The following is a 55,917-nucleotide window of genomic DNA, read 5'->3' on the forward strand; positions in this document are numbered from 1 at the left end:
ACGGCGGTCGTCAGCACGAAGACTCCCGTCGCGAGGCCGAAGCCGAGGGTCCGTCCGCGCTGGTGTCTGCGATGGGCCGACAGGGTGACCGCCACCGACGCGGAGGTGATGAGCGCCAGGACGCCCGTGGCGTAGGCGCCGCCCTGCGCCTCGACGTCGGCGCGGAAGAAGAACGTGACGACGATCGCGATGAGCGTGATCACCAGCACGAGCGGGCGGACGGCCTTGGCCCAGGCCGGTGCCATGCCGTAGCGCGGCAGGTAGCGCGGCACGAGGTTCAGCAGGCCCGTCATGGCGGAGGCGCCGGCGAACCAGAGGATGCTGATCGTCGAGATGTCGTAGACCGTGCCGAAGCCGTCGCCGAGGTAGAGGTGCGCGAGGTAGGCCAGGGCGCGACCGTTGGCCGGACCGCCCTCCTCGAAGGCCGCAGCCGGGATGAGCAGGGTCGTCACGAAGCTCGAGGCGATGAGGAATCCGCTCATGATGAGCGCCGCCGAGGTGAGGAGCTTGTGTGCGCCGGCGATGCGGCCGGCCGGGTCCTCCTCCGTGTCGCCGGGCCTGCCGTCGATCTGCGGCATGACGACGACGCCGGTCTCGAAGCCCGAGAGGCCGAGGGCCAGGCGCGGGAAGATGAGGACGGCGAGGCCGACCATGATCAGCGGGTTGCCGTGCTGCGTGGTGAGCGCCGTCCACCAGTCGGTCACGATGCCGTCCTGCGCCATGATCTGCCCGACGGCGACGACGACGACCACCAGGTTGAGGACGAGGAAGACCGCCACGATGGCGACGGCGATCCCGATGGCCTCGCGGAAGCCGCGGAGGAACACCACGGAGAGGAGCGCGAGGAAGATGACGGTGATGAGGATCTCCTGGCCGTGCAGCCACGTGGGGGCGAACGGGTTCTCGACCAGGTGGGCGCTGGCATCGGCCGCGGAGAGCGTCATGGTGATCAGGAAGCTGGTCGCCGCGAAGCCCAGCAGCACGAGCACGAAGATCTTGCCCCGCCACTTGGGCAGCAGCTTCTCGAGCATCGCGATGGAGCCCTCGCCGCGGGGACTCTCCGAGGCGACGCGCTTGTACACGGGCAGTGCGCCGAACAGGGTCACGGCCACGAGGATGAGGGTGGCGAGGGGGGAGAGGACGCCTGCCGCAGCCGCGGCGATGGCGGGCTGGTAGCCCAGGGTCGAGAAGTAGTCGACGCCGGTCAGGCACATGACCTTCCACCAGGGCTGGGTCCGTTCCGTCTCCGGCTGGTGCGCGGTGGGCCGGCTCGACTCGTCGAGGAGCCAGCGCTCGAGGCGCTTCCTGCTCTCGGGAAGGATCGGTGCCGACCGTCGGATGCTCACAGTACTCACTGCTTCACCGTAGGACCGCAGGAGCAGGCATTCCCCGGTCTTAACGCTTCCTTAACGGGCCGTCGGGACATCCGGGTCACCGCCGCTCCTGCCCTGGCGCACGGGGGTCGGAGCGGTCCGGAGGGGGAGGTGTGCACCGGGTCCGGTGATGTCCTTGACCGGCGGAAAGAGCGCGAATAGCCTTATGCAAAACCTTTGATGCATATTGGGCAACTCCGCACGGGTGGGGGCCCGGATCGGACGGAAGCTGTGGAAGAACTGCGCATCACCGGAGGCGGGCACCTCGGCCCCATCGACTCCTCCCGCATCCCCCGCTATGCAGGGGCGGCGACCTTCGCGCGCCTGCCCCGCCTCGACCAGGTGGACCGCGCCGACATCGCCGTCGTCGGAATCCCCTTCGACTCCGGGGTGTCCTACCGTCCCGGCGCCCGTTTCGGCGGGAACCATGTCCGCGAGGCGTCGCGCCTCCTGCGGCCGTACAACCCGGCGCTCGACGTCTCACCGTTCGAGCGCGTGCAGGTGGCCGACGCGGGGGACATGGCCGTCAACCCGTTCAACATCCACGAAGCCATCGAGACCGTGCAGCAGGAGGCCCTCGACCTGACGGCCGGCGGGACCCGGCTGGTCACGCTCGGTGGCGACCACACCATCGCGCTGCCCCTGCTGCGCGCGGCCGCGGAGCGTGCCGGATCGCCGGTGGCCATGCTGCACTTCGACGCCCACCTGGACACCTGGGACACCTACTTCGGGGCCGAGTACACGCACGGCACCCCGTTCCGCAGGGCGGTGGAGGAGGGGATCCTCGACACCGAGGCCATCTCCCACGTGGGGACCCGGGGACCGCTGTACGGGGTACGGGACCTCGAGGACGACCGCCGCTTCGGCTTCGGGATCGTCACGTCCTCCGACGTCTACCGCCAGGGCGTCGACGAGGTGGTCGACAAGCTGAGGGCGCGCATCGGCAACCGCCCGCTGTACGTCTCGGTGGACATCGACGTGCTCGACCCCGCGCACGCGCCCGGGACCGGGACGCCCGAGGCGGGCGGCATCACGAGCCGTGAACTGCTCGAGATCCTCCGCGGGCTCCGTGGCCTGAACCTCGTCGGTGCAGACGTCGTCGAGGTCGCCCCCGCCTACGACCACGCCGAGCTCACCGGGGTCGCGGCATCGCACGTCGCCTACGACCTCGTGACGCTGATGGCCGACACCCTCACGCCGTCCGACGCGCCGATCCGCGGGGACAAGTAGATGGACATCACCGCCGGCGCCGCCTCGGCGCCCCCCACCCCCGTCAGCGGCCAGCGCAACGGCGGCGACCTCGTCGTCGAGACGCTGTCCGCCCTCGGTGCGACGACGGTGTTCGGCATCCCCGGCCAGCACGCACTCGGGCTCTTCGACGCCCTGTCCCGCTCCGACCTCCGGTTCGTCTCCTCCCGGGTCGAGAACAACTCCGCCTTCGCCGCCGACGGCTTCTCCCGCGCGACCGGCGACGTCGGCGTCCTCTTCCTCTCCACCGGACCCGGAGCGCTGACCTCGCTCGCCGGCCTGCAGGAGGCCTATGCCACGGGCGTGCCCATGGTCGTCGTCGCCAGCCAGATCCCCCTCGAGGGACTCGGCGCCCGCCGCAAGGGCATGCTCCACCAGCTCGACGACCAGAAGGCGTCGGCTGCGAACGTCACGAAGAGCCAGCGCCTGATCCAGCACGCCTCCGGCATCCCCTCCGCCATCCAGGACGCCTGGACCGAGGCGGTCTCCTCGCCCCAGGGGCCCGTGTGGGTCGAGGTGCCGCAGAACGTGCTGCTGGACCCCGTGATGGTGCCCGAGGTCGAGGACGCGCTCGCGGAGCCCTTCGACAATCCGCCGCGGATCGAGCTGGTGCGCGAGGCCGTGGCATGGCTCAGGGACTCGAAGCGGCCGGCGATCGTCGCGGGCGGCGGCGCACGGCGCGGCCGGGCCGAGGCGTGGCTCCTGTCGATCGCCGAGAAGCTCGGCGCCCCCGTGGTCTGCTCGCCCGGCGGGAACGGCGCCTTCCCGTGGACGCACGAGCTGTCCCTGCAGTCGTGGGTGGAGGACCGGCACGTCACCGAGGTGCTCGAGGACGCCGATGTCCTCCTCGTCGTCGGGTCCTCGCTCGGCGAGGTCACCTCCAACTACTTCACGATGGAGCCCCGGGGCCGGATCATCCAGATCGACGCCGAGCCGCGCGTCCTGGAGTCCAACCGGCCGGCGCTCGGGATCCGGGCCGACGCGGGACAGGCCCTCGCGGCCCTCGACGAGGCGCTCCAGCCGCTCGACCGGGATCGCCAGCCCGGCTACGACGCCGCAGCCCTCGTGGCCGAGACGCTCGCCCGGGTGGGCGCGCGTCTCGACGCGCAGGATCTCGGCAAGGAGCGGGCATTTCTGCAGGACATCCGGGAGGCCGTCCCCGCCGGCATGCAGACCTTCTGGGACATGACCATCTCGGCCTACTGGGCCTGGAGCTGCTGGGATGCCCGCGAAGGCCAGTTCCACTCGGCGCAGGGCGCCGGAGGCCTCGGGTTCGGTTTCCCCGGCGCCATCGGAGGCGCCGTGGGCCTCGAGTCGCGCGGGCTGCCGGCCCGGGTCCTCGCGGTGTCGGGGGACGGTTCGGCGATGTACTCCATTGCGGAGCTGGCGACCGCGCGGCAGCACGACATCCCCGTCACCTGGCTGATCGTCGACGACGGCGGCTACGGCATCCTCCGCGAGTACATGGAGGGCGCTTTCGGGAAGGCGACGGCGACCGAACTGTCCCGCCCCGACTTCGTGGCCCTCGCCGAGTCCTTCGGGGTGCCGGCCCGCCGCGTGGCACCCGAGGACATCGGTCCCGCGCTCGGCGCGAGCCTCGCAGCCGAGGGTCCCAACGTCATCGTCGTGGAGACACTCCTGCGCCTCTTCGCCCCCACCCACCTCGATCAGTAGGCTTTCCTTTTCCCTCCCCGGGTGAGAGTGTCGGAAGCACTATCGCCTCGAGGAAGGAACACCATGGCATTCAGCAAGGGGGACGAGGTCACCTGGAACACCTCCCAGGGAACGACCGAGGGCAAGATCGTGGACAAGCACGAGAAGGAGTTCACCTTCGACGACCAGAAGTTCAACGCGTCCAAGGACGAGCCGTACTACACCGTGGAGAGCTCGAAGTCCGGCAAGAAGGCAGCGCACAAGGAAAGCGCGCTGTCCAAGAAGTAGCCGGCGCACGGGGAAGGGCGCCCCGCACCGTCGGGGCGCCCTTCCTTGCTCTCCGGGTGAACCGGGCGGATTCCTATTTCAGGGGATCGTGGCCCCAGTTCATGAGCGAGTAGCGCCACTTCGAGGACTCGATGTCCTCCTTGGTGGGGCGCTGGGCCAGATGGCGGTGGACGTAGCCCACCACCTTGTGCATGTGCTCGACGTCGTCGTCCCCGAGGTCGTCCCGCTTCGTGGTCAGGATCTCGATGATGCGCCGGCCGGATCGATGGCCCACGGACTCGCCGCCGTCCTGCTCCTTCTGGCCGACCGACTGTGATTCCTCCGTGTCAAGCCATTTCTCGAGCTGGGACGCGCTCATGTTGACCGCGTCCTTCCACTGGGGCCAGACCTCGTCGAGATCGTTCGTTTCGTCCGCCATGTGCCTCGGGCCTTTCGTAGCAGTTCCGCGCGAAGGACTCCCCGCGTTTCCAAACTCGAGCTGGCGATAGCTTAATCCTAAGTAGGCTGATAAATGTAGAGGGTAGGTCGAACCAACGTCTAAGGAGCTCTACATCATGGCAGGAAACCTTTTGGCACGATCAGCCCACGACCTCGGCGCCGCAGCATGGTTCGGCGGCACCCTGATGGGCGCTGTCGGACTCAACGGTGCAACCGGCAAGGCGAAGGACCCCAAGGAGCGCACCCGGCTGTCCGCGCTCGGCTGGGCGAAGTGGACGCCGGTCCAGGTCGCCGCATTCGCCGTCCACGCGGTCGGCGGCATCGGCCTGATCCTCGGCAACAAGGGCCGCCTCGCGTCCCAGGACTCCGTGGGTTCGAACACCGTCTGGAAGTCCGTCGTCACGCTGGCGGGCATGGCGCTCTCGCTGTACTCGGGGATCCTCGGCAAGAAGGTCGGCGAGCTCGCGGAGCAGGGTGGAGAGGGCGCAACCGAACCGCGTCCCGGTGCCACCGACGAACTGGCCAAGGCGCAGTCGCAGCTGAAGACCACCCAGTGGCTCCTCCCGCTGATCAGCGGCATCGTCGTGGTGATGGGTGCGAAGCAGGGCGAGATGCAGCGTCCCACCAACGTCAAGAAGGGCCTTCTGAAGAAGTAGTCCTCCCGGCCCCCGGGTCAGCAGACCCCCGTACTGCCCTGTCGCAGGCGCCGATCCGGTGCCTGCGGCCGGGGAGTCACGGGGGTCCGGCTGTTAAGGGGCCGGTCTACTGCATGGTGAAGGCCCGGGCGACGCCGGCGTGGACGGTGTGATTGCGGATCAGCGCCCCGAGGATCCCGTTGCGGAGGCGCATCAGGGGCGTCGGCAGTGGCCGGCCCAGTGCCATGTTGATGTGCGCCTTCCGCCGCGCCAGGGCCGCCTGCGCCCTGCGCTCCTTCTCGTACGCCGCAAGCCTCGCGCCCACGTCCTGGCCGTCCCTCAGCGACGCCGTGATGATCGGCACCAGCCGGACGGCGTCGAGCCAGCCGAGGTTCATACCCTGTCCGCCGATCGGTGACACCTCGTGCGCGGCGTCGCCCACCAGCACCGTGCGTCCGGCGACGAAGCGCTCGGCGAGCCGGGACTGGACCTCGAAGGCGCTCAGCATCGAATTGGTGCCCGGGTCGACGTCGACGCCCGTCCGTTTCCGGATCAGCTGGGTGAGTGCGTCCGCCGTCGGGCGTTCCACGGGGCAGCCGACGCGGACCACCCACCGCCGGATCCCGGCGGGGAGGGGGAAGGACTCGACGATCCCGCCGTCCTCGAGGTACAGCACGGCATCGTCGCCGTCGCCCGTGGTGTCCTCGAAATCGCCCATGACGTAGCAGTCGGGGTATTTCCGTGCCGGTGCGCGGATGCCGGCGTCGCCCCGAAGCGAACTGCGCGCGCCGTCCGCCGCGATGACCAACCGCGTCTCCAGGACGGCGTCCTCGCCCCGGACGCGCGTGACGGTCCGGACGCGATCCCCGGAGTCGTGGGCGGCGACGACGGCGACCCCGCGTCGCAGGGTGCCGGGGAAGTCCTCCTCCAGTCGCCGCTCCAGGATCTCCTCGGTGACGGCCTGCGGTACGGCGAGGACGTACTGCTCCGCACCGGGCAGGGCGGCGAAGGACACCGTGCCCACGTGCCGTCCGCCGCTGCGGGCGATGCCGTCGCGGATCCGTACGCCGCGGCTCCGCAGCTCGTCGGCGATACCGCCGGCCTCGAGCGCCCGCAGCGCCGGCGGGTGGATGCCGATCGCGCGCGAATGGCTGCTGCGTTCCGTGCGGCGTTCGAGCACGACGGCGTCGAGGCCCGCCTGACGCAGGAGCAGGGCCGTGTAGAGCCCGACGGGACCAGCGCCGACGACGACGACGTCACGCATCGCCGACAGCCCCGCCCGACATCCGATCGAGCACGAGCAGATTGATGAAGGGGACGGCGGTGCGGACCCGCCACTGGTCCCTCCCGGCCACGGCCTCGCGCAGTTCGGTGGTCGTATAGCTGCGGCGGATGGAGGTGAGCCCGTCCTGTCGGATGTACGACCCGGGCAGCGGCAGCGTGCCCGCCGAGAACAGGGCGTACGCGAGGGGGTGGCGGGCGATGTCGCTGTGCACTGCGACCCGACGGGCCAGCTGCTCCGTGTCGTCGAGGAGACCGGCGAACTCGCCGGTGTCGAGGTGATGGAGCACATGGTTGGAGATGACGGCGTCGAATCCGGCGCCCTCCCTGACGAGTTCGGTGCTGAGGGCCCGGCGGAAGGACAGCCCGGGCACGGCAGGCCGTGACGTCGCATAGGCATGGGCGCGCTCGTCGGGGTCGATGGCGGTCACCTCGAGCCGGAAGCCGTCACGCCGCGCCCAGCGGGCGATGGCCCGCGGCACGTCCCCGCCGCCCGAACCGATGTCGAGGAGGGTGTTGGTGCGGTCCTGCGAGAAGGCCGGCCGGAGCAGCGAGGCGTACGTGCGGTGCCAGCCCGACACGACGGCATTGACCACGCCGAACTGCGCGTACGTGCGGTCGAGCTTCCGAGGGTCGCAGTCGGGCCGATCCATCTCCTCGACGGCGTCCGGGTCCCGCTGCGCGAGGAACCCTGCTCCGCTCATGCGCCGGCTTGGCTGAGGATGGGCTCGAGGTCCTCGGGCACGGCGGCGTCGGCGTCGTCGGACACGCCGGCGGTCCGGGCCTCGGGAACCGCGGCGGACGCTCCGATCCTGGTGAGGAGCGCGGTCTCGACCGTGAGTCCCGGACCGAAGGCCATGGAACAGATGCGGTTGTTCCCCTCGCTCGCGGGCTGGTCCAGGATGGCCTTCAGGACGAAGAGGACCGTGGCGCTGCTCATGTTCCCGTAGTTGCGCAGGGTCTCGCGCGCCGGCACCAGCTGCTCGGGGCTCAGTCCGAGTTTGGCCTCCACCTTGTCGAGGATGCTGCGCCCGCCCGGGTGGATGGCCCAGTGCTCGATCTCCGAGTAGTCCAGGCCCTTCAGCGACGCGTCGCGGGCGAGCAGGGGTTCGAGGGCCCCGACGATGTGCTCGTCGATGATGTGCGGGACGTACGTGCCGAGGACCATCTCGAAGCCCTCGTCCCCGATGTTCCAGGCCATCGCCTCCTCACCCACGGGCGTGAGCACCGTCTCGAAGTGGTCGAGGCTCAGCGCCGGACCGTCCAGCGGGAGGTCCCGCGCGGAGACGATCGCTGCCGCAGCGCCGTCGGCGAACAGGGAGGACCCGACGATGGTGTCGGGGTTGTTCGAGGAGCGGACATGCAGCGAGCACAGCTCGGCGGCGATCACGAGCACGACGGCGTCCGGGTCCGCATCGCAGAAGGCCTTCGCCGACCGCAGTGCGGGGAAGGCCGCGTAGCACCCCATGAAGCCGAGGTGGTAGCGCTGGACCGACGGATCGAGGTCCAGGGCTCGCACCACCTTGTAGTCCGGCCCGGGGGCGAAGAATCCGGTGCAGGACGCCGTGACGACGTGCGTGATGTCCGCGGCCTCGATGCCCGGAGCCGCGTCCAGTGCCTTGCGGGCGGCCTCGATGAAGAGTTTGGTTCCCTCCTCGGCGTAGACCGCGTTGCGGGTCTTGGTGCTCGGCGTCAGGATCCGCAGTTCCTTCTGGTCGAAGAACACCGGATCGTCGGACGTCGCCTCGAGCGTGAGCTCCTTGACGGCGGTGTACCGGGTCTCGATCCCCGAGGAGTCGAAGGCCGCCCCGACGAGGCGCTGTGCCAGCCGCGTGAGGCCCGGCTGCGCAGCGAAGACGTCGCGCACCTGGGGCTGCACCATGATCGTGTCGGGTACAGCTGTTTCGAGGGATCTCAGGATCACTGTCATACGTCCATTACTAGAGGACTAACGCGACAAACACAATGACAGTAGGCTTAGTGTTCACCCCCGCAACCATCCCAGGAGCGCAATGGCCAACGAACCGTCAGGCACCCTCGACCAGGAGGACCCGCGCGGTCCCGCCGTCGACGCGTCCCCTGAACTGCAGGAGTATCCCGGCTTCACCGAGCGCATGGACCCGCGCCCCGACCACGGCGAGGACAGCTACACCGGACACGGTCGGCTGGCGGGGCGGCGGGCCTTCATCACGGGAGGAGACTCCGGCATCGGCCGGGCCGTGGCCCTCGCCTTCGCACGGGAGGGCGCGGACGTCGCCATCGGCTACCTCCCGGAGGAGGAGGAAGACGGCGCGAGCTGCCTCGAGCTGATCCGCGCCGAGGGCCGGACCGCACTGGCCGTGCCGGGCGATCTCCGGGACGAGTCGTATGCCGCCGCAGCCGTCCGGCAGGTCGTGGAGGGGCTCGGGGGCCTCGACATCCTCGTGAACAACGCGGGCTTCCACATCGCCCAGCCGAACGGCCTCCCCGACATCGATGCCGACCAGCTACGCCGTACCTTCGAGACGAACGTGTTCGGCACGATCTGGCTGACGCAGGCGGCCCTGCCCCACCTGGAGGAGGGGTCCTCGATCATCAACACCACCTCCGTGCAGGGTTACCACCCGTCGACGAGCCTCATGGACTACGCCGCGACCAAGGCGGCCCTGAACAACCTGACCTTCAGCCTCGCGGGACTGCTGGGCGAGCGTGGCATCCGGGTGAACGCCGTCGCCCCCGGACCCATCTGGACGCCGCTGCAGCCCGCCACGACGACATCCGAGAAGCTGGAGTCGTTCGGCGAGGGAACGCCCCTCGGACGGATGGGCCAGCCGGCCGAGCTCGCCGGAGCCTACGTCTTCCTCGCCTCGAACGATGCGCGCTACGTGTCCGGGGAGATCCTCGGGGTCACCGGCGGCAAACCCCTGGCCTGACGAGGTCCGGGTGCCGGCACGGTGGGGTGCGGAGCACCGGACCAAGCCGAACCGCGCTGTGGAACGAAGTGCAGGTATCAGCGCCGGCCTTCTCCTGTCCGGCCGACCGGAGGGCTGCTCGTGAAACTCCTGACCGCACTGCCGTCCCGGCGCCGCTCCGCGCTGGCTGCCGTAGTACTGACCGCCTCGCTGGCGCTCGCCGCCTGCGGCAGCGCCGAGGAGAACCCGCTCGGAGTCAATGCGGCCGGACGGGCCGGGACGGCCGAGGACGCCGCCACCGCGAACGGCGGGCGGGCTGTGCCCGTCGGCGCCGATCTCGGCGAGGACCCGCTGAACGTGGGGGTCGACGGCGCGGAGCTCTGCGGTGTCCAGCCCGACGACAGCCGGCTGCGCTACACGGTGATGCTGCACAATCCGACGCTGGAGACCTTCACCCTGGGGAGGATGAGCCTGGGAGATCCGCAGGGCCTGGAGATCATCTCGTCGATGGTCCAGACGGCGAACCGCGAGGGGCACCACCATCCGGGAGCGGAGACCGACGCCCATGCGCAGCACTCGGCAGCACCGACGCCGTCGGCGTCACCGGAGCCCATCGGCCCTCCGGTCCCGGCCGAGGGCTACGAGTTCGAGCCCGACGCCCACGTGAACATCATCGTGACCGTCGAGCTCGCGCAGGGTGCCACGCACGGCAGCGCGGACAACATCCTCGTGGCATTCTCCTCGCCGGAGCGCGACTACGCGGTGGCGCACAACCTCAAGATCGACGTGGACGCGACGTCCTGCAGCTAGCGGCCGCGACACCGGAACGAACGAAACCCCCGCCTCGAGAGGCGGGGGTTTCGTTCGTTCCGGACACAGCAACCCGCGAACGCGGCAACCGCCCGGATGAGGCCTGTGGACTAGGCCGGGAGCTGCAGGACGGCACCCGTGAAGATGAGGTCCGCGTGGATCACGGTGTCGGCATTGGCGGCGAAGAGTGCCTGCCAGCCACCGTTGACGCCGAGCTTGCCGGCGATCGAGCTGAGGGTGTCACCCGACTGGATGGTGTAGGTCTCGCCGCTCAGTGCGACGGGAGCAACGGGGGCCTGGGCGACGGGAGCCTGGGCGACGACGGGCGCCTGGACCTGGACCGGTGCCTGGACGGGGGCCTGGACCTGGACGGGGGCCTGGACCTGGACGGGTGCCTGGGCGACGGGAGCGACCGGTGCCGGAGCCTGCTGGAACTGCACGTCACCCGGGGCAGCGGTGCTGCTCAGCCCGAGCTGTGCCGAGCAGGAGGGCCATGCGCCCCAGCCCTGGCCGGCGAGGACGTTCTCGGCGACGGCGATCTGCTGCTCGCGGCTGGCGTTCTGGGGAGCGCCCTGGCCACCGAAGGCGGCCCAGGTGGAGGGGGTGAACTGCAGGCCACCGGAGAAGCCGTTCCCGGTGTTGATGCCCCAGTTTCCGCCGCTCTCGCACTGTGCCAGTGCATCCCAGTCGCTGGCGGGGGCGGCGTTGGCCGCTCCGGCCGCTGCGCCGAGGCCGAGGCCGGTGAGTGCTACTGCTGCGAGTCCGCGACGGGCGCTGGTGCTGAAGGAGTGTGTATTCATGGGGTTACGATGCTCCGAAAGGCCACCCGCACTAGGTCCGTCCCCGGACTTCTTCGCGCCGCTGCTCACCTTGACTTGAATAGAGGTCATGGTTCGGCAGCCGCCTGTTGAGCAACGAGCGGTGGAGGGCGGTGCCGGGCATTCATCGCTGCTCGTATGACGGCAGCTTTTTCGCTTCCCCGGACGGGGAACTACCTCCACCGTAAAGTAATTTCGTTTCGTTGCCAAACCGGTACGGCGCGGCGCTTGACATCGGGTCGAATCGAGGGAAGAAAATGTGGCCAAACTGAGGATCCTCTGCGACACTTGCGCACTGCGGGCCCGGCAGGGAGCGCGGAAGCCCCATCGGCGCCGGAAAGGGCCCGGGCATAGCAGCCCGGACCCCTTCCCGTCCGTCCGGACGCGCCGGTCAGGCCGCTACGTACCCGTGCGGATCGAGCACGTACTTGGTCGCGGCTCCGGCGTCGAACTCCTCGTAGCCACGCGGTGCCTCCTCGAGTCCGATCGACTTGGCGTTGACGGCCTTCGCGATGGAGACGCGGTCGTGCAGGATGGCCATCATGAGGCTCCGGTTGTATTTCATGACCGGACACTGGCCCGTGGTGAAGGACAGTGACTTCGCCCACCCCGTGCCGAGGCTGAGGGACAGGGAGCCCACCTTCGCGGCGTCGTCGCCCGCTCCCGGGTCGCTGGTGACATACAGCCCCGGGATGCCCAGGGCGCCGCCGGCGGCCGTGATGTCCATGAGCGAGTTCAGGACCGTCGCCGGCGCCTCGGTCGCGGAACCGGAGCCGTGGCCCCGCGCCTCGAATCCGACGGCGTCTACGCCGCAGTCCACCTCGGGAACGCCGAGCAACTGCTCGACCTGGTCGCGGGGATCGCCCTTGGACACGTCCACCGTCTCGCAGCCGAAGCTCCGTGCCTGCGCCAGCCGCCCCTCGTTGAGGTCGCCCACGATGACGACGGCGGCGCCCAGGAGCTGCGCCGAGACGGCGGCGGCGAGGCCGACCGGACCGGCACCTGCGATGTAGACCGTGGAGCCGACCCCCACCCCGGCCGACACGGCGCCGTGGTAGCCCGTGGGGAAGATGTCCGAGAGCATCGTCAGATCCAGGATCTTCTCCAGGGCCTGGTCGCGGTCCGGGAACTTCAGCAGGTTCCAGTCGGCGTAGGGGACCAGGACGTACTCGGCCTGCCCGCCCACCCAGCCGCCCATGTCCACGTAGCCGTAGGCGCTGCCGGGCCGGTCCGGGTTGACGTTGAGGCAGATGCCGGTCTTGCGCTCCTTGCAGTTGCGGCACCGGCCGCACGCGATGTTGAAGGGGACGGAACAGATGTCCCCCTTCTTGATGAATTCGACGTCGCGTCCCACTTCCACGACCTCGCCGGTGATCTCGTGGCCGAGGACGAGGTCCGCCGGAGCCGAGGTGCGGCCCCGGACCATGTGCTGGTCCGATCCGCAGATATTGGTGGTGACGGTCTTGAGGATCACACCGTGGTGGACGGCCCGGCCCACATTGGCCGGGTTCACCCCCGGTCCGTCCTTGAGTTCGAAGGTGGGGTAGTCGATGTCGATGACCTCAACCTTCCCTGGTCCCTTGTACGCAACAGCTCTGTTACCGCTCATGGAACTTCCTCTCCTGCCTGCACTGGTGCGTCCGGTGTGCCCGGGCGCCGTCGCCGGCGCGCCCCGACGAAGGCGACGCGCTGGTAGCGCCGAACCTACAGTGCGGGGGGTCGCATCGACGTTGCATCTCCGCCTCCCCGCATCTTGCGGCCCGGGGCGCGGCGGGGGAGGGTGGCTGTATGACTGGGACCGTGCTCGTGACCGGCGCCACCTCCGGTATCGGAGCTGAATTCGCGCGACAGTTCGCGGCGCGCGGCTGCGACCTGGTGCTGGTCGCCCGGGCCGCCGGTCCGCTCGAGGAGACGGCGGCCGCGCTGCGGACCCGCTGGGGCGTGCAGGTCGAGACCCTCGCAGCAGACCTCCTCGACGAGGACGGCCTGGCCCGGGTGCTCGCCCGCCTCGACGGCGGGCACGACGCGGGCGGTACCGGGTCCCCGGCAGCGGATCGGTCGCAGCCCGGCGTCCGGCCCGTGACCGTGCTGGTCAACAACGCCGGGTACGGGCTGGTCCGGCCGTTCGCGGACAATACGCTCGACGACGAGGTCCGGCACCTGCGCATCCACGTGGAGGTGCCGCTCACCCTCGCCCACGCCGCCCTGCAGTCCATGCGCCCCCGCCGCGAGGGGACGATCATCAACGTGGCGAGCGTCGCCGGCTTCACCCCGAGAGCGACCTACGGAGCGGCGAAGGCGGCGATGATCAGCTTCAGCCGCTGGGCGAACCTCACCTACGGGCCCGAGGGCATCCGGGTGACGGCGGTCTGCCCCGGCTTCGTGCACACCGAGTTCCACCAGCGCATGGGGGTCGACACATCGAGCGTGCCGGAGGTCCTGTGGCTCGACGCCGGCCTCGTCGTCCGTGAGGGGCTGAGGGACACGGCCGCGGGCCGGGCCGTGTCCATCCCGAGCCTGCGCTACAAGGCGCTCACGGCGCTGGCGCGTGTGGCGCCGTCGTCGATCGTGGCACGCTTCGCGACGCGCGGCCGCTGACCGGCGGCACTTCCGGCCCCTCCCACCGAGCGGCGGCGGACACGGGGCGCCCGAGGGACGCCTGCGCCGGCGTGCCCGTCGGCGGACCTCGTCAGGACGTCGCTCCTCCGCTGTCCCAGCTGTCCGGCTCGGCCGCCGCGTCCTCGGGGTGGCGATCCTCGTGCGGGTCCGCGGGTGTGCCCTCGCCGTTGAACGCCGCCGGCACGGCGCCTGCGGCATGGGTGTCCTGCTGGTCGCGGATCGTGTCGGCGGGCTGCCCGGCCGATCCCGCGGAAGGGTCCAGGACGTCGTTCCGGCGATCCCCGTCGGGATGGCCGTCGCCGTGCTGACCGCCGGTCGCGTCCGACGCCGGGTCGGCCGTCGCGGGGGCGTCCTCGTTCCCGGAGCCCTGCTCGCTGCGCCGCGCCTCCTTCCCGGCAGGCGGGACCGGCACCGCGGGGCCGAGGGGATGATCGGCGGGAAGGGCTGCGCCGCCGGGGTTCCCTGCGCTGCTGCTTGACTCGGTCATCGTGCTCCTTCTGGTCGGTGCGTCGGGGCGGGCGTCGGCCGGCCCGGGCGGGGAGTGGCATCGCGAACACTACGTGAGGACCGTGGCCTCCTGCCGCCTGCCCGGCCGCTTGTCCAGACCCTGTCCTCTCCCGATGCCGGGACGGCGGGGAGAAGGTCGGTAAGTATGCTTATGATAAGGGACCGCAGCTGACGAAGGATGCCCCTTACAAGGAGGTAGGACGATGGCAGGTTACTTCAAACTGGTGGACGCTCACGATGACGGTTTCCGCGTGAAACTGACCGCTCCGGACGGAACGCTCGTGGCAGTATCCACCTTCTACGCTTCGAAGGAAGAGGCGATCGCCGGGATCGAACTCATCCGGGAGATCGCCGGGACCGGGCCCGTGGTGGACCACAGCCGGGCCGAATCGGTGGACCAGGACGAGCTCCTCCTGGGACTGCAGGAGACGCCCGAACGACATGCGAGGGTGCGGCACGACGCCTAGGGGTCCGCCCTCCTCGACGTACTGCAGGAGGGCCACCCGCGCGGTGTACGACTGTATACAATGACGCCGGACGTGGAATAGGATGGGGCTATTCCACAATCTCTCTGAAGGGAGCCAACGTCATGTCGACCGCGGACTCATTCGGCGCGAAGGGCGTACTCGACGTCGCCGGCGCCCACTACGAAATTTTCAGGCTGAGCGCCGTCGAGGGCGCCGAGAACCTCCCGTTCAGCCTCAAGGTGCTGCTGGAGAATCTGCTCCGCACCGAGGACGGCGCGAACATCACGGCCGACCACGTCCGCGCGCTCGCGCAGTGGGACGCGGCGGCCGAGCCCGACACGGAGATCCAGTTCACGCCCGCGCGCGTCATCATGCAGGACTTCACCGGCGTCCCGTGCGTCGTCGACCTCGCAACGATGCGTGAGGCCGTCGCCGACCTCGGTGGCGACCCCAAGCGTGTGAACCCGCTCGCCCCGGCAGAGATGGTCATCGACCACTCCGTGCAGATCGACGCCTTCGGCAATGCCGGGGCGCTCGAGCGCAACATGGAGATCGAGTACCAGCGCAACGGGGAGCGGTACCAGTTCCTCCGCTGGGGACAGACCGCGTTCGACGACTTCAAGGTCGTCCCGCCGGGCATGGGCATCGTCCACCAGGTCAACCTCGAGTACCTGGCCCGCACCGTCATGACCCGTGAGGTCGACGGCGTGGTGCGTGCCTACCCCGACACGTGCGTCGGCACCGACTCCCACACCACGATGGTCAACGGCCTGGGCGTGCTCGGCTGGGGCGTCGGCGGCATCGAGGCCGAGGCCGCGATGCTCGGCCAGCCCGTCTCGATGCTCATCCCACGCGTCGTCGGCTTCAAGCTCACCGGTGACATCCCCGCCGGCGCCACTGCGACCGACGTCGTCCTCACCATCACCCAGATGCTGCGCAAGCACGGCGTCGTCGGCAAGTTCGTCGAGTTCTACGGCGAAGGCGTCGCCTCCGTGCCGCTCGCCAACCGCGCCACCATCGGCAACATGAGCCCCGAATTCGGTTCCACCGCCGCCATGTTCCCGATCGACGACGTCACGCTCGACTACCTGCGCCTCACCGGCCGCCCGGCCGAGAACGTGGCACTCGTGGAGTCGTACGCCAAGGAGCAGGGCCTCTGGCACGACCCGTCCCGCGAGATCCGTTTCTCCGAGTACCTCGAACTGGACCTCTCGACCGTCGTCCCGTCGATCGCCGGACCGAAGCGCCCGCAGGACCGCGTGGAGCTCAGCAAGTCCAAGGACCAGTTCCGCGAGGACCTGCGCAACTACTCGAACGACCCCGACCTGACGTTCGCTCCGGGCGGCACCGTGGACGAGTCCTCGCAGGAGAGCTTCCCGGCATCGGACTCGCCGAGCTTCACGCCCGGGACGACGTCGTCGGTCACGGACGAGAACTCCGAGCCCCGCGAGACCGTCGGAGCGGGTGCCGGCTCCACTCGGCCGTCGAAGAAGGTTGCGGTCACCATGAAGGACGGCCGCGAGTTCGAGCTGGACCACGGTGCCGTGAGCATCGCGTCGATCACGTCCTGCACGAACACGTCCAACCCGTCGGTCATGCTCGCCGCCGCCGTGCTGGCGCGCAACGCCGTCGAGAAGGGCCTCGTGTCCAAGCCGTGGGTCAAGACCTCCGTGGCCCCGGGCTCGAAGGTCGTCACCGACTACTACGAGAAGTCGGGTCTGATCCCGTACCTCGAGAAGCTCGGGTTCTTCACGGTCGGCTACGGCTGCGCCACGTGCATCGGCAACTCCGGTCCGCTGGAGGACGAGATCTCGCAGGCCATCCAGGACAACGACCTCGCCGTGACGGCCGTCCTGTCCGGCAACCGCAACTTCGAGGGCCGGATCAACCCTGACGTCAAGATGAACTACCTGGCGTCGCCGCCGCTGGTGGTCGCCTACGCCCTGGCAGGCACCATGGACTTCGACTTCGACACCGAGCCCCTCGGCCAGGACGAAGCCGGCAACGACGTCTTCCTGAAGGACATCTGGCCGAACCCGGTCGAGGTCCAGCAGGTCATCGACTCCTCGATCGACGAGGACATGTTCACGTCGAGCTACGCGACGATCTTCGAGGGCGACGAGCGGTGGCAGTCCCTGCCCACGCCCGACGGCGCGACCTTCGCCTGGGATCCCGAGTCCACCTACGTGCGGAAGCCACCGTACTTCGAGGGCATGCAGCGCGAGGCGAGCCCGGTCGAGGACATCGACGGCGCACGCGTGCTCCTGAAGCTCGGCGACTCGGTCACCACCGACCACATCTCGCCCGCGGGATCTTTCAAGTCGGACACGCCGGCCGGCCGCTACCTGACCGAGAAGGGCGTGCAGCGCAAGGACTTCAACTCCTACGGTTCGCGCCGTGGCAACCACGAGGTCATGATCCGCGGCACCTTCGCGAACATCCGCATCAAGAACCAGCTCCTGGACGGCGTCGAGGGCGGGTTCACGAAGGACTTCTCGCAGCCGGACGCGCCGCAGGCCGCCGTCTACGACGCCGCCGAGAACTACCGCGCGGCCGGCACGCCGCTGGTGGTCCTCGCCGGCAAGGAGTACGGCTCCGGCTCGTCGCGTGACTGGGCGGCCAAGGGCACCGCGCTGCTGGGCGTCAAGGCCGTCGTCGCCGAGAGCTACGAGCGTATCCACCGGTCGAACCTGATCGGCATGGGCGTCCTGCCGCTGCAGTACCCCGAAGGCCAGAACGCCGAGTCCCTGGGCCTCACCGGCACGGAGACCTTCGCGGTCAGCGGGGTCACCGAGCTCAACGAGGGTCGCACCCCCCGCACGGTGAAGGTCACGGCTACCCCGGCCGACGGCGGCTCCGCCGTCGAGTTCGATGCCGTGCTGCGCATCGACACGCCGGGCGAGGCGGACTACTACCGCAACGGCGGCATCCTGCAGTACGTGCTGCGCCAGCTCGCGAGCTAGCGTCCACGAGGTTCCGGGCCGGGGGTACCACCTCCCGGCCCGGACCGTCTGCAGGGCACCTGCCCTGCCCACCCGAACCACGACGAACCGAGGGGGCGCCATGGCAGAGTCCACCGATCTATCGGCGCGCGTGGACGGCGACGCCATCTTCCGCGTCCTCCGCAGCGAGATCCTCGCCGGCGTCCACCCGCCGGGGACGGCGCTGCGCGAAGTGGTCATCTCCGAGCGGTTCGGCGTCTCGCGGACACCCGTCCGTGAGGCCCTCAGCAGGCTGCAGCACGAACGCCTGCTCGAACGGGCGGCGCGGGGACTCCAGGTGCCGCAGATCGACCCCCAGGAAGTCATCCAGATCTACGACCTGAGGGTCATGCTGGAGGAGGAGGCCGCCGGGCAGGCGGCCCTCAACCGGGGTACCGCGGACATCATGCGGCTCGAGGCGCTGCTGGAACGGGACCGCGGCGTCGTCGAACCGGACGACACCACCAAGGTCACGAACAACCTCGAGTTCCACACCTCGCTCTGGTCCGCAGCCCGGAACCCCATCCTGATGGACCTCCTGCAGCGGCTCTCCACCCACCTCATCCACACGCCCCGTTCCACGCTGTCCGTCGGGCACCGCTGGCAGGAAGTGCTCGTCGAGCACGAGGCGCTGATCAGTGCGATCACCGATCGGCGCAGCGACGACGCCCGTGCCATCGCCCGCACGCACCTCGAGAAGGCCCGTACGCTCCGCCTGCACCTGCTCCGCACCACCGCGGCGGACTGAGCGTGGCGGACCACCGGACGCGGCTCCTGCTCGACGTCGACACGGGTATCGACGACGCCGTCGCCCTGCTGTATCTGCTCGCCACACCGGGGACGAGCATCGAGGCCATCACCTGCACGGCCGGCAACGTCGGGGCGCGGCAGGTGGCGATCAACAACCTGGCCCTGCTCGAGCTGTGCGGCCGTGCCGGCATCGAGGTGGCCCTCGGCAGCGAGGTCCCGCTCGAGATCCCCCTCGTCACGACCGAGGAGACCCACGGCGACCAGGGGATCGGCTACGCGGTTCTTCCATCCCCCCGCGGGCATATCTCCTCCCGGCACGCGGTGGACGTGTGGCTCGACGCGGTGCGCTGCCACCCCGGGCAGATCACCGGACTGGTCACGGGACCGCTCACCAACCTGGCCCTGGCCCTGCGCGCGGAGCCGGATCTCCCGATGCTCCTGAAAGGACTCGTGATCATGGGCGGGGCGTTCCACCATCCGGGGAACACGACACCGGTGGCGGAGTGGAACACCCATGTGGACCCGCACGCGGCCAAGGAGGTCTTCGCCGCCTACGAGGGCCTGCCCCTGGAGAAGCTGCCCGTGGTGTGCGCGCTCGAGACCACGGAGCGCATCGAGTGCACCCCCGCCCACGTCGACGCCGTCGCGCGGGCGGCGGGCGCGGCGCCGGAGGTCCTGGACCCGGACGACCCCGACGGCACCCGCAGTGGCAGCGACAACGCCGTCGTCGCCTGCATCTCCGACGCCCTCCGCTTCTACATGGAGTTCCACCGGCTGTACGACCAGGGCTACATCGCCCACCTGCACGACCTCTTCGCGGCGATGGTGGCGACCGGCGAGGCCGGATTCGAGGAGCGGCTCGCGACGGTCGACGTCGAGACGGAGTCCCCGCTGACGTTCGGGCAGACGGTCGCGGACGTCGCCGGGATGTGGAAGCGGGCGCCGAACGCCCGGATCGTCACGCGCAACGACCCGGCGGCGGTGTTCGATGTGATGGTCCGCCGCCTGTCGGACCTGGCGAGGATGCACGGCTGAGGGTGTCCGCACGTGCCCCCGGCAGGGCATGGCTTCCAGCTGCGGGCCACCGCCGTCCGGAGGCACGGCCCGTCGCCGGGACCGACGCTCGCGGCGGGGCCCCGGTACACTGGTAGCTGCCCGCACCGCCGCGCGGCCGGCGCCGAGGTGACATGAGGTGCGTCCTCCCCGTCCATCGCGCCCAAGGAATATCGTGAGTTCATCCCTGACCCTCGCAGCCGGCACCGCCGTGCAGCGGCCGCGACGCCTGCTCCTCGCCCTCGGCGGAGCACTCATCGTCGCCACCTACCTGTTCCTCGTGATCGTCCAGCCCGCGGAGATCGCCGGCGGCATGGGCAGCACGGCGTCGCTCGTCTCCCTCTTCGGATTCCTCGGCGGCGGTGCGCTCCTGGTCGGCGGCATCCTGCCGATGCTGAGCACCAGCTCGCTCGTGGTCATGCCCCTCGGTATCGCGCTGAACATCGCCATCGGGCAGGTGGCCGGGACGCTGGGCCTGCAGATCTACCTCGATGCGATCGGGACCGTCCTCGTCGCCGTCCTCGCAGGTCCCGCTGCCGGAGCGGCCACCGGAGCGATCAGCAACGCAATCTGGGGGCTCTTCAACCCGTTCGCACTGCCCTTCGCGGCCGGCGCCGCACTCATCGGGCTGCTCGCCGGCATGGCGGCGAAGTACGGTGCGTTCCGCAGAATGTACCTGGCGCCGGTCGCGGGCCTCGTCGTCGGGGCGATCGGCGGACTCGTGGCCGCACCGGTGGCCGTCTTCATGTTCGGCGCGGCAGGGACCTTCGGGACCAATGCGATCATCGCGGTGTTCCGCTCGATGGGGGACAAGCTGCTGGTCGCAGCGACCAAGCAGGGGCTGCTGTCGGATTCGCTGGACAAGGTCGTGGTCTTCGTCCTCGTGGCGCTCGTCGTCTATGCCCTCCCGCCGCGTGCGGTGCGCCAGTTCCCCTTCGCACGCGCCCACCGCGTCCTCGGCGCCAGGACAGGCACGCCCGCGCGATCGGCGAACGGGAACGACGCCGGCGCCGCCTGACCCATGCCGCGCCGCAGGATCTACAACCCGCTGACCGAGCTGCTCGCCGCAGTCCTGCTGGTGGTCCTCGTCCTCGTGGTGAACCGCTGGGAGTTCTCCCTCGCGGTCCTCGTGCTCGTGGTGGTGCCCGCCGTCCTGGTGTCCGGCAGGCCCCGGCAGATCGGCCTGGCGGTCCTCCTGGTGGCGGGACCGCTCGTCCTCTCGTCCCTGCTGCTGCACGGCCTGTTCTATCCCGAGGGCCGCACTGTCCTGCTCGACCTCGGGATCGCCCGGGTCACGACGGAGGGCCTGTCCTTCGCCGCCGCCATGGGGCTGCGCATGGGCGTGTTCGCCGGGGTGCTGCTTCCGGCCGCGATGACGCTCGACATCCCCGAGCTCCTGGCCACCATGACGCACCGCGGGTGGAACCGGAAGCTGGTGTTCGTCGTGGGTTCCGCCGTGGGGCTCATCCCGCACGTCGCGATGCGTGCACGGCAGATCACGCGCTCGCAGCAGGCGCGCGGACTCGTCGTCGGACGCGGCCCGGTGTCCCGCGTCCGCGCACTGCTGGCCGTCCTGACACCGCTGGTCATCGGCCTCCTCGTGGATGCCTCCGAGCGCAACTCCATGCTCGAGGCCCGCAGCTTCTCGTCCGGTGTGACACGTACGAGCTACCTGCCGGACACGGACACCGTCCGCCAGCGGTGTGTGCGGCGTGCCATGGTCGTCGCGGTCGGGGTGTTCTCCGTGGTCTGGCTCGTCGGCCCGGGCGCCGCATGATCAGGCTCGAGGGCGAATCCTTCGCCTACGACGAGGGCGTGCCCGTCCTCGCCGACGTCGCCCTCACCGTGGGCCCGGGGGAGTACCTGGTCGTCGCGGGAGCCTCCGGCTCGGGCAAGACGACGCTGGCCCGGTTGCTCGCCGGGCAGACCGGTGCGGCCGCGGGCTCGGTCTTCCGCGGATCGATCACGCTCGACGGCGAGACGATCCGTTGTGCCGGTGCGCCCACCGACCCGCGCGTCGACCCCGCGGCCTGGAGCACGCACGTCGCCTATGTGGCGCAGGGCGCGTGGGGACAGCTGTCCATGATGTGCGCCACCGTCGGTGAGGAGATCGCCTTCGGCCCCTCCAATCGCGGCATCCCCACCGCTCAGCTGCGGGACGGGGTGCACGAGATCGCCGCTGCCCTGGCCTTGACCCCGCTCCTGGACCGCGACCCGCGCCGGCTGTCCGGCGGCCAGCTCCAGCGCACCCTCATCGCCGCGGCGATGGTCCAGCGCCCGCGCGTACTGGTCCTCGACGAGCCCTTCCAGGGTCTCGACGCCGACGCGGTACGGGACATCGCGGCAGCCCTGGCCGCCCTGCGGCGGGACGGGACCGCGGTCGTGGTCTGCGAACCGATGCTGCCCCGGACCGCGCCGCAGGACGCCCGCGTCCTGGCGCTCGCGGACGGCCGCCCGGTGTTCGCGGGTCCCCTGGCGGAGGCCCGCCGGGCAGGACTGCGCCGCTACGGCATCGGGACGGCGGGCGATCCGCCGCGCCCCGCCGCAGGCCCCGCAGCGGGTCCCGACCAGCCCCGGACGGTGCCGGCCGCCCCCGCGCTGGTCGCGCTCGAGGGAGTCACCTTCCGTCATCGCGAGGCCGGACCGGCGGCCGCACCCGCCGTGCTGCGGGGGGTCGACCTCACCGTCCTGCCGGGGGAGATCATCGCGGTGAGGGGTGCCAACGGCTCGGGGAAATCGACGCTGCTGCAGCACCTCAACGGCCTGCACCGGGCGGACGGCGGCTCCGTGACGGTGGACGGGGTGCCGATCGTCCGTCAGCCGACGGGTACCCTCGCCGCCACGGTCGGGTACCTGTTCCAGGACACGGACCAGCAGCTCTTCGAGCGGACGGCGCTGCGCGAGGTGACCTTCGGGCCGCTGGCCACGGGCGTCCGCAGGGGTGCGGCCGTCCGGCGGGCGTCGGCCGCGCTCGACGGTGTGGGACTCGGAGCGCTGGCGGACGCCCACCCCTACGAACTGGGCTTCGTCCAGCGGCGCCTGGTGGCCCTCGCCTCCATCATCGCGACAGGGCCGGCCGTGTGGGCGCTCGACGAACCGACCGCGGGCCTCGACGAGGCCGCGCGCACACTGCTGGCAGGCCTGCTGGCCCGGCACGCGCGAGGGGGAGGGGCCGTCGTCCTGGCGACCCACGATGCCGCTTTCGCCGATGCCGTCGCACATCGGACCATCTGGCTCGAGGACGGCAGGATCGTGGCCGGGCGTCCCGGGCCCGACGCCTGATCGCCCTCCCGCAGGGCACGACCAGCCCCTAGGGTGGGACCCATGGACCTCCTGCGCGAGCGGCACCGCACCATCCCTACGCGGGGCGCCGACCTCGCCGTCTTCGAGTACGGGGCGGACCCCCGGGCCGATGCACCGACCATCGTCTTCGTGCACGGGTACCCCGACGACCATCGGGTGTTCTCCCCCGTCCTGCGCGAGCTCGCGCCCACGCACCACCTCGTGGCCTTCGACACCCGGAACGCCGGACGGTCGCGCACGCTGGGCGGCGCCGGCCTCACCCTGGCGGAACTGGTCGACGACGTGTTCGCCGTGCTCGAGGCCGTCGGGGCCCCGGGCGGGGTTCGGCTCGTCGGCCACGACTGGGGGTCCATCCAGGGCTGGGCCGTGCTCCAGGACGAGCGCTCGCACGGGCTGGTGATCGACTACACCAGCATCTCCGGACCCGATCTACGCCACTTCTCCCGCTGGCTGCGCGGGCGCTTCCGCCGGCTGCGGCTGGTGCCGCAGGGGCTCGGACAGGTGCTGCGCAGCTGGTACGTCGGGGCCTTCCGGCTGCCGGTCCTCCCGGAGCTGGTGTGGAAGTACGTCCTGACCCGGCGTTACGAGCTGACTGCGCGGCGGAACGTGGGAGCCGATCCCGTCCGCGGTCTCGCCCTGTACCGGACCACCCTGTCCTCGGCGGCCAGGCCGCCCCGGCCCACCCGGGTCCGGGTTCCGGTGCACGTCATCGTGCCGCTGAAGGATCCCTTCCTCTCGCCGCACCTCGTCGACGGCCTGGACGAGTGGATCGAGGACCTGACCGTCACCACCGTCCCCGGGGGCCACTGGTGGATCGCCTCGCGGGGCCGTGCGTTCGCCGAGCTGCTCGATCCCTCGCTGCGCGACCGTGCCTGACCGGCACTATGCCTCGAGCAGCCCCCGGATGTCCTCGGCGGTGAGGGCGGAACTGAAGACGGCGTCGTCGTCCATGACCGAGGTGAAGAGCTTGGCCTTCTGCTCCTTGAGCTTCATGACCTTCTCCTCGATCGTCCCCTTGGACACCATGCGGTAGACCATGACGTTCTTCGTCTGGCCGATCCGGTGTGTGCGGTCCACGGCCTGGGCCTCCGACGCGGGGTTCCACCAGGGATCCAGCAGGAAGCAGTAGTCCGCCTCGGTCAGGTTCAGGCCGAACCCGCCGGCCTTGAGGCTGATGAGGAACACCGGGGCCTTGCCGTCCTTGAAGGAGTCGATGACCTCGCCGCGGCTCCGCGTCGACCCGTCGAGGTAGGCGTACTCGATGCCGCGGGCGTCGAGCTGTTCGGCCGCCTTCTTCAGGTAGGACGTGAACTGGCTGAAGACCAGCGCGCGGTGTCCTTCGGCGAGGATGCCGTCGAGGTTCTCGAACAGCACCTCGAGCTTCGCGGACGGTACGCCCTCGTGCTCCGGATCGACGAGGGAGGCGTCGAGGCTGAGCATGCGCAGCAGGGTCAGCGAACGGAAGACGATCATGCGGTTCCGGTTCATGTCCTCGATCAGGCCGAGGAGCTTCTGCCGCTCCCGCTGCAGGTACGTCTCGTAGATGTGCCGGTGCTCGGGGTGGAGCTCCACCTCGAGGACCTGCTCCTGCTTCGGGGGCAGGTCGGAGGCGACCGCCTCCTTGGTGCGGCGCATCATCAGCGGGCGGATGCGCTTGCGCAGCCGGACCAGTGGCCGGTTGTCGCCGATCTTCTCGATCGGCGTCCGGTAGTCCTCCGTGAACTTCCGGGCCGAGGGGAAGAGGCCCGGCGCCACGATGTTGAACAGCGACCACAGCTCCATGAGGTTGTTCTCCATGGGCGTTCCGGTGATCGCCAGCTTGAAGGGCGCGTCGAAGTCCTTGGCCGCCTGGTGCACCTTGGACGCGCGGTTCTTCACGAACTGCGCCTCGTCGAGCACGAGCCCCGACCAGGGGAGGTCCTGGTAGGCGGGGAAGTCGAGCCGGAAGAGCGTGTACGAGGTGATGACGATGTCGGCGTCGCCGACCTGCTCGCGGATGGGGACCCCGGAGGCACCCTGGGTGTCGTTGATCGCGACGACCCTGAGCCCCGGTGCGAAGCGGTGGGCCTCGTTGGACCAGTTCGGCACCACGGAGGTGGGTGCGACGACGAGGAACGGGGCGTCCAGCCCCCGGCTCTCCTTGGCGTAGGTCATGAGGGCCAGTGCCTGCAGGGTCTTGCCGAGCCCCATGTCGTCGGCGAGGACGCCCCCGAGCTGATGCCGCCACAGGAAGGCGAGCCAGCTGAAGCCCTCGGCCTGGTAGGGGCGCATCTCCGCGACCAGGCCGGCGGGGGCGGCCGTGGCCTCGACGTCCTTGAGCTCGAGCAGCCCGCTCACGGCCTCGCGCCACGACTGCGCCTGCTCGGTCTCCTCGGCGAGGTCCTCGAAGTCCGCCCAGAGTCCCGCCTGGTAACGGCTGATCTGCAGGCCGGTCTCCGGGTCCCACTCGCTCAGCGCGCGGGCCTCCTCGATCAGCTCCCGGAGCTGGTCGAACACGGGCTGCTCGAGGGACAGGTAGCTGTTGTCGACGAGCTTCAGCTTCTTCCGGCCCTGCGCCAGGGCCCGGAAGACGGAGTCGAAGGGGATGGTGCGGCCGCTGACCGTCACCATCACGCCGAGGTCGAACCAGTCACGGTTGTCCGTCTCCACGGTGCTGATGCGCAGTGTCGGCGTCTCCGTCAGTTCCGTGTAGTCGGGCTTCTCGCCGACGACCTCCACCGTCACGCCCTCGAGCTCCATCAGCTGGGGCAGCACGTCCTCCGCGAACTCCACGGCCTGCATGTCCTTCATCTGCAGGGACTTGAGCGGCAGGGAGCCGAGCACGCTCCGCGCAGCAGCGGCGAGGCCGTCCTCGGCGTCGGCGTCGCGGTAGCCGTCATCACTGCCCGGACCGCCCCGGCGGAAGGGCCTGCGCTGGACCGCATCACCCAGCGGGTAGTCGAAGTGCCAGTCGAGGGTCACCGAGCCGTCCGCACCGTAGGCCGTGGTGAGGACGAGGACCGGTGGCTGGATCTCGGGGAGCTCCACGCTGCCGTCGCTGCTGTCCACCTCGATGGACTGTCGCAGCCTGGGGTAGTACTCCTGGAGGAAGAGGGACTTCTCCTCCTCGGGGACGACGACGGCGCGGCCGCGCTGCAGGAGCTCGATGTCCTTCGGCGTCAGCCTCCTGGAGGTCGGCGCCAGGGTGATGGTGTCGTCGGGGGCGACCGTGTAGATGCCGTGCGTGCTGATCACATGCGCGGTGTCCGAGGGGTGGGGCTGCCCGTCGACGTCGAGCGCCGGGCAGAGCTGGAGGGCCCCGTCCTCGGTCTCCGTCGCGTCAAGCTTCAGGGTGGCGCGGCCCGCGAGTTCGATGCTCACGGACTTCTTGGATCCCACGAAGGCGATGCCGAGGCGCTGCGCCTCGTCCAGCAGCTGCCACAGGAGCGGATTGCTGAAGTCGTCGAGGTACAGCCAGGAGTCGTTGTTGCCGAAGTAGTTGACGCCCGTGCCGCGGTGCAGTGCCGGGAACTGCGAGAACCAGCGGTGCTGGTCCGGGTCGAGCTTCAACCCGTACGTCTGGTAGCTGATGCTGCCCCAGGACAGGTTGTTCTTGATCCACTTGCCCTTGCCGTTCTGGCTGACCGGCCGCACGCCGAGGCGGGTGTTGAGCGTCCGCTGCCCCTGGCGCTCGGCGGCCGACCCCCACCGCTGCACGGCCACTTCCGGCGTCCGCAGCTCGAACTGGAGGCCGAGGGGTGTCAGCGGGGCCGGTGGATCGGTCGAGGGGGCATCGGCCTCGAGCAGGTCCGTCAGGGAGGCCTGCCAGCCCTCCGGTGCGGACGGACGCGGCGCGGGGCGAGCACCGAGATCGCGCTCGTGCTGGGCCAGGAGGTTCTCGGTGTTGCTCTGCAGGGCGGTGGCGGCGACGTGCTTGCAGTCCGCCCCGACGGGGCAGCTGCAGAAGTTCTCGAGGGGACGGAACCGTCCGTCGCCCTTCAGCCCGAGGCGGAGCTTGGTGCGGTAGTCGCTGGGCGCACTCCCGCGGACCTTCCCGGTCAGCAGCTTCGACTCGGCGTCCCAGGCGAGTGAGCTGACGGCGCCGTCCTTGGCGTAGGTCTGTCCGCGCTGGAAGGCGGCTCCGCCCACGACGCGGATGATGTCGGTGACATCGACCATGGGGTGGGTGGAAGTGGGCATAATTCCATGCTCTCACGCGGTGGTGACGCTCCCCGGCCACGGGGCATCCCTTTCGCTGCGGGTGACAGGCACCGGGTCGAGCGGCTCGATCATGGCGGGCTCTGCCCTACTGTTGGGAAGGGGCTCAAACCGGGCATTACTGGCGGAACGGAAGAGGTCGCGTGTTCGAAGCAGCAAGCATCATCTACGCGGCGGCGGGTCTCGCCGTGTTCGCGGCAGCACTCCTGCCGCGCCTGCTCATGCGCGCGCCGGTCTCGATGCCCATGGTGTTCCTCGCCGCCGGCATCCTGGTGTTCAGCTTCGCGAAGGACCTCCCCGATCCCGATCCGGTGGCCTACAGCGATGTGACGATCCACCTGAGTGAGGTCTGCGTCATCATCTCGCTGATGGGGGCCGGGCTGGCGCTCGACCGCAAGCTCGGCTGGCGCCGCTGGTCCACCACCTGGCGCCTCCTCGGCATCGCGATGCCCCTGTGCATCCTGATCCTCACGCTGATGGGGATGTGGCTGCTGGGCCTCGGGCTCGCCTCCGCCCTGCTCGTGGCCGCGGCCCTCGCGCCCACCGATCCCGTCCTCGCCTCCGAGGTTCAGGTGGGGGAGCCCTCGGAGTCGGAGGAGGACCTCGAGGCCGAGGACGAGGTGCGCTTCGGCCTGACCTCCGAGGCCGGGCTCAACGACGGCCTCGCCTTCCCCTTCGTGTACCTCGCCATCCTGATGAGCACGGTGGGTCTGTCCCCGTCCGCCTGGGGTGTGGAGTGGATCCTGCTCGACGTCCTGTGGCGCATGATCATCGGCTGTGCGTTCGGGTTCGGCATGGGCAAGCTGCTGGCCCGGGTCTTCTTCCGGACGCCGATCAAGAGCGTCCGCCTCGCCAACTACTCCGAGGGGTTCGTCGCCCTCGCGGCGACGTTCCTGACGTACGGGCTCACCGAGGCGATCGAGGGCTACGGTTTCATCGCGGTCTTCGTGTGCGCCCTGACCATCCGCGCCGGGGAACAGACCCACGGCTACCACGGGGTGCTGCACAGCTACATCGAGCAGCTCGAGCGGCTCCTCACCGTCGTCGTGCTCGTCCTGCTGGGCGGGGCCGTGGCGCGGGGCCTGTTCGAGGGCCTCCGGCCGCTGGAGGTGGTGGTCGCCGTCGCCTTCGTCCTGCTGGTGCGGCCCGTCACGGCCTGGTTCAGCCTGGCGCGGGGCAAGACGGGCCCGTGGGAGCGCCGCACGCTCGCCTTCTTCGGAGTGCGCGGCATCGGTTCCGTCTACTACCTGAGCTACGCCCTCTCGAAGGGCGAGTTCGCCGCTGACGAGAGCACGCTGTGGCGCGTCGGGGGCCTCGTGATCGTCATCTCGATCGTCATCCACGGCATCACCGCCGCTCCCGCCATCAATGCCCTCGACCGCGCGCGGCAGCGCAAGGCACGTGAGCAGGGCGACGAGGCGCAGGCTCCCAACACCCCGGTCTAGTGGCGGCCGCGCGGCCGCGGGCGGATCGTCCGTTCCAGGGTCGCGCGTACCACGAGCCCTCCGACGAGGGCCCAGAACGCCCCTCCGATGCCCAGGACGGACAGGCCCGATGCCGCCAGGAGGAACGTCACGGCGCCACTCATCCGGCCCGTCGCGTCTCCGAACGCGGCGGTGACCGCCGTCGCCATGGTGCTGATGAGCGCGAGGCCGGCGACCGCCTCCACGAGTCCGGCCGGTGCGGCACCCACGACGACGACGAGCGCGCCCGAGACGGCGGCGAGCACCAGGTAGGAGAATCCCGCGGTGAGGGCGGCGACCCAGCGGCGGTCCCGGTCCTCGCCCGCCCCCTCACCCGCGGACAGTGCGGCGGACAGGGCCGCGAGGTTGACGGCGTGCCCGCCGAACGGGGCGACGAGCGCCGTGCCGGCCCCGGTCACGGCCAGGGCGGGACGCCAGGGCGTCCGATAGCCGAAGGATTTCAGGACGGCCACGCCGGGGAGGTTCTGCGACGCCATGGTCACCACGTAGAGGGGCAGGGCTATCCCCACGACGGCGGCCGGGTCGAGGACGGGCACGGTGAACACCGGCGTCGGCACCAGGTCGGCCGGATCGATCCCGGTCCCGTCGCGGGCGAGCTGGAGGCCGATGACCACCAGGGCCGCGACGAGGGCGAGCGGTACGGCCCACTTCGGGATGACGGCGGAGGCGGTCAGCCAGACGGCGATCACGGGCAGCACCAGCAGCGGGATGGTGCCCAGGGACTGGAACGGCGCCAGGCAGAGGGGCAGCAGCACCCCCGCGAGCATGGCCTGCGCCAGATGCTGGGGGATGCGTGCCACGACCCGCCCGAGCCAGGGGACCGCGCCGGTCAGCGCGAACAGGAGGCCCGTGACCAGGAACGCACCCACGGCCGCCGGCCAGCCTCCCGCCGGGATACTCGCCCCGGCCAGCAGTGCGGCCCCCGGGGTGGACCAGGAGAGCGTGACGGGGAGCCTGAAGCGCAGCGCCAGGAGGACGATCCCGAGGCCGACGACGGCGGTTAGCGCCAGGAGCCCCGACGCCGCCTGCTCCGGCGAGGCACCCGTGGCACGCAGTCCGGCAAGCACGACGGCGAAGGACGACGTGAAACCGACGAGGGCCGTGACGACGCCCGCGAGGACGGGTTCGTGCAGGCCGGGCCGGACGGTGGAGCTGGTGTGCACCGCGCATCTCCTGTTCGGAGCGCTGCAGCCCCAGAAGCGTTCTGTATACGGAACGGCAAGCGTAGGATGCAGGGATGCCCGAGGACAAGCCCACCCGCGATGTGTCGCCGCGGGCCGCCGTCGCCCGGCGCATCACGGAACTGCGACGAGCACAGGGGTTCACGCTGAGCGGTCTCGCGTCCCGCGCAGGCATCGGGAAGGGGACGCTGTCCGAGCTCGAGGCCGGCACCCGCAATCCGACGCTCGAGACGCTCTACGCGCTCGCCGGTCCACTCGGGGTGCCGCTCACGGGACTCGTGGGGGACGGAACCGGGCACAGCGTCCCGGACGGGGTCGTCGACGCCCGCCTGCTGACGGTCCGGACGCACGACGACGGCGGCACCACCGAGGTCTTCTGGCTCACCATCGCCGCGCGGGGCACGCGGGTCTCGCCGCCACACCGCCACGGCACCGTGGAGCATCTGCGGGTGGTACGGGGGACGGCCTGCGTGGGACCGTCGGGCGCCGAGGCGCTCGTCCGGGCAGGGGAGTCCTCCTCGTGGCCCGCCGACACCGGGCACACCTACGCGGCGAGGGACGGCAGCGCGCAGGGCGTCCTCACCATCGAGACGCCGCCCGGCGGACCCTGATCAGGTGGTGCGGGCCTGTTCCAGGCGCCGCTGCACGGCCTCCAGCTCATCGCTCAGGGACTGCAGGCGTTCGGTGTTCTGCTCGACGGCGAGTGCCCGGACGAGGTGGTCCTGGCGCTCCCGGAGCGCGGCTTCGGAGGTCTGCGGTTCGCTGTTCGGCATGGCCCCAGTCTGTCAGGGCGCCCTGCAGCGCGCGACCGCGCCGTCCTCGGGCGGGCGCAGGAAATAGATGCACCCGGGCAACCGTTCCCTCAAGAGGTCCGCGGCCCCCGCCGCGGTCCCGGAAATCGAGAGGTGCATCCCATGTCTGTCCCCCTGTCCATCCTGGATCTGGCGCAGGTCGCCGAGGGCTCGACGCCCGCCGAGACGTTCGCCTCCAGCGTGTCGCTCGCGCAGCACGCGGAATCGTGGGGCTACCGCCGGATCTGGTACGCCGAGCACCACAACATGGGCAGCATCGCGTCGTCGGCCACGAGCGTGCTGATCGCGCACGTCGCCGCCCACACGTCGACCATCCGCCTCGGAGCCGGCGGGGTCATGCTGCCCAACCACTCGCCGCTGACGATCGCGGAGCAGTTCGGCACCCTCGAGAGCCTGCATCCGGGGCGGATCGACCTCGGCCTCGGCCGGGCGCCCGGCAGCGACCAGGTCACCGCCCGTGCACTGCGTCGTGATCCGATGTCGGCCGACAGCTTCCCCTCCGACGTCCTCGAACTGCAGGGGTACCTGACCGGTGAGACGCGGGTCCCGGGTGTGCAGGCCACTCCCGGCAAGGGCACGAACGTCCCGCTGTACATCCTCGGCTCCTCCCTCTTCGGCGCCCGGCTCGCCGCCGCCCTCGGCCTGCCCTTCGCCTTCGCCTCCCACTTCGCACCGCAGGCCCTGCTGGACGCCGCAGCCATCTACCGCCGGGAGTTCACGCCGTCGGCGCAGGCGGAGAAGCCACACTTCATCGCCGGGGTCAACGTCATCGCGGCCGACAGCGCCACCGACGCCCACCACGAGTTCCACGAGGCGATGCTGCGACGCGTGACACTCCTCCTCGGGCGCGGGCAGACCTTCACCCGTGAGGAGTCCGAGGCAATCCTCGCGTCGCCGGGCGGCCAGCAGATGGCCGACATGGCGCGCTACAGCGCCGTGGGGACCCCCGACGTCGTCCGGGACTACCTGGAGCGCTTCAGCGACCGGATCGGGGCCGACGAACTCATCGTCGCGACCCAGGCCGGCACCACCGACGCCTGGCTGCGCTCCTTCGAATTGCTCGCCGGAACCATGCTCCCCGTCGCCGCCTGAGGGTCACGGATCAAAAAACCTTCGGACTCTGCTTGCCTTTACCCTCCAACGTTTGGTTAAGTGGATCCCGGTTGTAGTGTTGCGCATTTGTATTTCGCGCGGTTTAGCCCTCGCGGGATAGGCCGCGTCTCTGAAAAAGCGGACAAGCACGCCGCGACTGGGGCGTTCCGAAAGTCGGATCGCGTCTGAATTTCAGAAGGATAAACAAAAATGGCAACAGGTACCGTGAAGTGGTTCAACGCTGAAAAGGGCTTTGGATTCATTGCTCCCGACGACGGAAGCGCAGACGTGTTCGCACACTTCTCCGCCATCAACGCGAGCGGCTACCGCTCGCTCGATGAGAACCAGAAGGTCAGCTTCGACACCGAGCAGGGCCCCAAGGGTCCTCAGGCGTCGAACATCCAGCCCCTCTAAGGCTCGGATCTTCAACTAGATCTTTTCGTGGGAAGCAGGTCGGACTCCGGTCCGGCCTGCTTCTTCGTTAAGGGTCGGACCGCACGCGGCGTGGTCTGCTCCCGTCAGACGGCACCGCCCGGAGCGCGCCGTCCGCGTCGTCGATCCGCGCCGTCAGCCCGTGCCGTCGCAGAGGCCGATGAAGGCGCCGAGCTCCTCGAGCGCTGCCGGGGTCGCGGGCAGGTGATGGGTCAGCCGGGGGGAGCGGACGATGACCGCCCGCCACTGGCCGCGCGAGACGGCGACGTTGATCCGGTTGCGGTTCAGCAGGAAACCGATGCCCCGCGGTGCCTCGGCAGCGGACGACGCCGCCATGCTGACGATCACGACGGCGGCCTGCTGGCCCTGGAACCTGTCCACGGTCCCGACCCTGACGTTCCGATATCCCGCCGCGGACAGGGTCTCCCGGACGAGCTGTACCTGCGCGTTGTAGGCGGCCACCACCAGGAGGTCGGCCTGCCCCAGCGGTCGGGGCGGAGCCCCTGCGTCGGGCGTCCACGGCACGCCGAGGTGCCGCCGGACCTGGGCGAGGACCTCGGCAGCCTCCTCGACGGACGACGTGGCATTGCCGTCGTGGTCCACCGAGACGCACTCGATGCCGGGAGCCTGCCCGGCCAGGAGCCGCTCCCGCGCCGCAGGGGCCGTGGTGAGGCGGCCGTCGTAGGCGAAGCGGGAGACGGCGCGGCAGAGGTCCGGGTGCATGCGCCACGTGTCCGCGAGGAAGTAGCCGACGTCCGGCGGCAGGGTGGCGGCACCCGCCGAGAGCCAGCCCAGCGCCGAATCGTCGACCGGCTCGGGGTGGATCCCCTGGGTGACCTGCGGCAGCTGCTGCGGGTCACCCAGCAGGAGGAGCCTGCGGGCGGCCCGCGCGACGGCCATGGTGTTCGCCAGCGAGAACTGACCGGCCTCGTCGATGACCAGCAGGTCGAGCGATGCGGCGGGGACGGCACGGCCTGTCATCGTCCACGCCGTGCCGCCCACCAGGCAGCCGCCCTCCGCCTCGACGAGGCGGGCGACGTCGTCGTCCGAGCGCCGGCTCCACGGGGTCGCCGCGTCCGCCTCCTTCGGCTTCTTCGCCACGAGCTCCTCGGGGACGCCTGCCTCCATCGCCCGGCAGAGCAGGTTCTCGACGACGGCGTGGGACTGCGCCACGACGCCGACCTTCCAGCCGAGGCGTACCAGCCGTGCGACGACCTCCGCGCCGACGTGCGTCTTGCCCGTCCCGGGAGGCCCCTGGACGGCGAGATAGGAGCCCCGGAGCAGTCGCAGCGCGGTGGTGATCGCCTCCGCGTAGCCTCCGGTGCCGTGCGGGACGGCGGGCAGGGAGGCGCCGGCCGGCAGGCGCGGGGGGATCCGCCGGAGGAGGTCGAGCGCAGGTCCCGGGGGCAGGTCGGGCAGTGCCCGGCCCACGCGGTCCGCCAGTTCGACGAGCGCATCCTGCAGGGACCTCGTCAGCAGGGGCTGGTCGGGGGAGAGTGCCACGGGAAGCTCGGGCCGCGGTTCCGCACCGCGCCGGAGCTTCTCCCGGAGGACGGCCGTGGTGGTGCCGTCGCCGTCCTCTGTCAGGTCGAGCACCTCGATGCCGAACCAGCCGCCCCTCCCGCTGCCGCCGCTGTCCACGGTGTCGGCTCCGACCGGCACCGGGGCGTCGTAGATCGCGAAGTAGGAGGAGCCCTCACGGATGTCCGCTCCGGGCTGCAGGCGGGCCGTGCCCTTCAGGATCCGTACCGGGTTCGCACGGGATGTCGGTTTCGCCCAGTCCTCGACGACCTCGAGACTGCGGAACACCAGGACGTCCCGCGCCCGGTCCCACTCGTGGGCGGGGGAGGAGAGGCGGTCGAAGTGGGACCACCAGAACTGCTTGCGCTCCCGGCGGTGGTAGCCCACCGCGGCGGCGACGAGTGCCACGGCCTGCTGGTCGGGGTGCCGTGCCTCCTCCGGGGAGAGCCCATCGAGGTGATCCAGCAGCCTGGCCTCTTCGGGCGCGGGCCCGTAGGCGGGCAGGGCGTCCTCCGTGATGGCGGGCGGGACCGGCGGGCGCCGGCGGTCGGCGTGCCGCTCCTCCAGGTCGAGCAGCCAGTCGCGGAGCCGGAGCGTGGAGAGGCAGTCGTAGGTGTTGTAGTCGCTGATGCCGGCGAGGATCTCCGCCGCCGCTGCCTCGTCGCCGGCGTCGCGCGCCGTGCAGTAGGCCGCATAGGCCACCACCGAGGCTCCGGCGTCCGTCACGTCCCCGGAGCGGAGCGTGCTGCCCATGTAGAGCGGCTCGAGCTTCTTGAGGCTGTAGGAACGGTCGGAGATGCGGAGGCTGGAGCGCACCGTGTCATAGAGGTCCACGAGCACGCCGTCGCGCAGCAGCGTGTCCACGGCGTCCTCCCCGACCACGTGGACCAGCGACAGCCGGCGCAGAGCGGTCTTCTCGTAGGCGGCGTAGTGGTAGACGTGCAGGTCGGGGTACTGCTGCCGACGCTGCGCCACGTAGTCGAGGAAGCGGGTGAAGGCGCCGCGCTCCTGCGCGCGGCTGTGGGCCCAGAACGGGCGGAACGGAGGTTCGCCGCCGTCGTCGGCAGGCTGCTCCAGCACGCCGAACAGGTACTCGATGCCCCAGCTCCCGTCCGCCGGATCCTGCCACAGCGGATCGCCCTCGAAGTCGAAGAAGATGTCGCCCCTGCTCGGTGCGGGCAGGGTGGACAGCGTGTGCTGCGGGAGGACGCGGTAGGAGAGCGTCCGGTCCTCGCCGGCGGCGTCGCGGTAGGTGACGCCGCCGTCGACCTCGGCGAGGCCCACCTGCAGCCGCGCCTGCTCCTGCAGGCGGGTCAGGGACGGGTCCTCGGGACGCGGTGCCATGACCGCGAGCTGGTCGATGGTGGTGACGCCCTCGCCATTGAGCCGCGCCCGGCGCTCGCCCGTCATGGCGGCGACGAGCAGCAGGTCGCGCGTCGCCGCGACCTGCTCGGTGCAGTAGTCGCAGCGCCCGCAGGCGGTGTGGGTGGCGGCGCCCCACGTTACCGGGTCCGCCTGGTCCCGGTGGCCGTGGACGAGATCGAGGAAGCGGGACCGCCGCTCGCGGAACACGGGCAGCAGGTCGGGCAGGCTGTGGACACTGGTGGTGCGGTCGCCCAGCACCAGGGTCACCTCGGGCGACGTCGGGATGCCGGCCGCCTGCAGCTGGTCGCCGTAGGCGGCGAGCTGCAGCAGTGCGCCGACCTTCGCGTGGCGCGCGAGCTTGGTGTCCCAGACTGCGTAGGACCCGTCCTCCTGGCGGACGAGGAAGTCGGAGCGACCGTGGAACGTGCCGTCGAAGAAGGCGGCCTGGAAGACGACGGACGCCCCCGAGCGGAGCGCGCGGAGCGACTCCTCGTGCTTCTCCGCCAGCGTGGCGCGGTCCATGGACGCGGCCGGTTCGACGTCGTACACGCCCCGCGGGTTGCCCGGCGACCAGAGTCCGTGCTCGCCCACCAGCTCGTCGAGGACCCGGCGCTCGTGCACGTCGCCGAGGACGGCTGCCCGCTGCAGCATCGGGTCCGCCGGGAACTCCGCGCGCGGTGCCCGTCCCAGCTTCTCGTCGAGAACGCGCAGCAGCCGGTACCCGCACTCTGACGCCGTCACGAGGTCCGTCGCCGAGAAGACCAGATCGGGACGGCCGGTGCCGGAACCGCCGTCGGCGTCGAGCAGGAACATGGGCTGCGGAACCTCTCGTCGTGCCGGCAGGGACGGCCAGTCCATCACACCCCTCCGACGTCGACGCGACGGGCTCACGGTGGGGCCACGGCGGCTCCGCGCGGATCCACGGGGACCCTTCGGCACGCGACGCATCCCGGGGGAGGGCCAGTCAAGGATACGGGGATGGAAGAATTGGCACCATCCGACCACCGATCAGGAGCACGCCATGAATCCCCGCACGCTATTCCGCACCGTCGCAGTCGCGGAGGCGGTGACCTGGGCCTTCCTCCTGCTGGGCATGTTCTTCAAGTACGTCGCCCGCACCACCGAGGCGCTCGTGCCGCCGGCGGGAGCCGTGCACGGGTTCGTGTTCCTCTGCTTCGTGGTCACGACGGTCTTCATCTGGATCAACCAGCGCTGGTCGGTCCTGACGGGCCTGCTGGGACTCGCCTCGGCCATCGTCCCGTTCGCCACCGTCCCCTTCGAGCGGTGGATCGAGCGCCGCGGGCAGCTGGCCGGCGCCTGGCGGCTCGCACCGGGGGCGGAGGCACCCCGGAACCCGCTGGAGCAGGTCCAGGCGTGGGTGCTGCGGAGCCCGTTCGTCGCCCTGCTGGTCGCGGTGGTCGGCATCTCGGTGGTCTTCTCGGTGCTCCTGCTCGTCGGGCCTCCCGGGTCCTCGAGCTGACGGGCGGACCATGAAGGATCTGAGCGGCACGAGCGACGACGAACGGTTCTTCCTCTCCGGCGGACGCCGCTGGCGGAGGACCGATCCCTCGCTGCCCGAGGACGTGAAGGCGCGGCTCATGTCCCACCTCGGGCGCGGGCGCTCCGGGGTCCGCAACAGTGCGAAGGGCGACGACGGCGCGGCGCTGCCGCGGGCCCGACGCACCGTGCAGCTGGCGAAGGAAGGACTCGGTGAGCGGGGGACGCCGTGGTGGGAGCAGTCGGAGCCGGAGAGGAAGGCACGGTGGACCGCAGCGCTGAAGGAACTCGATGCGCTGCACCCGCCTCGACCCGACGGTCCGGCGCGGAAGCGATCCGGCGATGGGTGAACGTGCTGCCGACGAGGTGTTGCGGGCGGAGATCCTGCGCATCGCGGAGCAGCGCGGCAGCGACAAGACGCTGTGCCCGTCGGATGCCGCCCGGAGCATCGGCGGCGGACAGTGGCGGGACCTCATGTCTGCCGCACGCCGCATCGCGTTCGAGCTGGCTGCCGAGGGGCGGGTCGACGTGACCCAGAAGGGCGAGGTGGTGGAGCCCGACGCCCGCGGACCCATCCGTATCCGCTGGGTGGCCGGTCCCGCGTAGGACGCACGGGACGTTCTTCGGGATGAGGACCGTCAGGGGGCCGCCGGCCGCAGGAGGATGATGCCCGGGTGTCGCCGATGAGCGCGCAGCGCGTTCATCCGCCGGACGAGGGGGCGATCAGGATCTGGCCGGGCACCCTGATCGAGGCGCCCTGACGGCGGCACCCGCGCGGGTGCCGCCGTCGTGTGCTGCTGAGTGCGGCTACCTCGGGAGGAGCTCCGGGTGATGGAGCTCGGTGACGTCCGGGTGTGCGCGCAGGCGGCCCTTGAGCACGTTCGAGCCGTAGGACGAGAGCATGGGGTTCTCGGGGTCGTCCGAGATGCCGCGTGCGGCAGCCCTCAGCTCGTCCGTGAGGGGCACGGGCTCGATCACGGCGTCCAGGCGAGGCGACCAGAAGAACGGGATGGCGTAGCGGTCCACGCCGGGCGCAGGGGAGGTCACACGGTGGATGGTGGCCGCGAGGTAGCCCTCGGTGGCCACCTCGAGCATCTCGCCCAGGTTGACCACGAGGGCCCCGGGGATCGGCGTGACGGGCACCCACTCGTCCGTGCTGTGGGGGAGGACCTCGAGGCCGCCCACCTCGTCCTGCAGCAGGAGCGTCACGAAGCCGTAGTCGGCGTGGGCTCCGACGCCCTGCGACCCGGCGCCCTCGACGACGCCGCCGACGTAGTGCACGAGCTTGGCCATCCAGGCGGGAGTGCGCTCGAAGGGCTCCGCGAAGTAGTCCTCGGGCAGGTGGAGGGCGACGGCGATGGCCGAGAGCAGCTCGGCGCCCACGGTGGACATCAGCCCGGCCCAGGCCATGGCCTGTTCCTCGAGTTCGGGCAGCGCCTCGCGCGGCCACAGGTTGGGGCCCTGGAGCAGCCAGTACGGCTCGTCGGCAGGGTAGTCGCCGAGCGCCTCGCGCTCGGGGGAGAAGTCGATCTGCTCGCGGGCGTCGGGCCGGCCGCGCGTGATCTCGGTGCCGAGGCCGGCGTACCCGCGGAAGTGCGGCGACGACTGGTTGTGGATCTTCAGCCGCTCCTCGAGCGGTAGGTCGAAGAACCGGCGCGTGACGGAGAACAGGTCGTCCACCTGGGTGGGCGCTGCACCGTAGTGGATGACGTGGAAGAAGCCGACGGTGTGGGCGGCTTCGCGCAGTTCCTCGATGAAGCCGGGGTTGAAGGAACCATCGGCGGAACGTGCGGTACTGAGGTCAAGAGTGGGGATCGATCCCGGAGAGTGCTGCATGCGGAGGAGATTACGCCCGTTCAAAAGCCGGTCCTTCCTTTAAGTTACGCCGTATTGCGGCCGGGCCCGCCCGCGTCGGGATCCCTGAGGCCCGCCAGCCTGCGGACCAGGCGGAGGCCGCCGTCGGAGCCCGGCCAGTGCCGCTGCAGCGCGTCCGGGCCCGCGCCGCGCACCACGGCGCGCAGGACGACGGCGACGAGGACGACGTCGTCCGCGTATCCGATGACGGGCAGGATGTCGGGGACGAGGTCGATCGGCAGGACCAGGTACACCACGAGGCCCACGAGCAGGATCCGCACCCGCCGGGGGACGGCAGGGTCCGCAGCGAGGCGCCGCACGAGCCGCAGGAGGTCGGGCCCGAGGCGCACCACGTCGGCCGGCGACAGGACCTCCGGGTGCCGCCGCGCGTACACGGCCAGGAAGAGGAGGAAGGCCGCATAGGTGGCGAGGACGGCGACGGCGATGCGCAGCAGTACGTCCCAGTCCATGCCCGTCCTTCCCGTGCGGCTTCCGAGGGCGGCCCGCGTGCCGGGGTGTCGCGTCCGGCGGCGCCGGTACCTCCGTCGGCGCCCGGGACCACGGTACCCCCACCGGCTCCGTGGGCAGCGGCGTGGATGCTAGGCCGCGAGGGCCGCGTGCAGGACGGCCGCGATGCTGTCGGTGATCTGCTCCTCGGTGACGGCTTCGGGGTCCGCGGCGCACTCCACGGCCATGCCGTTCACGGTGGCCAGCAGGATGGTCGCGAACACGGTGTAGTGCTCGGGGTCCGACGGCGCGCCGAAGGCGGCCGCCCGCTCGGCCAGTGTCGTGGCGAGCAGCAGGCGGCGGTTGCGGCGGTGCTCGCGGAAGACGGCGCCCACCTCCGGGTCGCGGCCGGCCTGCAGCGCGAACTCGACGACGAGGGCGTGCCAGCGCTGCTCCCGCAGGACTCCGCGGGCGAGGTAGCGGGCGGTGTGCAGGACGGTCTCGTCCAGCGACGTCACGTCATCGAGCTGACTGAGGACGTCCGCGGCGGTGTCGGCCAGCCGTTCGCCGAGCAGGGTGGCGAACAGTTCCTGCTTGGAGCCGAAATTGGAGTAGACGGCGCCCTTCGTGTACCCGGCGCGTTCGGCGATGGTGTCGAGCCGGGCTGCCACGTAGCCGATCTCCTCGAAGACCTCCAGGGCCGCGGCGAGCAGGCCCGCGCGGACGTCCTCGCGGCGCGGGCGACGCCGCGGCCTGTCCGCCGTCCTGCTCGATGCTGCCGTACCCGATGCTGCCGTACCCGATGCTGCCGTACCCGATGCTGTCATGTGTCCTCCTCCACTTACGATACCATTGGTATTGAATACTCTCGGTATTGAAATGAAGGACCGCGATGACCCTCTCCCTGCTCCCTCCGAACGATGCCTCCCGGACGCATCCCGCTCCGGCCCTCGAGGCTGAGGACCTGATGCTGCGCGCCGGGCAGCGGACCATCTTCGAGGGCGTTTCCCTCCACATCGCCGCCGGATCGCTCGCGGTCCTGGCCGGCGCCTCCGGGACCGGCAAGAGCGCCCTCGCACTGGCGCTCGCGGGACGGCTGCCCGTCACCTCGGGGCGCATGACGGTCCTCGGCCTCGCACTGCCGCGCTCTGCAGGAGCCGTGCGGCGGAGGGTCGGCTTCACGGGCAACGCCACCGTGGTGCCGCTGGACGAGACGCTCACGGTGAAGCACCATGTGGCCGAGGCACTCACGCTCGCCGGGCCGTGGTGGAAACGCTCCGCATCACGCCACCGGGTGGACCGCACCATCACCGCAGCCAATGACCTGCTCACCGCGCTCGGGGACGCGCTCGGCGACGACGCGGCGGTGAAGGCGCTCGCCCAGGCACGCCTGCACCGCACCGAACTCGTCCGCGATGCGTCGCCCGTGGCGCGATTCACGCTGAGCCTCGTCCTCGCCCTCGTCTCCGGCCCCGACCTCCTCGTCGTCGACGATGTCGACCAGCTCCGCACCGCAGACGAACGCCGTGCAGCGTGGGCCGCCCTCCTGACCCTGGAACGCACCCGGGACCGGAACGGCATGCCGCTGACCATCGTCGCCACCTGCCAGGACCGGCAGGAACTGGACGACGTCCTCGACGCCGGGCACCCCCTCGGTGCGCTTCCCCTGCGCCCCGTCCACGTCCACGTCCTCGGCGCCTCCTCGCCCTCCGCAGCACCCACGACCCCCGAAATCAGGTAACCCGTGTTCTCCCTGCTCCGCACGGAACTCTCCCGTTTCCGCATCACCCTGAAGTCCAGGGCCGCGCTGCTGGTCATCGCGATCATCCCTGCGCTGTACGGCGGGCTCTACCTCGCCGCCAACTGGGACCCCACGGGCCAGCTCGGGAACCTCACGGCCGCCGTGGTCGACGAGGACCAGCCGGCCGTCTCGACCGGCCCGGACGGCGCGGAGACCACCGTCTCGGCGGGGGCGGATCTCGCCGAACGACTGACCTCCTCCGACGACGCCGGCTTCACCTGGGTCGCCGTCAGCGCCGACGACGCCCGGGAGGGCCTCGACGACGGCACCTACGCGGCGACCCTCGGGATTCCCGCCGACTTCTCGTCGCGGCTCGCCTCGATCGGCGGAGATGCCCCGGCCCAGGCGATGCTCGACATCACCACCAACGACGCCGACAGCTACATCGTCGGCCAGGTCGGCAACACCATCGCCGCGAACCTGCAGCGCCAGGTGCGGTCCGGCGCAACCGAGGACTACCTCGACAGCATCTACCTCGGCTTCTCCTCGCTCCACGGCAGCCTCACGGAGGCCGGCGAAGGCGCCGGCAGGATCGCCGACGGCGCACAGGGCGCGGACGAGGGATCGGCCGCGCTCGTCGTCGGACTGGGCAGCCTCGTCGACGGCAGCGCCGAGCTGTCCTCCGGGAGCGCCCAGGTCGCCGGCGGTGCAGCCGACCTCTCGACCGGTGCAGCCGACCTCGCCGGCGGCCTGCAGCAACTCGACACGGCGACGGCGGACCTCGTGCCGCAGTCGCAGCAGCTGGCCGAGGGTGCGGACACCGCGGCCGCCGGAGGGGCAGCCCTCGAGTCCGGAGCCGCCCAGGTCGCCGCCGGCACGCGAGCGGTGGCCGACGGCGCCGCCCGGTCCGCCACGTCCGCGGCCGGCCTGGCCGACGGTCTCGGCGATGTCGCTGCCGGCGTCATGCAGGTCGGGAACGGGGCCGATGCCCTCTCCGCAGGCGTCACCCAGCTCGGGGCGGGGGCGGGTCAGGCTGCTACGGGCTCCCGTGCCGTCGCCGACGGGCTCGTCCAGCTCGCCGCGGGCTACGGCTCCCTCCCCGAACCCGAGCGGCTCGCAGCCCTCCAGCGCCTCGCCTCCGTCGCCGACACCGCCGCGACCGGCAGCGAGCAGGTCGCGGCCGGCACGGGAGGCCTCGCCACCTCGGCCGCCGACCTCGCCGCCGGCGCCGCGACCGCCGCCGGCGGGGCGTCCGCAGCCGCTGACGGGGCCGCCCTCCTCGCCACAGGAACACAGACCCTCGCGACGGGGGCGAAGGACACCGCGACCGGTGCCGGCGACGTCTCGCAGGGTGCGTCCGATCTCGCGGACGGGACAGCGCGGCTGCAGGCAGCAACCGCCACGCTCTCCGGCAGCACGCCGGCACTCCGGAGCGGCATCGTGTCGGCGTCGGACGGCGCCGACCGCCTCGCCACGGGAGCCGCCACGCTCAGCAGCGGGGCAACAGAGGTCGCCGGGGGAGCCTCGACGCTGGCGGACGGGTCCGGGCAGGCGTACGACGGCGCGACCGCGCTCGAGGACGGACTCGGGACGCTGGCCGGCGGCTCACAGGACCTCGCCCGGCAGCTCGAGCAGGGCGCCGGGGAGGTGCCGGACCACGACGACGCGGCGCGCTCGGTGCTGAGCGGCGTCGGCGCATCACCGGTGTCGATCGAGCGCACCCACACGAACGCGGTCGACGCCTATGGAGAGGGTATGGCCCCCTACTTCATCCCGCTGGCCCTGTGGGTCGGCGGCATCGTGACCTACACGGTGCTCCGGGCCGTGTCGCCGCGCGCACTCGCCTCCACGGCTGCGTCCTGGCGCGTGTCCGCCGCGGGGTACCTGCAGGGCGCGCTCTTCGCGGTGCTGCAGGCCCTCGTGCTGCTCGGGATCCTGGTGGCCGGCGTCGGCCTGACCTCTCCCCATCCGGTGGCGCTGGTGGCCTTCACGATCCTCACGGCGCTCGTCTTCACCGCCATCCACCAGGCGCTCGTCGCGCTCCTCGGGGGCGTCGGCCGGCTCGTAGCGCTCGTGCTGCTGATGCTGCAGCTCACGTCGGCGGGCGGCACCTATCCCGTGGCGACCGCGCCGGGCTTCTTCCAGTTCCTCAGCCCGCTGCTGCCGATGACGCATGCCGTCGAGGGGCTGCGCCACCTCATCGCCGGTGGCGACCTCGGCGTCGTGTGGATCGCGGCGGCGCAGCTGCTCGTCTTCTTCGTGCTCGCGGCCGCCCTGTCGGTGCACGCGACCCACCGCAACCGGTCCTGGTCGCTGGAGAAGCTGCACCCCAGCCTCGCCATCTGACAACCCGTCCTCCCCCCGGAGGCCGAATGCGCCCTCCGGCGAGACCTTATAGGTTGGAGGAGTACCTGAGCGCATCTCCTTGAGGAAGGCACCATCCATGATCTTCATCGTCGTCAAGTTCACCGTGAAGCCAGAGTGGAGCGACCGCTGGATCGACCTGACCCGCGACTTCACGGAGGCGACGCGGCAGGAACCCGGCAACCTGTGGTTCGACTGGTCGCGCAGCATCGAGGACCCGAACCGGTTCGTGCTGGTCGAGGCCTTCCAGGACGACGCAGCGGAGGCCCACGTGAACAGCGACCACTTCTCGCGAGCGATGCAGGACATGCCGCAGGCGCTCGTGGAGACGCCGGAGATCATCAGCGAGCGTATCGGAGCCGAGGGCTGGGGCCGCATGGGCGAGCTGACCGTCGGCTAGGCGGAGCCGGGCGGCCGGTCAGGCGGCGGTCCGCGTCCGCGCGGGCAACGCCTGCTCGAGGATGAAATCGTCCTCGAAGCGATCGCCGAGACGGAAGCGCTTGGTCCCCACCCTGCGGAAACCGTTCTTCGTGTAGAACCGGAGGGCACGGGAGTTCTCCTGGTTCACGCCGAGCCAGACCCCCGGCAGACCGGATGCGGCGGCGAGCTCCAGGGTGGCGGCCATCAGCGCCGCCGCCGATCCGCGGCCGTGATGGTCGGGATGCACGTAGAACTTGCTGAGCTCCACGACAGGTGAGATCGACAGCGCGGACAGCACGTCGGCGTCCGTCGGCTGGTTCAGCACGATCATGCTGTATCCGGCGATCTCCTCGCCGTCGCGGAGGCACAGGATCGTGTGCCCGGGTGCGTCGATGTTCGCCTCGAACCGCTCGACCGAGAGCTGGGTCTCGATGTGGCGCCGGATGTCCTCCGGCGGCGAATCGGGTGGGCAGGCCAGTGGGAACGTGATGGCTGCGCAGGCCGCCAGGGCCGCTGCGTCGTCGGCCGTCGCCGTCGAGATCTCGATGCTCATGCCTCCAATCTAGGGCGAAAGAACAGCAGGACGCGGACCCGGCGGGTCCGCGTCCTGCTGTTGCCTGTGCCGTTCCTGCGGGAACGGTCCTGCCTAGTCGAAGACCGGCTCGCCGTTCCGGGTGAGCTTCCAGTTCTCCTCGTAGAAGGAGGCAGGGTCGATCGTGCCCTGCGCGATCAGGTAGTCGATGAGCAGCTGGCGGATCTCCGTGGTCTGGTTGACCAGGACCGGTGCCGTGGCGATGTGCGGGAAATTGCCGCCGCCGGACTGCCGGTAGTTGTTCGTGGCCACGGCGAAGCGCTGTGCGGGATCGATCGGTGCCCCGTTGTAGCTGAGGTCGGTGATGCGCTCGCCCACCGGCTTGCTGATGTCGATGTCGTAGGACACCCCGGACATCATGTCGTAGTTGTAGTCGGGGGTGCCTGCCGCATTCGTGAGCGTCGCGGGGTCCACCGGGGCGCCCGGAGCGGTCTGGGCGAAGTACTTCGCCGAGTACTCGAGGTAGTCCTTGACCTGGGCGCCGGTCATCTCGACGCCGAACAGTGTGTTCGGGAAGACGTACAGACCGGCCATGTCACGGATGGTGACGGGCCCCTCGGGGATCACGGCGGCGCGGTTGAACGGTGCCACGATGGACAGGACCGGCAGGTCGGCCTGCGGCGTCCCCTCCAGGGCCCCGTCGACCGCCTGGGCCTGGACCTCGTTGACGAAGTCCATGACGGCGGTGTCGCGGAAGCGCGAATCGGCGGCGGACATGGTCTCGGTCGCGGTGCCGATCGCGGTGTTCACGTAGTCGATGACGCGCTGGTGCTGTTCTGCGGCGATGGCCGAGATCTTCGGGTCCGCTTCGACGGTATTGGTGTCGAGCAGCTCCGAGTTCGCCGAGGTGACGTCCCACTGGCCGCGCACCTTCGTCAGCTCGAAGTCCAGGACGGACAGGCGCATGCCCCAGTTCTTCGGCTCGGTGAGCAGCACCTGCTCACCGGTCTGCCGGTTGGTGACGAACCGCTCGGGGATCTCCTGGTGCTCGTGGCCCGCGAGGATCGCGTCGATACCGGGCACCTGTTCGGCGATCAGCGTCGAGGCGTTCTCGACCGGCAGCCCGCCCCCGTAGGAGGACGTGCCCGACGGGCCGGAGTGGGAGCTGACGACGACGACGTCCGCTCCCGCGGACTTCATCTCGGGGACGTACTTCCGGGCCTGCTCCACCATGTCGAGGAACTCGAGGTCCCCCTCGACGTTGTTCCTGTCCCAGATGGCGCTGCCGGGCGTGGTCAGCCCGAGGATGCCGACCCGGATGGGCTTCTGGCCCGCGAGCTTGATCGTCTTGATGACGTACGGCGTGAAGGCGTCCTCACCCGTGGTCGCGTTCTTGACGTTGGCGCCGAGCAGCGGGAAATCGAGCTGGTCCTCGTAGGTCCGCAGGAGGGGCAGTCCGTAGTTGAACTCGTGGTTGCCGAGCGTGGTGGAGTCGTAGCCCATGGCGTTCATCGCGGCGGCCATGGGGTGCAGCTCGCCGGTCTCGTCCACGGGGTCGGTGTTGGCGTAGTAGTCCGTGAGCGACGTGCCCTGGATGGTGTCGCCGTTGTCGATCAGCAGCGTCGACTCCTCGCCGCGGTCGGCGCGGACCTGGTTCACGAGGGTGGAGATCTTCGCGAGTCCGACGTCGTTCCCGGCGGCGTCGTCGTACTCCGCGTTCTTGAAGTAGTCCCAGTTCTCGATGTAGCCGTGGAGGTCGCTGGTACCCAGGACGGTGATCGAGACCGGCTTGTCCTGCGGGCCCTTGCTCCCGCCGGGTGCGGCGGTCGCTGCGGGTGCGAGGGTGAGGGCGGCGGCGCAGCCGACGGCGATGGCCGTGAGTGCGCGACGGTGCCCCCGGGTGAGGCTGTATGACACGGTGAATCAGCTCCTGTTGGTGTGCGGTGGCGACAGCATATCGGTGACCGATGACACACTGGGAACGGGGATCGGACGGCGGATGAACGTCGCGGATCGCCCCGGGGCCGGCCAGGAAAGGTCCCGTTCACCCGGAGAAGGCAGGGAGGACCGCCAGTGACGACGACACAGCACCAGGACGAGTACCGCGAGGACGTCCTGGGGCCCGGCTACGAGGTGCGGACGCTGCCGCTGCGGCCCGACGACGAGGGGGAGGTCGTCGCGACGCTCGTCCGCAGCCGTGTGCCGGGCGGATCCCGGCGGGCCGTCCTCTACGTCCACGGCTTCGTGGACTACTTCTTCCAGACGGACCTCGCCGACGCCTGGCGGGACGCAGGGTTCGACTTCTACGCGCTGGACCTGCGGAAGTACGGACGGTCCCTCCGCGCGCACCAGACCCCGAACTACATCCCGGCTCTCGAGGACTACGACGAGGAGCTCGACGAGGCGGCGCGCATCATCCGGGAGGACGAGGGCCACGACGTCCTCGTGGTCATGGCGCACTCGACCGGTGGGCTGGTCACGTCCCTGTGGGCCGACCGGCGGCGCGGTCGAGGGATCGTCGACGCGCTCGCCCTCAACAGCCCGTGGTTCGACCTCAACGCGAGCCTCTTCCAGCGCACCTTCGGAACCGCGGCGGTCCACCGGATCGGTACGCTGCGGCCGCGCGTCGTGGTCGGGAAGGTCGGCTCCGCGTACGGCCGGTACCTGCACCGGGAGACCGGCGGGGCCTGGGAGTACGACCTGGCGTGGAAGCCGCACGGCGGCTTCCCCGTCGTCGCGGGGTGGCTGCGTGCCGTCCGTCGCGGCCATGCAGAGCTCAACCGCGGGCTCGCCATCGACTGCCCCGTCCTCGTCGCCTGTTCCGACGCCACCTCGAACCCCACGACGGAGCCCGACCGCATCTCGTCGACCGACGTGGTGCTCGATGTCGCCCACATCGCGGGGCGTGCCCCCAAGCTCGGTCGGCTCGTCACCCTGGTGCGAATCGCGGGTGGCATCCATGACCTCGCGCTCTCGCCCGAGCCGGCCCGTGCCGCGTTCTTCGCCGAACTCGACCGGTGGCACAGGGCCTACGTCCCGTCGGTGGCCGCCGACCGCTGATCGGGGCATGCCGCGCCGATCCTGCCCGTCCAGCGGGGCGTGCCGCGCCGGTCCTGCCCACTGATCGGCCTCGATCAGTGGGCAGGAAACGGTATGCCCACTCATCGGCTCCGACCGGTGGGAGGAACCGAACCTGCGGTGCCGCGTACGAGCGGGCATTCCGGACAGGGTTCCCCGCCCTACTGCGGTCCGGGGCCGACGTCGTAGGTCAGGAACGCGAACTGCCCCTGCTGCTCGACGGACCGCAGCGTGAGGCGGTCCGATTCGACGCGCAGGGGCAGCACCGGTGCGCCTCCCGGCAGCGCGACGGGTGCCACGGCCACCTGGATCTCGTCGAGCAGTCCGGCGGTGAGGAACTGGCCGGCGAGGTCGCCGCCGCCGACGATCCAGATGTCCTTCCCACCAGCGGCCTGCCTCACCCGGTCGACGACGGCGCGGACGTCACCGGCGACGAGCCGCACGTCCGCGCCCGCCGGGATCGGCAGGTCCCTGGTGCTGAAGACGAAGGTGGGACGCTCGCCGTACAGTGTGCCCCACCTGCCGGGATCGTCGAGGAGCCCCTCGAAGGCGAGGACCCACTCGTACGTCGTCGAGCCCTGCACCAGCACCCCGACGGTGCCGAGGAATCGCTCGTAGGAGCCCGGCGGGGGCGGTTCGACGGCGAAGAGCCAGTCCAGGGAGTTGTGCTCGTCGGCGATGAAGCCGGTGATGGTCGAGGCCGTGTAGTAGATCACGCGCGTCATGGTCCATCTCATCACGGACCCTGCGCGGAGGTAAGGGGAGGGGGAGCGGCTGGACTAGTCCTCCACGCCTCGGATGAACCGCCGCACGAGGGCGTCGAATTCCTCTTCCCGCTCGATCTGCGGCATGTGCCCGCACTTCTCGAAGAGGTGGAACTCCGCGTGGGGGAACACCGTGCGCGCGTGCTCCAGGTGCGACGCGGGCAGGACGCGGTCCTCGTCGCCCCAGACCACGAGCGTCGGTTTCAGCTGCGCTGCGACGGTGCGGAGCAGCCGGGTCCGCCAGCGCCGGCGTACTCCGCGGAGGGTGCCGAGGTGGCGGGCGACGGCGAGCAGGACGTCGTCGTGGCCGGGGTTCGCGCCGACGGCCTGCGCGTGGTCGAGGCGTTCCTCGGTCACGAACCTCCTGTCGTAGAACAGGGCGCGTTCGGTGCGGTACGCGGTCTTGCGGGACTTGTCCTTCATGAGCCTGCGGCCCACCGGTGTGATGGCGAGGATGCGCAGTGCGAGCGTGACCTCCCTGCCGAAGCCGGCGCTGTTCACGAGCACGAGGCTCCGGACGCGCTGCGGCGCCAGTGCGCTGATCTTCATGGCGACCGCCCCGCCGAGGGAGTTGCCGACCAGGTGCAGGGGCCGGTGCTCACCCAGGGTGTCGAGCGCGGCGAGCACGAACCGCGCCATCGATTCCATCGAGTACCGCCCCCGGGTGCGCTCGGACAGCCCGAAGCCCGGCAGGTCCACGCTGATCACACGGTGGTCCGGCGCGAGCCGGCCGTACAGCCCCTCCCAGTCCTCGAGGCTGCGGCCGATGCCGTGCAGCAGGAGGACCGGTGGCTTTCCCCGGGCGCCTTCGTCCCGGAAGCGGACGCGGATCCCGTCCACCCGCAGGTAGCCGCCGTCGTGCCGGGATTCCGCCGGTCCGGACGCGTGACCCGCCCGTGCCCCGCTCACCGGCGGACCGTCCGGGCGAGGCGGACGAGCTGCGAGGCGCGCCGCTCGAGCAGGCCGAAGGACATCGGCGCCACCCGGGCGACGACGTCGGGCACCTTGGCGCTCAACCCGATCAGCAGGCGGGGCCGGCGGGTCTTCACGGCCTCGAGCATGAGCTCGGCGGCCCGTTCCGCGGGGAAGGTGAGGAGCTTGTCGAAGTCGTTCCGGGCAGCCTTCACCTCGGCCTCGTCGAGGTTCCCGCCGATCCGGGCGTTGCGTGCGATGTCCGTCCGGATGCCGCCGGGGTGCACGGTCGTGGTGCCGATGCCGCGCGGCAGGAGCTCGTTGCGCAGGGCCTCCGTGAAGCCGCGCAGCGCGAACTTGCTGGACGAGTAGGCGGTCTGTCCCTTCGGTCCCACGAGGCCGAACAGGCTCGAGACGTTGACGATGTGGCCGCCCGGGCTGATCCTCGGCAGCAGGTGGTGCGTAAGCAGGACCGGTGCGGTGAAGTTGACGGCCATGACCCATTCGAAGTCCGCGATGCTGATCTGGTCGAAACGCCCGGCGAGTGCCACCCCCGCGTTGTTGACCAGCAGGTCCACGGCGTCGGTCGCGGCGAGGAGGTCGGCCGCGAGGCCCTCGACGGCGGCGCGGTCGGAGAGGTCCGCGACGAAGGGCGTCACCCGGATGCCCGGGTAGGTGGCGCGGAGGAACGAGACGACGGCGTCGAGCCGTGCCGCATCGCGATCGACGAGGAGCAGGGTGCTCCCGCGCTCGGCGAGGCCGCGGGCAAGGTGCTCGCCCATCCCGCCGGCGGCCCCGGTGACGACGGCGGTGGCACCGGCGAACCGGAACGGGCGAAGGCTCATGCGTGGATCTCCTGTAGCTCGGGTGCGGGGGCGGCGGGCGGTGCGGGAGCATCGAAGACCATGTTCTTCGCGAGATTGCCGTGCAGTGCGGTCGGCGCGTCGAGCAGGTAGTTCTGGCGCATGGTCCACGGCTGCCGGTCGCCCTGCTTGGGGAAGGCCGAGACCGCGCGCTGCACGTATCCGGAGGTGAGGTCGAGGATCGGCCGTGCCGTCATCGCGCCGTCGGTGACGGGCGCACCGTACCGGTGGCCGCGGCGGTCCAGATATTTGATGAGGCGGCAGACATAGCGCGAGCTGAGGTCCGCGCGGAGCGTCCACGAAGCATTGGTGTACCCCACGCAGAGGGCGAGGTTCGGGACCCCGCTCACCATGAGCCCCCGGTACACCCAGGAGTCGCCGAGGTCCACGGGGTGCCCGTCGACGGTGAAGGTGGCCCCGCCGAGGGGCAGCATCGACAGCCCGGTGGCGGTCACGACGACGTCGGCCTCGAGTTCCTGCCCGGACGCGAGCCGGATGCCGCGGTGTGTGAAGGTGTCGATCGTGTCCGTGACCACGGAGGCCTTCCCGGACTTCAGGGATCGGAAGAAATCCGCACTCGGCGCGACGCAGAGGCGCTGGTCCCACGGGTTGTAAGCCGGGGTGAAGTTCTCCTGCACGGTCCTCTCGTCGCCGAGGATGCGCGCCGTCTGGGTGCGGATGAGTTTCTTGGCGAGTTCCGGGCGGCGGCGGCACAGCTGGTAGAAGGCCTGCGTGAACAGGACGTTCTTGGCGCGGGCCACGTGGTGGGCGAGCCCCGCGGGCAGATGGCGGCGCGCTGCGTCGGAGAACCTGTCACGGCTCGGCACGGCCGTGATGTAGGTGGGGGAGCGCTGGAGCATCGTCACGTGCGCGGCGTCGTCTGCCATCGACGGGACGAGGGTGACGGCGGTGGCGCCGCTGCCGATCACGACGACGCGCTTGCCCGCGTAGTCCAGGTCCTCGGGCCAGAACTGGGGGCGGACCACCTCGCCCTCGAACGATCCGAGGCCGGGGAAGGCCGGCTCGTGCCCGTGCTCGTAGTCGTAGTAGCCGCTGCAGAGGTAGAGGAACCCGCACGTGAGCTGCCTGCGCTCCGTGCCGCCGTCGTCGTCCGTGACCTCGAGTTCGAGGGTCCACCGGGCGTCCCGGGAGGACCACGCCGCACCGACGAGTCTGGTGCGGAACCGGATACGCTCGCGGATCCGCGGGTCCTCCGCGGTGTCGCGGATGTACCGGAGGATCGACGAGCCGTCGGCGATGGCCTTGGCCTCGGTCCACGGGCGGAAGGGGTAGCCGAGGGTGAACATGTCGCTGTCGGAGCGGACGCCGGGGTACCGGAACAGGTCCCAGGTGCCGCCGATGGCACTGCGGGCTTCCAGCACGGCGAAGGTCTTGCCCGGCAGCTCGGTGGAGATGCGGTAGGCGGCGCCGATACCCGAGAGTCCGGCGCCCACGACGACGACGTCGAGATGTTCGAGGGGGGTTTCCATAGGTCCATTATTTCCGCGGCCGACACTCGAGCGCTTGACTTCACACGACACCTCTTTACCCTTGGACGACATGGGCTCCGTCATCCGATCCGCCGGCATGCGCGGCTTCCGCGCGGTCGTGGAGCAGTCCGGGGGTGACGCCGAGGCGCTCGCGGGCAGGTACCGCGTGCCGCTCGCGGCGCTCGACAGCGACGACGTCCTCGTGCCCGACGTCGCGATGGCGAAGCTCCTCGAGGGTGCGGCGCGTGAGCTGCCCTGCCCGGACCTCGGGCTGCGCATCTCCGAGTACCAGGACATCGGCATCCTCGGACCGCTCGCCGTCGCCGTCCAGAATTCCCCGACCGTCGGGGCTGCGCTGGAGTGCGCATCCCAGTTCCTCTTCCTGCACAGTCCCGTGCTGCGCTTCACGATCGTGCCCGACCCGGAGGGGCGCCCCGGTGATGTGGGCCTCTGCTACGGGTCCTCGGAAGGGACGCTGCCCCGGCAGGCCACCGACGCCATCCTCGCCTTCGCCCACCGCATGATCCGCTTCCTGCTGAACGGCCCGTACGGGCTCCACTCCGTGCACCTCTCGCACCTGCCGAGGGCGTCCGCGGCGCGCTATGCCGAGTTCTTCGGCGCCGAGGTGCGATTCGGGCAGCCCGCGTCGCTGTTGCGTGTCCCGCGGAACCTGCTCGACCGGCCGCTCGCAGGCGTCGACGGGACACTCCGCGAGATCGCCCTGGACTACCTCCGCGCCCACTTCCCCGAGCCAGGGCGCGTCGTGGCACCGCAGGTCCGCAACGCCATCGACCGCATGCTGGGCACCTCGCCGGCCGGGATCGATTCCGCGGCCAGGCTCCTGGGGATGCATGCACGGACACTCCAGCGCAGGCTGGCCGCCGAAGGCACCTCGTTCGGGGCGCTGCTCGACGACGTCCGGCGGGACTCCGCACTCCGCCTCCTGACGCGCACGGACCTGCCGCTGCAGCAGGTCGCCGGGCTGGTCGGGCTGTCCGAGCAGTCGGCCCTCACACGGTGTGTCCGCCGGTGGTACGGCAAAACGCCGAGCGCGGTGCGCTCCGGTGGGGCAGCCGGCGTCGGGCCCGTCCCCCCACGGGTCCCGACCGCCCGCACCTACACTGACAGACAGGACACGCAGGTGATGAGGGGGAGCGGTGGCAGGGATCACGAGCGCTGACGTCGCCCGCGAGAGCGGGGTGTCGCGCACCACCGTCAGCTACGTCCTGACCGGGCGGGACGGCGTCAACATCTCGGCCGAGACCCGCCGCCGCGTACGGGAGACCGCGATCCGCCTCGGGTACGCCCCGTCGGCGGCAGCCCGGGCGTTGCGCACCGGTCGCAGCGACCTGGTGCTGTGCCTCCTGCCGGACTGGCCCGTCGGTCCGGTGATCGAGACCCTGCTCGACGAACTCGCCGACGGACTCGCGGGCCGCGGGCTGTCGGTCCTCGTGCACCACGGCCGGGGATCCCGCCCCCTCACCGATCTCTGGCGGGCGGTGACGCCGCGTGCGGTGATCGGCTTCGCACCGTTCGCCGGGGACGACCTCCTCGCCATGCGCCAGGCCGGCATCCAGGTGCTCGGGACCCTCGGCGAGGAGCACCAGCCCCAACCGGACCTGCCGTCCCGGAGCCAGCTGGAGATCGGCGCGCTGCAGGTCCGGCGGCTCGCGGAACGACAGGGCGCGCGGATCGGCTACGCCTGGCCTCCGGATCCCCGGCTCGAGGTCTTCGCCCGCGACCGCCTCATCGGTGTGCAGCGCGCCTGCTCGGAACTGGGACTCCCGGACCCGCACGTGCTGCCGGTCGCCCTCGACGTGCCCGCTGCCGTCACCGCCGTCCGGGCCTGGCGGGAGCAGGGCGTCACGGCGGTCGCGGCCTACAACGACGACGTCGCGCTCGCGGTCCTCGCGGGTCTGCGGGCGGAGGGACTGGACTGTCCCGGCGACTGTGCGGTGGTGGGTGTCGACGACGTCCCGGCTGCACGCCTCGCGGCGCCTCCGCTCACGACGGTCTCGCAGTCCATCGAGGTCCAGGCACGATATCTGGCGGCCCTCGTGCTGGCCGATCTCGACGGCTCGGAGGAGAAGCCCGGGCATCCCGGTCACGGACTGCACCTCGTGGAGCGGGAGTCCGCCTGACACTGCCGTCGGAGGCACCGGTGCCACGCAGGTCGGCAAGCCCGCCCGGGTGCACCGCGACGGCAGCGCGGTCCCGAGCCCAGGCACAGGCGTACGGACACAGCACGCAGGAAGGGCCGGAGCAATGCTCCGGCCCTCCCTGCTGCATGGAATCATGCGCCCGCAGGAATGCCTCCCTACGGGTAGCGCTCCACGTAGCTCGGCGTCCCCGTGTTGGCGTTGCTCACCGGTGCGCCGGTGTCGTTCACCACGTGGTCGATCGTCCCTGCACCGAGGTTGACGGTCAGGACGTGGTCCAGCACCACCCCGGGGGTGTCCGGCACCTCGAAGCCGCGCGTCGCATGGATGGTCGGATCCACGTTGGTGAAGATGTACGAACCGCCGCCCGCCAGGGAGTGGTGCTTCACGTCGTCGGCCACCTTGTAGCCGGCCCAGCCGAGGACGCCGTCGTGCTGCCATGCGGCCTGGGTGGGCGGATCGTAGGGGAGTTCGTTCTGGAAGAAGACCGTGCGGCCGTTCTCGCCGTTCCAGATGACGTTGTACTCCTGGTAGTGCTCCACGAACAGGCCCGTGGCCGTGACGTCGTCGCCGTTCACGATCACGCCGTTGCGTCCCGTGCTGACGTCCCAGCCGAAGGACCCCTCGTTGCCGTGGTCGGCGCGCCACACCCAGGTGTGGTCGATCAGCACGTCGTCGCTGTTGATCTCGAGGCTCACATCCGCCTTGCCGACGTGCGGGCCGCCGATGCGGAAGTACACATCGCTCAGCGTCGTCGGGTTGGCGGGGTCGCTGTGCTTCGCGCCGTTGTTGCCGTTCTTCGTCCCGACCTGCAGCAGGACGGGGGAGTTGACGGTGCCGCCGTCGATCGTGACACCGGCGATGACGACGCCGGGCACGTCCGCGACCCGGAGAGGCGTCGCGCCGTCCACGGCGGTCAGGGTGGCGTGGCCGAGCCCGAGGACCACGGTGTCCGCCCGCTTCACCGCGATGGTCTGCGCGATGTCGTAGACGCCGGGAGTGAGGAGGAGATGCCTGCCGCGGGCCAGGGCGTTGTTGATCGCCTGCACGGAGTCGCCCGGACGGGCGACGAAGAAGTCGGACAACGCGATGGTGCGTCCCGGCGTCAGGCCGTCCTTCCACGAGATGCCGCGGGAGTCCAGCTGCGCGGCGGGTACGCGGACGCTGTACGAGCCGGAGCTGTCCGCGAACAGGTACGGCTTCTCGCGGCTGACCGGCGTCCGGTCGACGGTGGTGTACGGGGGAGTGGGGAAGCCCTCGTCGGAGGGGGCGCCCTCGGTGCCGGCGAAGACCTGGTTCCAGACGCCGTTGGACCAGCTGCCGATCTCGCTGTTGCGCGTCAACCACTGCTGCTGGGAGCCGTTGACGATGTCGCCGGCCTTCGAGTCCGCGAGGTAGCCGCCGCTCGCGAACTGGGGACCGGCGGTGCAGTAGTCCATCAGCGAGAGGGTCCCGCCGGTGACGTCCACCCGGCGGAGGGAGACCGCCTGGGAGACGGCCCAGAAGTTGGCCGTGGCCCGGCAGCCGTCCTGGCCGGCGCCGTTGACCTCGAGGGTCAGGTTGGAGAGCGTCCGCCAGAAGTTGTTGAGCGCTATGCAGTTGGTGGTGCCGTTGTCCTCGAGGCAGCGGTTGTAGACCTCGATCTTGCCGTTGATGGTCACATCGGAGGGCGATGCCCCGAGGCCGGCCACCTCGGTGTAGTAGCCGACCTTGAACTGCAGCGGTTCGGCGTCGGTGCCGTACGTGCCGGGCAGGAACAGGAGCGCCTCGCGTTCGGTGCCCATCTCGTTGTCGATCTGCCGGGCGTTGACGGCGTCGACCGCCGCCTGGATCTCGCTGACCGGCATGCTCGGATCGAAGATCGTCACATTGGGCCCGAGGTCCGGCGTGGAGGTCGGAGGGGCTTTCTTCGTGGCGACCGGCGTCGTTCCCGCGGGATCGAGCGGGGGAGCTGCGATGGCCGTTGCTCCTGCGCCGGTGGCCAGGAGCATCGTGGCTCCGAGCACTGCTGCCAGGCGGGTTCGCCCGGTCCTGGCTGTGGGGGGTGTCATGCTGAACGGTTCCTCTCCGTCGAGGTGGTCCTGCCGGGAATCGGCGATGCGCTTGGTGAATCGTGTCACCGAACGATGAGGGAATTACATCCCCGGAGGCAGACGAAGTCAAGGCACACTGCAACGAGCCGTGCCTTGATGGACTGCCGTGCCGGTGCTAAAGCTTGAGGAGCACTGTCGGCGGAGGCCGGCAGCCAGGCACCGCCCCCGACGCGAGGAGACACCATGACAACGCCCGACGACGAAGAGCGCACCCTCAGCGAGTGGAGCCGGACCCTGACCCAGGCCCTGCAGATCCTTGATCTCGAGGTGGACCATCCGCGGATCGTCGAGCTGGCCGAGCGGTCGTCACAGCACGTGTCGCCCTCCGCCGGGGCCATCAGCGCCTTCCTCGTGGGCTATGCCGCCGGCACCGTGACCACGCGCAACCGGGACGAGGCGAGCGCCGCGGTGGAGAAGGCGGCGAACACCGTGACGACCGTTCTCCGGAAGGACGAGGAGACCCGCGAGGAGCAGGGCTGGACGGGCAGCGCCCAGTAGCCTCGA

Annotated in this window: 51 protein-coding genes (1 of these 51 cut by a window edge); 29 read left to right on the forward strand and 22 right to left on the reverse strand. The window is 70.6% G+C overall.

The features are described 5' to 3' along the window. Window positions 1–1,214 carry the 5' portion of an APC family permease gene (locus ACX80U_RS03120; RefSeq protein WP_459267626.1) on the reverse strand. The gene continues 595 nt to the left of window position 1, outside the view, so 1,214 of the gene's 1,809 nt are visible here — the first part of the coding sequence; it begins with the start codon at window positions 1,212–1,214; its stop codon lies off the left edge, out of view. 390 nt (window positions 1,215–1,604) lie between these two features. On the opposite strand from ACX80U_RS03120, the gene speB reads away from it, so the two are divergent. The 3 genes from speB (at window position 1,605) to ACX80U_RS03135 (ending at window position 4,562) form a co-directional block, all read left to right on the forward strand. After that, the gene (speB, locus tag ACX80U_RS03125; RefSeq protein ID WP_459267374.1) at window positions 1,605–2,603 is read left to right on the forward strand and encodes an agmatinase; all 999 of its coding nucleotides are present in this window, start codon (window positions 1,605–1,607) and stop codon (window positions 2,601–2,603) included. After that, complete coding sequence (locus ACX80U_RS03130; protein ID WP_133083192.1) at window positions 2,604–4,295, forward strand: thiamine pyrophosphate-binding protein; 1,692 nt, start codon at window positions 2,604–2,606, stop codon at window positions 4,293–4,295. A 63-nt stretch (window positions 4,296–4,358) separates the two neighbouring features. Next, window positions 4,359–4,562 (forward strand): hypervirulence associated TUDOR domain-containing protein, encoded by a 204-nt coding sequence (locus ACX80U_RS03135; protein WP_133083193.1) that lies wholly within the window; start codon window positions 4,359–4,361, stop codon window positions 4,560–4,562. Between the two features lie 73 nt (window positions 4,563–4,635). Here ACX80U_RS03135 and ACX80U_RS03140 read toward each other — a convergent pair whose 3' ends face one another. After that, window positions 4,636–4,980, reverse strand: a complete 345-nt coding sequence (locus tag ACX80U_RS03140; RefSeq protein WP_208740586.1) for a DUF3140 domain-containing protein — start codon at window positions 4,978–4,980, stop codon at window positions 4,636–4,638. Window positions 4,981–5,116: 136 nt separating this feature from the next. On the opposite strand from ACX80U_RS03140, the gene ACX80U_RS03145 reads away from it, so the two are divergent. After that, a complete protein-coding gene (locus ACX80U_RS03145) occupies window positions 5,117–5,656 on the forward strand; it encodes a hypothetical protein (RefSeq protein WP_133083195.1) in 540 nt (179 codons plus the stop codon). Between the two features lie 106 nt (window positions 5,657–5,762). Here ACX80U_RS03145 and ACX80U_RS03150 read toward each other — a convergent pair whose 3' ends face one another. The 3 genes from ACX80U_RS03150 to ACX80U_RS03160 are packed head-to-tail and all read right to left on the reverse strand — an operon-like array spanning window position 5,763 to window position 8,846. After that, the gene (locus ACX80U_RS03150; protein ID WP_459267375.1) at window positions 5,763–6,899 is read right to left on the reverse strand and encodes an FAD-dependent oxidoreductase; all 1,137 of its coding nucleotides are present in this window, start codon (window positions 6,897–6,899) and stop codon (window positions 5,763–5,765) included. Next, the gene (locus ACX80U_RS03155; protein WP_459267376.1) at window positions 6,892–7,620 is read right to left on the reverse strand and encodes a class I SAM-dependent methyltransferase; all 729 of its coding nucleotides are present in this window, start codon (window positions 7,618–7,620) and stop codon (window positions 6,892–6,894) included. Before ACX80U_RS03155 ends, ACX80U_RS03150 begins: the two co-directional genes overlap by 8 nt. Next, the gene (locus ACX80U_RS03160; RefSeq protein WP_459267377.1) at window positions 7,617–8,846 is read right to left on the reverse strand and encodes a type III polyketide synthase; all 1,230 of its coding nucleotides are present in this window, start codon (window positions 8,844–8,846) and stop codon (window positions 7,617–7,619) included. The genes ACX80U_RS03155 and ACX80U_RS03160 overlap by 4 nt, the downstream gene beginning before the upstream one ends. 82 nt (window positions 8,847–8,928) lie before the next feature. Between ACX80U_RS03160 and ACX80U_RS03165 the strand changes: the two genes are divergently transcribed. After that, window positions 8,929–9,828, forward strand: coding sequence for an SDR family oxidoreductase (locus ACX80U_RS03165; RefSeq protein WP_459267378.1), 900 nt, complete (start codon window positions 8,929–8,931; stop codon window positions 9,826–9,828). A gap of 120 nt (window positions 9,829–9,948) precedes the next feature. Beyond that, window positions 9,949–10,617: a hypothetical protein gene (locus tag ACX80U_RS03170; RefSeq protein ID WP_459267379.1), complete on the forward strand. Its 669-nt coding sequence runs from the start codon at window positions 9,949–9,951 to the stop codon at window positions 10,615–10,617. A gap of 110 nt (window positions 10,618–10,727) precedes the next feature. Here ACX80U_RS03170 and ACX80U_RS03175 read toward each other — a convergent pair whose 3' ends face one another. Continuing rightward, on the reverse strand, window positions 10,728–11,417 hold the full coding sequence (locus ACX80U_RS03175) for a transglycosylase family protein (RefSeq protein ID WP_459267380.1): 690 nt from the start codon (window positions 11,415–11,417) through the stop codon (window positions 10,728–10,730). A gap of 409 nt (window positions 11,418–11,826) precedes the next feature. Further along, entirely contained in the window at window positions 11,827–13,044 is a 1,218-nt protein-coding gene (gene fdhA / locus ACX80U_RS03180; protein WP_133082908.1) for a formaldehyde dehydrogenase, glutathione-independent, read from the reverse strand. A gap of 179 nt (window positions 13,045–13,223) precedes the next feature. Here fdhA and ACX80U_RS03185 point away from each other — a divergent pair, with 179 nt between their 5' ends. Continuing rightward, entirely contained in the window at window positions 13,224–14,033 is an 810-nt protein-coding gene (locus ACX80U_RS03185; RefSeq protein ID WP_459267381.1) for an SDR family NAD(P)-dependent oxidoreductase, read from the forward strand. 91 nt (window positions 14,034–14,124) lie between these two features. Here ACX80U_RS03185 and ACX80U_RS03190 read toward each other — a convergent pair whose 3' ends face one another. Beyond that, on the reverse strand, window positions 14,125–14,541 hold the full coding sequence (locus tag ACX80U_RS03190) for a hypothetical protein (protein WP_459267382.1): 417 nt from the start codon (window positions 14,539–14,541) through the stop codon (window positions 14,125–14,127). Window positions 14,542–14,764: 223 nt separating this feature from the next. Here ACX80U_RS03190 and ACX80U_RS03195 point away from each other — a divergent pair, with 223 nt between their 5' ends. The 8 genes from ACX80U_RS03195 (at window position 14,765) to ACX80U_RS03230 (ending at window position 23,991) form a co-directional block, all read left to right on the forward strand. Then, the gene (locus tag ACX80U_RS03195; RefSeq protein ID WP_133082905.1) at window positions 14,765–15,028 is read left to right on the forward strand and encodes a YegP family protein; all 264 of its coding nucleotides are present in this window, start codon (window positions 14,765–14,767) and stop codon (window positions 15,026–15,028) included. Window positions 15,029–15,150: 122 nt separating this feature from the next. Further along, the gene (gene acnA / locus ACX80U_RS03200; RefSeq protein WP_133082904.1) at window positions 15,151–17,991 is read left to right on the forward strand and encodes an aconitate hydratase AcnA; all 2,841 of its coding nucleotides are present in this window, start codon (window positions 15,151–15,153) and stop codon (window positions 17,989–17,991) included. Window positions 17,992–18,091: 100 nt separating this feature from the next. After that, window positions 18,092–18,757 (forward strand): GntR family transcriptional regulator, encoded by a 666-nt coding sequence (locus ACX80U_RS03205; RefSeq protein ID WP_459267383.1) that lies wholly within the window; start codon window positions 18,092–18,094, stop codon window positions 18,755–18,757. A gap of 2 nt (window positions 18,758–18,759) precedes the next feature. After that, on the forward strand, window positions 18,760–19,794 hold the full coding sequence (locus ACX80U_RS03210; protein WP_459267384.1) for a nucleoside hydrolase: 1,035 nt from the start codon (window positions 18,760–18,762) through the stop codon (window positions 19,792–19,794). 193 nt (window positions 19,795–19,987) lie between these two features. After that, window positions 19,988–20,830 (forward strand): ECF transporter S component, encoded by an 843-nt coding sequence (locus tag ACX80U_RS03215; protein WP_459267385.1) that lies wholly within the window; start codon window positions 19,988–19,990, stop codon window positions 20,828–20,830. A gap of 3 nt (window positions 20,831–20,833) precedes the next feature. Continuing rightward, entirely contained in the window at window positions 20,834–21,589 is a 756-nt protein-coding gene (locus tag ACX80U_RS03220) for an energy-coupling factor transporter transmembrane component T (protein ID WP_459267386.1), read from the forward strand. Beyond that, window positions 21,586–23,094: an ABC transporter ATP-binding protein gene (locus ACX80U_RS03225; protein WP_459267387.1), complete on the forward strand. Its 1,509-nt coding sequence runs from the start codon at window positions 21,586–21,588 to the stop codon at window positions 23,092–23,094. The genes ACX80U_RS03220 and ACX80U_RS03225 overlap by 4 nt, the downstream gene beginning before the upstream one ends. A 42-nt stretch (window positions 23,095–23,136) precedes the next feature. Continuing rightward, window positions 23,137–23,991 carry an alpha/beta fold hydrolase gene (locus tag ACX80U_RS03230; RefSeq protein ID WP_459267388.1) on the forward strand — a complete coding sequence of 285 codons (855 nt, stop codon included), beginning with the start codon at window positions 23,137–23,139 and terminating at the stop codon, window positions 23,989–23,991. 6 nt (window positions 23,992–23,997) lie between these two features. Here ACX80U_RS03230 and ACX80U_RS03235 read toward each other — a convergent pair whose 3' ends face one another. Next, complete coding sequence (locus ACX80U_RS03235) at window positions 23,998–27,294, reverse strand: DEAD/DEAH box helicase (protein WP_459267389.1); 3,297 nt, start codon at window positions 27,292–27,294, stop codon at window positions 23,998–24,000. Window positions 27,295–27,455: 161 nt separating this feature from the next. On the opposite strand from ACX80U_RS03235, the gene ACX80U_RS03240 reads away from it, so the two are divergent. Then, on the forward strand, window positions 27,456–28,757 hold the full coding sequence (locus ACX80U_RS03240) for a cation:proton antiporter domain-containing protein (RefSeq protein WP_133082897.1): 1,302 nt from the start codon (window positions 27,456–27,458) through the stop codon (window positions 28,755–28,757). On the opposite strand, the gene ACX80U_RS03245 is transcribed toward ACX80U_RS03240, so the two are convergent. Next, window positions 28,754–29,959, reverse strand: a complete 1,206-nt coding sequence (locus ACX80U_RS03245; RefSeq protein ID WP_459267390.1) for a benzoate/H(+) symporter BenE family transporter — start codon at window positions 29,957–29,959, stop codon at window positions 28,754–28,756. The two genes, ACX80U_RS03240 and ACX80U_RS03245, sit on opposite strands and share 4 nt — an antisense overlap. A 74-nt stretch (window positions 29,960–30,033) precedes the next feature. Here ACX80U_RS03245 and ACX80U_RS03250 point away from each other — a divergent pair, with 74 nt between their 5' ends. Beyond that, window positions 30,034–30,588: a helix-turn-helix domain-containing protein gene (locus ACX80U_RS03250; RefSeq protein WP_459267391.1), complete on the forward strand. Its 555-nt coding sequence runs from the start codon at window positions 30,034–30,036 to the stop codon at window positions 30,586–30,588. Here the strand turns inward: ACX80U_RS03250 and ACX80U_RS03255 are convergent, their stop codons facing one another. Further along, a complete protein-coding gene (locus ACX80U_RS03255) occupies window positions 30,589–30,750 on the reverse strand; it encodes a hypothetical protein (RefSeq protein WP_459267392.1) in 162 nt (53 codons plus the stop codon). Between the two features lie 141 nt (window positions 30,751–30,891). On the opposite strand from ACX80U_RS03255, the gene ACX80U_RS03260 reads away from it, so the two are divergent. After that, window positions 30,892–31,881, forward strand: coding sequence for an LLM class flavin-dependent oxidoreductase (locus tag ACX80U_RS03260; protein WP_208740632.1), 990 nt, complete (start codon window positions 30,892–30,894; stop codon window positions 31,879–31,881). A gap of 210 nt (window positions 31,882–32,091) precedes the next feature. Next, window positions 32,092–32,295 (forward strand): cold-shock protein, encoded by a 204-nt coding sequence (locus ACX80U_RS03265; RefSeq protein WP_026533290.1) that lies wholly within the window; start codon window positions 32,092–32,094, stop codon window positions 32,293–32,295. A 153-nt stretch (window positions 32,296–32,448) separates the two neighbouring features. Here ACX80U_RS03265 and ACX80U_RS03270 read toward each other — a convergent pair whose 3' ends face one another. Continuing rightward, complete coding sequence (locus tag ACX80U_RS03270) at window positions 32,449–36,012, reverse strand: TM0106 family RecB-like putative nuclease (RefSeq protein ID WP_459267627.1); 3,564 nt, start codon at window positions 36,010–36,012, stop codon at window positions 32,449–32,451. 208 nt (window positions 36,013–36,220) lie between these two features. On the opposite strand from ACX80U_RS03270, the gene ACX80U_RS03275 reads away from it, so the two are divergent. Genes ACX80U_RS03275 through ACX80U_RS03285 form a run of 3 tightly spaced genes read left to right on the forward strand, consistent with a single transcriptional unit; the run spans window position 36,221 to window position 37,302 of the window. Further along, window positions 36,221–36,679, forward strand: a complete 459-nt coding sequence (locus ACX80U_RS03275; RefSeq protein ID WP_459267393.1) for a DUF3817 domain-containing protein — start codon at window positions 36,221–36,223, stop codon at window positions 36,677–36,679. Window positions 36,680–36,689: 10 nt separating this feature from the next. Further along, window positions 36,690–37,046: a hypothetical protein gene (locus tag ACX80U_RS03280; RefSeq protein ID WP_459267394.1), complete on the forward strand. Its 357-nt coding sequence runs from the start codon at window positions 36,690–36,692 to the stop codon at window positions 37,044–37,046. After that, window positions 37,039–37,302 (forward strand): DUF3253 domain-containing protein, encoded by a 264-nt coding sequence (locus ACX80U_RS03285; RefSeq protein ID WP_459267395.1) that lies wholly within the window; start codon window positions 37,039–37,041, stop codon window positions 37,300–37,302. Before ACX80U_RS03280 ends, ACX80U_RS03285 begins: the two co-directional genes overlap by 8 nt. A 201-nt stretch (window positions 37,303–37,503) precedes the next feature. Here ACX80U_RS03285 and ACX80U_RS03290 read toward each other — a convergent pair whose 3' ends face one another. From ACX80U_RS03290 to ACX80U_RS03300, 3 genes are all read right to left on the reverse strand, one after another. Then, complete coding sequence (locus tag ACX80U_RS03290) at window positions 37,504–38,532, reverse strand: isopenicillin N synthase family dioxygenase (protein WP_459267396.1); 1,029 nt, start codon at window positions 38,530–38,532, stop codon at window positions 37,504–37,506. Window positions 38,533–38,576: 44 nt separating this feature from the next. After that, window positions 38,577–39,020 carry a DUF1232 domain-containing protein gene (locus ACX80U_RS03295; protein WP_459267397.1) on the reverse strand — a complete coding sequence of 148 codons (444 nt, stop codon included), beginning with the start codon at window positions 39,018–39,020 and terminating at the stop codon, window positions 38,577–38,579. A 129-nt stretch (window positions 39,021–39,149) separates the two neighbouring features. Beyond that, entirely contained in the window at window positions 39,150–39,824 is a 675-nt protein-coding gene (locus ACX80U_RS03300) for a TetR/AcrR family transcriptional regulator (RefSeq protein WP_459267398.1), read from the reverse strand. A 65-nt stretch (window positions 39,825–39,889) separates the two neighbouring features. Here ACX80U_RS03300 and ACX80U_RS03305 point away from each other — a divergent pair, with 65 nt between their 5' ends. From ACX80U_RS03305 to ACX80U_RS03315, 3 genes are all read left to right on the forward strand, one after another. After that, window positions 39,890–40,738 (forward strand): ATP-binding cassette domain-containing protein, encoded by an 849-nt coding sequence (locus ACX80U_RS03305; protein ID WP_459267399.1) that lies wholly within the window; start codon window positions 39,890–39,892, stop codon window positions 40,736–40,738. Window positions 40,739–40,741: 3 nt separating this feature from the next. Next, on the forward strand, window positions 40,742–43,084 hold the full coding sequence (locus tag ACX80U_RS03310) for a YhgE/Pip family protein (RefSeq protein WP_459267400.1): 2,343 nt from the start codon (window positions 40,742–40,744) through the stop codon (window positions 43,082–43,084). A gap of 97 nt (window positions 43,085–43,181) precedes the next feature. Beyond that, entirely contained in the window at window positions 43,182–43,502 is a 321-nt protein-coding gene (locus ACX80U_RS03315) for a putative quinol monooxygenase (protein ID WP_459267401.1), read from the forward strand. Between the two features lie 18 nt (window positions 43,503–43,520). On the opposite strand, the gene ACX80U_RS03320 is transcribed toward ACX80U_RS03315, so the two are convergent. Together ACX80U_RS03320 and ACX80U_RS03325 are read right to left on the reverse strand one after the other, a co-directional pair. Continuing rightward, on the reverse strand, window positions 43,521–44,075 hold the full coding sequence (locus ACX80U_RS03320) for a GNAT family N-acetyltransferase (RefSeq protein ID WP_208740086.1): 555 nt from the start codon (window positions 44,073–44,075) through the stop codon (window positions 43,521–43,523). Window positions 44,076–44,168: 93 nt separating this feature from the next. Next, complete coding sequence (locus ACX80U_RS03325) at window positions 44,169–45,971, reverse strand: bifunctional metallophosphatase/5'-nucleotidase (RefSeq protein WP_459267402.1); 1,803 nt, start codon at window positions 45,969–45,971, stop codon at window positions 44,169–44,171. Window positions 45,972–46,127: 156 nt separating this feature from the next. On the opposite strand from ACX80U_RS03325, the gene ACX80U_RS03330 reads away from it, so the two are divergent. Continuing rightward, window positions 46,128–47,114, forward strand: coding sequence for an alpha/beta hydrolase (locus ACX80U_RS03330; protein ID WP_459267403.1), 987 nt, complete (start codon window positions 46,128–46,130; stop codon window positions 47,112–47,114). Window positions 47,115–47,293: 179 nt separating this feature from the next. Here the strand turns inward: ACX80U_RS03330 and ACX80U_RS03335 are convergent, their stop codons facing one another. The 4 genes from ACX80U_RS03335 to ACX80U_RS03350 are packed head-to-tail and all read right to left on the reverse strand — an operon-like array spanning window position 47,294 to window position 51,161. After that, the gene (locus ACX80U_RS03335) at window positions 47,294–47,857 is read right to left on the reverse strand and encodes a dihydrofolate reductase family protein (RefSeq protein WP_133082915.1); all 564 of its coding nucleotides are present in this window, start codon (window positions 47,855–47,857) and stop codon (window positions 47,294–47,296) included. 54 nt (window positions 47,858–47,911) lie between these two features. Beyond that, entirely contained in the window at window positions 47,912–48,805 is an 894-nt protein-coding gene (locus ACX80U_RS03340; protein ID WP_459267404.1) for an alpha/beta fold hydrolase, read from the reverse strand. Continuing rightward, window positions 48,802–49,653 (reverse strand): SDR family NAD(P)-dependent oxidoreductase, encoded by an 852-nt coding sequence (locus tag ACX80U_RS03345; protein WP_459267405.1) that lies wholly within the window; start codon window positions 49,651–49,653, stop codon window positions 48,802–48,804. The genes ACX80U_RS03340 and ACX80U_RS03345 overlap by 4 nt, the downstream gene beginning before the upstream one ends. Further along, window positions 49,650–51,161, reverse strand: a complete 1,512-nt coding sequence (locus ACX80U_RS03350) for a flavin-containing monooxygenase (protein ID WP_459267406.1) — start codon at window positions 51,159–51,161, stop codon at window positions 49,650–49,652. The genes ACX80U_RS03345 and ACX80U_RS03350 overlap by 4 nt, the downstream gene beginning before the upstream one ends. A gap of 70 nt (window positions 51,162–51,231) precedes the next feature. On the opposite strand from ACX80U_RS03350, the gene ACX80U_RS03355 reads away from it, so the two are divergent. Together ACX80U_RS03355 and ACX80U_RS03360 are read left to right on the forward strand one after the other, a co-directional pair. Further along, window positions 51,232–52,341, forward strand: a complete 1,110-nt coding sequence (locus tag ACX80U_RS03355) for an AraC family transcriptional regulator (RefSeq protein ID WP_459267407.1) — start codon at window positions 51,232–51,234, stop codon at window positions 52,339–52,341. Beyond that, a complete protein-coding gene (locus ACX80U_RS03360; RefSeq protein ID WP_459267408.1) occupies window positions 52,319–53,302 on the forward strand; it encodes a LacI family DNA-binding transcriptional regulator in 984 nt (327 codons plus the stop codon). Before ACX80U_RS03355 ends, ACX80U_RS03360 begins: the two co-directional genes overlap by 23 nt. A 176-nt stretch (window positions 53,303–53,478) precedes the next feature. On the opposite strand, the gene ACX80U_RS03365 is transcribed toward ACX80U_RS03360, so the two are convergent. Further along, entirely contained in the window at window positions 53,479–55,371 is a 1,893-nt protein-coding gene (locus ACX80U_RS03365) for an adenylyl cyclase (protein ID WP_459267409.1), read from the reverse strand. A gap of 225 nt (window positions 55,372–55,596) precedes the next feature. On the opposite strand from ACX80U_RS03365, the gene ACX80U_RS03370 reads away from it, so the two are divergent. After that, window positions 55,597–55,911 carry a DUF6457 domain-containing protein gene (locus ACX80U_RS03370; RefSeq protein ID WP_133082869.1) on the forward strand — a complete coding sequence of 105 codons (315 nt, stop codon included), beginning with the start codon at window positions 55,597–55,599 and terminating at the stop codon, window positions 55,909–55,911. The last annotated feature ends 6 nt before the right edge of the window (window positions 55,912–55,917 follow it).

The sequence above is a fragment of the Arthrobacter sp. TmT3-37 genome (assembly GCF_054510835.1).

Excerpts from the sequence above, each read along its gene's own strand:
- ACX80U_RS03130 (WP_133083192.1), top strand. The coding sequence starts at position 2,604 with ATGGACATCACCGCCGGCGCCGCCTCGGCGCCCCCCACCCCCGTCAGC.
- ACX80U_RS03135 (WP_133083193.1), top strand. The coding sequence starts at position 4,359 with ATGGCATTCAGCAAGGGGGACGAGGTCACCTGGAACACCTCCCAGGGA.
- ACX80U_RS03140 (WP_208740586.1), bottom strand. The coding sequence starts at position 4,980 with ATGGCGGACGAAACGAACGATCTCGACGAGGTCTGGCCCCAGTGGAAG.
- ACX80U_RS03145 (WP_133083195.1), top strand. The coding sequence starts at position 5,117 with ATGGCAGGAAACCTTTTGGCACGATCAGCCCACGACCTCGGCGCCGCA.
- ACX80U_RS03150 (WP_459267375.1), bottom strand. The coding sequence starts at position 6,899 with ATGCGTGACGTCGTCGTCGTCGGCGCTGGTCCCGTCGGGCTCTACACG.
- ACX80U_RS03155 (WP_459267376.1), bottom strand. The coding sequence starts at position 7,620 with ATGAGCGGAGCAGGGTTCCTCGCGCAGCGGGACCCGGACGCCGTCGAG.
- ACX80U_RS03160 (WP_459267377.1), bottom strand. The coding sequence starts at position 8,846 with ATGACAGTGATCCTGAGATCCCTCGAAACAGCTGTACCCGACACGATC.
- ACX80U_RS03165 (WP_459267378.1), top strand. The coding sequence starts at position 8,929 with ATGGCCAACGAACCGTCAGGCACCCTCGACCAGGAGGACCCGCGCGGT.
- ACX80U_RS03175 (WP_459267380.1), bottom strand. The coding sequence starts at position 11,417 with ATGAATACACACTCCTTCAGCACCAGCGCCCGTCGCGGACTCGCAGCA.
- fdhA (WP_133082908.1), bottom strand. The coding sequence starts at position 13,044 with ATGAGCGGTAACAGAGCTGTTGCGTACAAGGGACCAGGGAAGGTTGAG.
- ACX80U_RS03185 (WP_459267381.1), top strand. The coding sequence starts at position 13,224 with ATGACTGGGACCGTGCTCGTGACCGGCGCCACCTCCGGTATCGGAGCT.
- ACX80U_RS03190 (WP_459267382.1), bottom strand. The coding sequence starts at position 14,541 with ATGACCGAGTCAAGCAGCAGCGCAGGGAACCCCGGCGGCGCAGCCCTT.
- ACX80U_RS03195 (WP_133082905.1), top strand. The coding sequence starts at position 14,765 with ATGGCAGGTTACTTCAAACTGGTGGACGCTCACGATGACGGTTTCCGC.
- acnA (WP_133082904.1), top strand. The coding sequence starts at position 15,151 with ATGTCGACCGCGGACTCATTCGGCGCGAAGGGCGTACTCGACGTCGCC.
- ACX80U_RS03205 (WP_459267383.1), top strand. The coding sequence starts at position 18,092 with ATGGCAGAGTCCACCGATCTATCGGCGCGCGTGGACGGCGACGCCATC.
- ACX80U_RS03220 (WP_459267386.1), top strand. The coding sequence starts at position 20,834 with ATGCCGCGCCGCAGGATCTACAACCCGCTGACCGAGCTGCTCGCCGCA.
- ACX80U_RS03225 (WP_459267387.1), top strand. The coding sequence starts at position 21,586 with ATGATCAGGCTCGAGGGCGAATCCTTCGCCTACGACGAGGGCGTGCCC.
- ACX80U_RS03230 (WP_459267388.1), top strand. The coding sequence starts at position 23,137 with ATGGACCTCCTGCGCGAGCGGCACCGCACCATCCCTACGCGGGGCGCC.
- ACX80U_RS03235 (WP_459267389.1), bottom strand. The coding sequence starts at position 27,294 with ATGCCCACTTCCACCCACCCCATGGTCGATGTCACCGACATCATCCGC.
- ACX80U_RS03250 (WP_459267391.1), top strand. The coding sequence starts at position 30,034 with ATGCCCGAGGACAAGCCCACCCGCGATGTGTCGCCGCGGGCCGCCGTC.
- ACX80U_RS03255 (WP_459267392.1), bottom strand. The coding sequence starts at position 30,750 with ATGCCGAACAGCGAACCGCAGACCTCCGAAGCCGCGCTCCGGGAGCGC.
- ACX80U_RS03260 (WP_208740632.1), top strand. The coding sequence starts at position 30,892 with ATGTCTGTCCCCCTGTCCATCCTGGATCTGGCGCAGGTCGCCGAGGGC.
- ACX80U_RS03265 (WP_026533290.1), top strand. The coding sequence starts at position 32,092 with ATGGCAACAGGTACCGTGAAGTGGTTCAACGCTGAAAAGGGCTTTGGA.
- ACX80U_RS03270 (WP_459267627.1), bottom strand. The coding sequence starts at position 36,012 with ATGTTCCTGCTCGACGCCGACGGCGGTTCCGGCACCGGCCGTCCCGAT.
- ACX80U_RS03275 (WP_459267393.1), top strand. The coding sequence starts at position 36,221 with ATGAATCCCCGCACGCTATTCCGCACCGTCGCAGTCGCGGAGGCGGTG.
- ACX80U_RS03280 (WP_459267394.1), top strand. The coding sequence starts at position 36,690 with ATGAAGGATCTGAGCGGCACGAGCGACGACGAACGGTTCTTCCTCTCC.
- ACX80U_RS03285 (WP_459267395.1), top strand. The coding sequence starts at position 37,039 with ATGGGTGAACGTGCTGCCGACGAGGTGTTGCGGGCGGAGATCCTGCGC.
- ACX80U_RS03290 (WP_459267396.1), bottom strand. The coding sequence starts at position 38,532 with ATGCAGCACTCTCCGGGATCGATCCCCACTCTTGACCTCAGTACCGCA.
- ACX80U_RS03295 (WP_459267397.1), bottom strand. The coding sequence starts at position 39,020 with ATGGACTGGGACGTACTGCTGCGCATCGCCGTCGCCGTCCTCGCCACC.
- ACX80U_RS03300 (WP_459267398.1), bottom strand. The coding sequence starts at position 39,824 with ATGACAGCATCGGGTACGGCAGCATCGGGTACGGCAGCATCGGGTACG.
- ACX80U_RS03305 (WP_459267399.1), top strand. The coding sequence starts at position 39,890 with ATGACCCTCTCCCTGCTCCCTCCGAACGATGCCTCCCGGACGCATCCC.
- ACX80U_RS03315 (WP_459267401.1), top strand. The coding sequence starts at position 43,182 with ATGATCTTCATCGTCGTCAAGTTCACCGTGAAGCCAGAGTGGAGCGAC.
- ACX80U_RS03320 (WP_208740086.1), bottom strand. The coding sequence starts at position 44,075 with ATGAGCATCGAGATCTCGACGGCGACGGCCGACGACGCAGCGGCCCTG.
- ACX80U_RS03335 (WP_133082915.1), bottom strand. The coding sequence starts at position 47,857 with ATGACGCGCGTGATCTACTACACGGCCTCGACCATCACCGGCTTCATC.
- ACX80U_RS03345 (WP_459267405.1), bottom strand. The coding sequence starts at position 49,653 with ATGAGCCTTCGCCCGTTCCGGTTCGCCGGTGCCACCGCCGTCGTCACC.
- ACX80U_RS03350 (WP_459267406.1), bottom strand. The coding sequence starts at position 51,161 with ATGGAAACCCCCCTCGAACATCTCGACGTCGTCGTCGTGGGCGCCGGA.
- ACX80U_RS03355 (WP_459267407.1), top strand. The coding sequence starts at position 51,232 with ATGGGCTCCGTCATCCGATCCGCCGGCATGCGCGGCTTCCGCGCGGTC.
- ACX80U_RS03365 (WP_459267409.1), bottom strand. The coding sequence starts at position 55,371 with ATGACACCCCCCACAGCCAGGACCGGGCGAACCCGCCTGGCAGCAGTG.
- ACX80U_RS03370 (WP_133082869.1), top strand. The coding sequence starts at position 55,597 with ATGACAACGCCCGACGACGAAGAGCGCACCCTCAGCGAGTGGAGCCGG.